Genomic DNA, 57,461 nt, shown 5'->3' on the forward strand with positions numbered 1-57,461 from the left:
ACAAACAGCTTCGAGGCCCTGAATCGCATCTTCAGCGGCAGGCGGTGGATCCAGTTGTGCTGGCCGGATTTCTTCAGCACCGGTGCCGCGCCGCTGCGCGTGGCGCGCAGCGCATTGATGCTTTCGACCAGCATCAGCCCGCCGACGGTGCCCAGAAGCACGACATAGAGCAGCGAGATGAACAGGTCGAGCTGTCCCAGCCTGCGCAGGAAAGCGAAGACATAGATGCCGCCGGTGGAGCCGACGATGCCGCCGGCAAGCAGCACCCCGCCGAGCTTGAAGTCGAGCGTGCCGCGCTTCATATGCGACAGCGCGCCGGAGAAGGATGAGGCGATGACCTGGTTGGCGCCGGTCGCCACCGCGATTGCCGGTGGGATGTTGTAGAAGATCAGGAGCGGCGTGATGAGAAAACCGCCGCCGACGCCGAACATGCCCGACAGAAAGCCCACCGCAGCGCCCATGGCCAGCAGCACGAAGACGTTGACGGAAATTTCCGCAATCGGGAGATAGATGCCCACCCGTCGGTCTCGATCAGTTTGCCAGTCGGCGAATACCGCCGTTGCGGATAGTATCGCACCGAAAAGCCAATTTTTCCTTGCGCCGAAGCGGCGGCCGGGTCAAACCCCGCCGCCGCGCCGAAACAAAAAACATCTCAAGCAGTTAACAGGCAAATGTGTGGCAGGGGCGTCGCGGATACGACGCTCCTGCCGCTATTTGCGCGCCAGCAACGCCTTGACCAGCTTTTCGTCGACCGCACCGGTCGCAGGCAGCTTGTTGTCGGTCTGGAACGCGACGATCGCGTTCTTGGTCTTCGCGCCCATCACGCCGTCGGCGCCGCCGGCGTCGTAGCCGTTCTTGTTGAGGATAAGTTGGATATTCTTGACCGCCTTCTTCATATCGATGCTGGCCGTGGTCTGCGGTGTGCCATCTTGCCAGGATTCGGGAATGTCGGCCGAATTGGCGGCCTGATCGAGCGGCTTGGCCTTCCACAATTCGGTGGCGGCGCGGGCGCGCTCGAGTTGCTCGGGACGCAGCGCGTTGGCGATCTCGTCGCGCTTGGCGGCAGCGTCCTTGTCGCCGGTCTTGGCGACGAGCGCGAACCATTTGTAGGACTCCTCCAGGTTCTGCTTCATGCCGACGCCCTTGGCGGCGAGGATGCCGAGATTGAACTGGCTGTCCTTCACGCCGAGATCGGCGGCCTCCTGGAACCAGTGCGCGGCCGATTCATTGTCGGTCACGCCGTCCGCGGCCATGGCGAACAGCACTGCCAGATTGTGCATTGCGCTGGCGTTGCCCTGCTCGGCGGCGAGCTGGTACCAGGTCTTCGACTTCTTGATGTCGCGCGGGACGCCGATGCCCTTCTCGTAGAAATTGCCGATGCGATACTCGGCCGGAGCGAAGCCGAGTTCCGCGGACTTTTCATACCATTTGGCCGCGGCCGCCATGTCTTCCTTGACGCCGCGCGCCTCGGAATAGCGCGAGCCGATCTCGAACAGCGCCTTGGCGTCGCCGGTGGCTGCGGCGTCGCGCAGGGCGACCGGGCCTGCATCGGCGGGAATGTCGAATTTGGCCGGGGCCGCGGGAGCGCCGGCGGGCACGACGGCGCCGGTGCTGTCATTGGCCATGGCCGGTGCAGCCACTGTCGGTTGGATACCGCTGTCCGTCGTTTGCGTTCCGCCGGCAGCAGCGGAAGGTGCCGGAGAAGAAGGAGCCGCTGGACCGGCGGAAATGGGTTCTGCCGAAGCCATCGCGTCGGAGCCTGCCGCACCCGCGCCGGCAGGCATGACGGGAGCCATCGCCGTCGGAGCCCGCTCCGCCGTCGGGCCAGCGTTCGTCGGCCCATCGCCGTCCGACGGCATGGCGAGCGCGGTCTGCGCCACCATGTCGTCCTTGACCGCCGGAGCGGAGGGCTCGGCCTGCCTGACCTCACGGGCCGGTTCGCTGTTCGCTGCCGCCAACTGGGTTTTCGGCCTGGGCGGGCTCGCAGCGTCGACGAATGCGGTTTCCAGCGGTTGCGAGGCAACGGCCGGCGCATCATTGCTTGCCACCTGGGCGGGATCGGCGAGGAACGCCTTGCCAAGCTGCAGGCCGGCAAGCGCCAGCATGATCGCAGCGGCCGCCATCAGAATCGGCTTGCGCCGCGCCTTGAGCAGGTCGCCGATCCTGAGCGCCTTCACCGGTCCCTTCATCGTCGACTGGCGCTTCAAGGCGTCGGCCTCGGCGGCGGCGGCCTGCGCCGCGCGGCGGGCAGCCGCGATGAAGTCCGATTTTGCGGCATCGCTGTCGCTGAGCTTCGCCGGTTGCCCGCGCTCGTCGCGCACGCGCTTCATGATGGCGTTGAGGTCGGGCGCGCCGGAGCCGGGCTCCAGTGGCCGATTGGCCATTTTCGGGTCGAGCGGCTCGTCGAGGTCGACGCTCGGGATTTCCGGACCCGGCATCGAGCCCGCCAGCGGCGGAACGTCTGCTTCCTTCTTGCCCTTGAAGGCGCGCGCCAGGCCGCCCAACATCGATTTGCGGCGGCTTGCCGGCTCGCCCTTCCCGGCGATCGGATCGGAACCAAGCGCGGCCATGGCGGCGGCGGCCGCCGCCTCCGCGGGCGAGCGCGCACCCGGCCCGCGTGGCGAAGCGGGCTGGCTGCGCATGATCGCGGCGGCGCGGCCGTCGAGATCGGCCATGTCCCCTGTCAGCGGCATGGGCTCGTCGATATCCATCGACGGAGCGTCCACGGCCATCTTGCCGGCTCGCCCACGGCGCTTGCCGATCGCTTCATCCGGGCGTGCGTCCAGGAGCTCGCTCATCGCCTCGGACGGTTCGCCTGGTTCCAGCGAACCCAGCCTGTCGACGATCTTGAGCAGCGTGTCGTGGATGGCCTCGAACGTTCTCGAGTTACGCTCGTCGGAACGGCGTGTCAGCGTCTCGAGCGTCTTCAGGTCCTGGGCAAGGCCGGAAACCGCCGACGTGTCGGCGCCCGAGCCGGCCAGCGAGCGCACCGCGTTCTCGGCCGCCTCGCGCGCCGCGCCAAGGATGGAGTCGCGCGTTCCCGCCAGCGCCTTCTCGATTTCATTGAGGCGTGGGCTGATGTCCTCGAACTCCGGCAGCGGTGCGCTGGGCCTGGACAGGTGGGCGGACAGGCTGGCGACTTGCGCCTCCAGGCTGCGGATCAGCGCCGGATCGATGCCGGCGACTTGCGCGGCGGACGAGTCCAGGCGGCTCGAAATGTCTTCGAGCCGGCTTTCCAGGCCACGGATCGCGGCTTCGCCGGCGGGGTCGGGAATGCGTGTTTCCATGCGCTTGGCGAGCGCCGTGAAGCGGGCATCGATGGCTTCCATGATGCCGGCGCCGTCGACTTGCGGCATGCGCCGGTCGAGCCGGTCGGCAACCTCGTCCAGTCGGCGCTCAAGGTCGCGGAACAGCATGTTGCCCTGTTCGATGGCGTCGCCCTGGCGCCGTTCCATCATCGACGACAGCACGTCGAAGCGTTGCTCAAGCCCGTGGAAGATATAGTCGGCGTCGGGCATGACCGGCGCCCGGTCGATCTTGTCGGCGATGAGCGCGATCTGCTTGGCCAGCCGTTCCATCGCCTGCTCGGGCAGGGCGGCGCGGCCGGCGAGTTCGTCGACCCGGCTCGACAGCGTGTTCAGCCGGTCGACGACGGCGTTGCCGGGGTGGTCCTGCGCCACTTCCTCGATCTGCCGGGCGAGCGAATCGATCCGTTTCTCGATGCGCTCGAAGGCTTCATGGTCGAGCGTATTGGCCTGTGCCGCGACGGTCGAGGCGACGATGGCGCGGGAGATCTCGTCCAGCCGCTCGTCGATCATGGCCAGCGTGCTGCCGCCGCGATTGTCCTGCTGGCTGGCGAAATGATCCACGGCGCTGGCCAGCGTGCGGACCTTTTCCTCCAGCGAGCGCAGGGATAGCGATTCCGGCAGGTTGTTGACGGCGTTGCTGATCTGCTCCAGCCGATCGGTCAGGCCCGAAATGGCGGGGTCCGGTGAGCGGTTGCGCTGGTCGGCGTCGACGCGGTCCTCGAAGGCTGTCCAGCGACGATCGAAATCGTCCCAGCGGCGGTCGACCTTCTGAACGCTCTCCTCGCGCGCCAGCGTGTCGAGCGCGGCTTTGACCTGTTCGAGTTCGAGCCGCAGCATGTTGACGCTTCTGTCGTCGCTTTTTTCCGACAGCGTCTTGATGGCGCCGGAAAGCCGCTCGAATTCGAGGCCAAGTTCGGCGCTGCCCTTGCCCGAAGCGCCTGACTTGGCGTTTGCCAGCAGTGCGCGGTCGATGTCCTTGCGCAGCGCCTCGAATTCGCTCTGCAGCCCGGCAGTCATCTGGTGGCGCAATTCCTCGCGCATGCCGCGCAGCTCGCCGGCGATCTTGCCGACCATGGCAACGCTGTCTTCCTGGCCGCGGATGCGGTCGATATCGCGGGCAAGGTTCTGGTAGTTCTGGCCGACGGCCGGCGCCGGCATCGGAGCCTGCGGATGCGGCGCGGGCTGCGGATCCTGGTACCAGCGCGGCTGAGCCGAAGGCTGTGCTGCGGGATAGCGCGGTTCGGCGCCATATTGGCGGGGATCGGGACGTGCCATCGTATCCTCGCGCGTCCTCTCCAGCCGCTGTTCCAGCGTCTCCAGCGAGCGGTTCAACTGCTCGAGCGTGGTCTGAGGCCTGCGCTGCCTGCCGGCGTTGAGTGTGTCGAGGTAGGACCGCTTGCTGTTCATCGGTGCGTCCGTCTTTCAGATTGGCCGGTTTGCGACCAGCTCCCCAAATCCTCGCCGGAACGAAGGCGGCCGCACCACGGTGGAAGACAAGCTTCCCGGGGTTCACCCGCGCTCCGAAAAACCGTGAAAAATTCGATACAGGATAAACACGGGTAGCCGACATGCGCACAATTCGCCCAACGTGGTAAACAACGCGTTAACCAAGCTTAAGAAGTTGCGACGAAGTTCGCGGTGAACCGGCCGCTGCGGCATAAAGCGCCGCCCGCACAACGCCCTTGCGTCATGAGAGGGCTATCGGTATAGAATTGACGTAAACGTAAAAGGCGCATCAAGCGTGCTGTTTGCGATTTGTTTGTCGAAACCACGGCTGGAAGCACGCCCCCGCTTTCAGTCAGGCATCGCTTGGTCCGGGACCGCGACGCCACAGACGGGGAAAGCCAGTGACCATGAAGCTTATCTCGGCCGGCGAGACCGCGGCCAATACCAACACTATATCCGTTGACTCCGGCGAGGACCTCGTCCGCATCGGCGAAATGGCCAAGAAATACGGCGTGACGCTGCGCACGCTGCGTTTCTACGAAGACAAGGGCCTGCTCAACCCGCAGCGCGACGGTTCAACCCGCCTCTACACGCGCCGCGATAGGGTTCGGCTGAAACTGATCCTGCTCGGCCGCAAGGTCGGGTTCTCGTTGCGCGACGTCAAGCAGATGATGGATCTCTATGATCCCACCGGCTCCAACACCAAGCAGTTGCGGCTGGCATTGGACAAGTCGGAGAAGCAGCTTGCCCGCCTCCAGAAGCAGCGCACGCTCATCGATGACGCCATCAGCGAGTTGAGCACCTCCATGGCTGCCGTCCGGCAGATGCTGGTCGAGCGCTCGGCGCCGCAGGCGAGCGTCGCCGGCTGATTTGGGCCGCCGCCTTGCGGCGCAACATCCATGATCGAAAAAAGCCGTGTGGCGAGCGCCACGCGGCTTTTGTCATTGAGGGTTCCAACACATGTACTGCATCGCGTGCGGTTTGCTGCGGTGCAGGAGAAATTTTGTCGCATCGGCTGAATTGACGTTTACGCAAACGTCAATTTTTGTTATCTCCCGCTGAACACGGGTCCGCATGCCGCCTGACATGAATTCGGGGGTTTCGGATCAGGTCCGCAGGGTGGAGAAGAGCATGCCGATCTACAGGGCGCCGGTGCAGGATACACTGTTCGTGCTCAACGAGGTGCTGGGCTACCAGCGCTATTCCAATCTCCCCGGCTTTTCCGATGCAACGCCCGACGTGCTGGAGGCGATCCTCGCCGAGGGCGCCAAGCTCGCGGAAAATGTAATGCATCCGCTCAACCGTGTCGGCGACATGGAAGGCTGTGTGCGCCATGACGATGGCTCGGTGACGACGCCGAAGGGCTTCAAGGAAGCCTTCGATCAGTATCGCGAAGGCGGCTGGATGGGGCTGGCGGCGCCCGTCGAGTTCGGCGGCCAGGGCCTGCCCTATGCCGTGCATACCGCCGTGGCCGAGTATATGGTGTCGGCCAATATGTCGCTGATGATGTATCCGGGCCTGACGCAGGGCGCGATCGCGGCGATCATCACCCATGGCACCGACGAGCAGAAAGCCAAATGGCTGCCGAAGATGGTCGAGGGCGCCTGGACCGGCACCATGAACCTGACCGAGCCGCATTGCGGTACCGATCTGGGCCTGCTGCGCACCAAGGCCGTGCCGAATGGCGACGGCACTTACAAGATCTCGGGCCAGAAGATATTCATCTCGGCCGGCGAGCACGACATGGCGGACAACATCGTCCATTTGGTGCTGGCCCGCATCGAGGGGGCGCCCGAAGGGGTGAAGGGCATCTCGCTGTTCATCGTGCCGAAGCTCAAGCTCGATGCTTCTGGCAATCCCGATGAGAGGAACACCGTCTCCTGCGGTTCGATCGAGGAAAAGATGGGCATCCACGGCAATTCGACCTGCGTCATGAATTATGACGAGGCGCAAGGCACGCTGCTGGGCGAGGCCAATGGCGGTCTCAAGGCGATGTTCACGATGATGAACGAGGCGCGGCTCGGCGTCGGCCTGCAGGGGCTTTCGCTGTCCGAGATTGCCTACCAGAACGCCGTCGCCTACGCCAAGGACCGCTTGCAGGGCCGCTCGCTGTCGGGGCCGAAGGCGCCGGACAAGAAGGCCGATCCTATCATCGTCCATCCCGACATCCGCCGCAGCCTGATGACCATGAGAGCCTTCAACGAGGCCGGCCGCGCGCTGGCGCTGTGGACGGCGATCAAGTCGGACATCGCCCATCGCTCCGCCGACGACAAGGACCGCCAGGCGGCCGACGACTACACAGGGCTGATGACGCCGGTGGTGAAGGGCGTGCTCACCGACAAGGGCTTCGATCACGCCGTGATGGCGCAGCAGGTGTTCGGCGGCCATGGCTACATCGAAGAGCACGGCATGAGCCAGTTCGTGCGCGATGCCCGCATCGCCATGATCTATGAAGGCGCCAACGGCATCCAGGCGCTCGACCTCGTCGGCCGCAAGCTGGGTCTGAACGGCGGCCGCGCGGTGCAGGCGTTCTTCAAGGAAGTCGGCGAGTTCTGTGAAGAGAACCGCGCCGACGAGAAGATGGCCCCCTTCACCAAGGCATTGAAGAAGAGCCTCAACGATCTTCAGACGGCGACCATGTGGCTGCTGCAGAACGGCATGGCCAAGCCCGACAATGCCGGCGCCGCCTCCACCGACTACATGCATCTCTTCGGCCTCGTGGCGCTCGGCTATATGTGGGCGCGGATGGCCAGGGCCGCCCAAGGCAAGGCGGGCGCCAACGGCGCGTCGTCCTTCTACGACAACAAGCTGGTGACGGCGCGCTTCTTCATGGAGCGGATCATGCCGGAAACCGCGACGCGTCTCGCCCGCATCTCCAGTGGCGCCGATACGTTGATGGCACTGCCGGCGGAAGCGTTCTAGAAATGGTCCCTCTCCCTTGAGGGAGGGCGGCCCAAAGGGCCGGCAGGGGTCGCCGCGACAGTGCGCGGATCTCAATTTCGATGGCAGACCTTGGGAGGAAGATCATCGCATGACCAACCCAGCCGAAATCCTTGGCCTGCCGAAGCCCGCCTGGGCGGCGGACGAGGTCGGCATGCTCTACGACATGGCGCACCGCTTCATGTCCGAAGAGATCGCGCCGCGTTACGACGAGTTCGAGAAGAACGAAATGGTCGACCGCGAGAGCTGGCTGAAGGCCGGTGCCGCCGGCCTGCTCTGCGCCTCAATGCCGGAGGAATATGGCGGATCGGGCGGCACCTTCGCCCATGAGAGCGCCATCATCGAGGCCATCGGCCATGTCGGCGTCGACGGCTTCGGCATCGGTCTGCACAATTCGATCGTCGCCCCCTACATCCTCCACTACGGCTCGGAGGAGCAAAAGAAGAAATGGCTGCCGAAGCTCGCCACCGGCGAACTGATCGGCGCCATCGCCATGACGGAGCCCGGCGCCGGCTCCGACCTGCAAGGCGTCAAGACGCGGGCCGAGAGGGACGGCAACCAATACAAGATCAATGGCTCCAAGACTTTCATCACCAATGGCCAGCTCGCCAATTTCATCATCGTCGTCACCAAGACCGATCCGGACAAGGGCGCCAAGGGGACTTCGCTGATCGTCGTCGAGACCGACGAGGTCGACGGCTTCGAGCGCGGCCGCAACCTCGACAAGATCGGCTTGAAGGCCAATGACACATCGGAGCTGTTCTTCAACGATGCGCGTGTGCCGACCTCCAACCTGCTCGGCCACGAGGAGGGACAAGGCTTCATCCAGCTCATGCAGCAATTGCCGCAGGAGCGTTTGCAGATCGGCACAGGCGCGATTGCCATGGTCGAGCGCGCGCTGGCGCTGACCATCGAATACGTCAAGGAGCGCAAGGCGTTCGGCAAGGCGGTCATCGATTTCCAGAACACCCAGTTCAAGCTGGCCGAACTGAAGACCGAGGCCACGATCGGCCGCGTCTTCTACAATGATTGCGTGGCGCGCCACATCGATGGCGGTCTCGATCCGGTGACGGCGTCGATGGCCAAGTACTGGCTTTCCGACCTGCAGGGCAAAGTCGTCGACGAATGCCTTCAACTGCATGGCGGCTATGGCTACATGAATGAATATCCGATCGCCCGCATGTTCCGCGACGCCCGCGTCCAGCGCATCTATGGCGGCACCAACGAGATCATGAAATTGCTGATCGGCCGCTCGCTCTGAGCATCGGTCGGCAAACCCAAGGAGCAGGAAAATGGCCGAAGCTTACGTCTATGACGCCGTTCGCACGCCGCGCGGCAGGGGCAAGAAGGATGGCTCGCTGCACGAAGTGCCGGCAGTGCGGCTCGCCGCCAGGACGCTGGAGGCGCTGCGCGACCGCAACGGGCTCGACACTGCAACTGTCGACGACATCATCTTCGGTTGTGTCGACCCGGTCGGCGAGGCGGGGTCGGTCATTCCGCGCGCCGCGGCCTTCGAGGCCGGCTACGCGACCTCGGCGCCCGGCATGCAGATCTCGCGCTTCTGCGCCTCCGGCCTCGACGCCATCAATTTCGGCGCCGCCAAGATAGCCCAGGGCGCCGATGAGATCGTCATTGCCGGCGGTGTCGAATCGATGTCGCGCGTCGGCATGGGCGCCTCGGGTGGCGCCTGGTTCATGGACCCTTCGGTCGGCCTGCCCGGCTGGTTCGTGCCGCAAGGTATTTCGGCCGACCTGATCGCCACAAAATACGGCTTCAGCCGGGACGATGTCGACGCCTACGCCGTCGAGAGCCAGAAGCGCGCGGCAAAATCCTGGGCCGATGGCCGCTTCAGGAATTCGGTGATCCCGATTAAGGACCAGAATGGTCTCACCATCCTCGACCATGACGAGCATATGCGCCCATCGACCGACATGCAGTCGCTGGCCTCGCTCAATCCCTCCTTCGTCATGCCCGGCGAAATGGGCGGCTTCGACGCCGTGGCGGTGCAGAAGCATCCGGAAGTGGAGGAGGTCAATCACGTCCACCATGCCGGCAATTCGTCGGGCATCGTCGACGGCGCGGCGGCCGTGCTGCTGGGCTCGAAGCGGGCCGGCAAGGCCATGGGCCTGAAACCGCGCGCCCGCATCCGCGCCTTCGCCAACATCGGCTCCGAGCCGGTGCTGATGTTGACCGGCCCCGTTGACGTCACCGAGAAGCTGTTGAAGCGCGCCAAGATGAAGCTGTCGGACATCGATCTGTTCGAGCTCAACGAGGCCTTCGCCTCCGTGGTGCTGCGCTACATGCAGGCCTTCGATATCGAGCACGACAGGATTAACGTCAATGGCGGCGCCATCGCCATGGGCCATCCGCTGGGCGCCACCGGCGCGATGATCTTCGGCACCGTGCTGGACGAGCTCGAGCGCCGCGATTTGAACACCGCGCTGGTGACGCTGTGCATCGGCGCCGGCATGGGCACCGCAACCATCATCGAACGCGTCTGACGGGGAGAGAAACGATGAGCTACACCAATTTCACCCTCGACACCGACGCCGACGGCATTGCACTGGTCACATGGAACATGCCGGACCGCTCGATGAACGTCTTCACCGAGGAGGTGATGCGCGAGCTGAACGCCATTGTCGACAAGGTGGCGGGCGACGCCGCCATCAAGGGCGCGGTCATCACCTCCGGCAAGGATACGTTCTCAGGCGGCGCCGACATCACTATGCTCCAGAAGATGCTGACGACCTTCGCGGTTGAAAAGGGCAAGGATCTCGAAAAGGCCACCAGGGCGCTGTTCGAAAACGCCGGCACCATGACCGGCCTGTTCCGGAAGCTGGAGACGTCGGGCAAGCCGTGGGTTTCGGCAATCAACGGCACCTGCATGGGCGGTGCATTCGAAATGTCGCTGGCCTGCCATGGCCGCGTCGCCGCCGATTCCGACAAGGTGAAGATGGCGCTCCCCGAGGTGAAGATCGGTATTTTCCCGGGCGCCGGCGGCACCCAGCGGGTGCCGCGTCTCACCGACCAGCAGCAGGCGCTGCAAATGCTGACCTCCGGCCAGAACCTGTCGCCGCAGAAGGCGAAGTCGATGGGCCTGATCCACGAGATCGCCGAGCCGGCCAAGCTGGTCGAGACTGCGAAGACCATGATCAGGAACGGCCTCAAGCCGGTAGCGCCGTGGGACGAGAACGGATTCAAGTTGCCCGGCGGTCCGGTCTATTCGGCGGCGGGCGCCAATCTGTGGCCCCCGGCCATCGCCATCCTGCGCCGCGAGACCTATGGCAATTATCCGGCCGCCGCGGCGATCCTGAAATGCGTCTATGAGGGCCTGTTGGTGCCGTTCGACACCGCGCTCAGGATCGAACAGCGCTATTTCACGGAGATCATGCAGACCAAGGAAGCACCGGCGATGATCCGCTCGCTGTTCGTGTCGCTGCAGGAATTGAACAAGGGCGCGCGCCGCCCGGCTGGCGTGCCGGAAACCAGGTTCAAGAAGATCGGTATTCTCGGCGCGGGCTTCATGGGCGCCGGTATTGCCTATGTCACGGCCAAAGCCGGCATCCCGGTGGTGCTGCTCGACCGCGACATGGAGTCCGCCGAGAAGGGCAAGGCCCATTCGGATGGTCTGATCTCGGATCAGGTGAAGAAGGGGCGTGCCAAGCCCGAGGACAAGGACAGGCTCCTGTCGCTGATCACGCCGACATCGGACTATGCCGACCTTGCCGGCTGCGATCTCGTGGTCGAGGCGGTGTTCGAGGATTCCGCGGTGAAGAAAAGCGCCACCGAACAGGCGGAAGCGGTGCTGAAGTCGTCGGCGATCTTCGCGTCGAACACCTCGACCATTCCGATCACCGCCCTGGCCAAGAATTCGGCGCGGCCGAAGAATTTCATCGGCATCCATTTCTTCTCGCCGGTCGACAGGATGATGCTGGTCGAAATCATCCTTGGCAAGAAGACCGGTGACAAGGCGCTGGCCACCGCGATCGACTTCGTGCGCGCCATCAAGAAAACGCCGATCGTCGTCAACGATACGCGCGGTTTCTACGTCAACCGCTGCGTGCTGCGCTATATGTCGGAAGCCTACAAGATGTTGATCGAGGGCGTTCCGGCACCGATGATCGAGAACGCCGCCAAGGCCGCCGGCATGCCGGTCGGCCCGCTGGCGCTGACCGACGAGACGGCCATCGACCTCGCCCAGAAGATCATGAAGCAGACCATCAGGGATCTCGGCGACAAGGCGGTCGACCCGAAGCAGATGGCGCTGATCAACACCATGGCCGACGACCACGGCCGCTTCGGCCGCAAGAACGGCAAGGGCTTCTACGACTATCCGGCCAAGCCGGCCAAGAAGAAGCTGTGGCCGGGCCTTAAGGAGCTCTATCCGCAGCTCAAGCCGGAGAAGGTCGACTATGCGGAATTGCAGCAGCGCCTGCTGGTCACCATCGCGTTGGAAGCGGCTCGGGTGATGGAGGAGGGCATCGTCACCGATCCGCGCGAGGCCGATGTCGGCTCGATCCTGGCCTTCGGCTTCGCGCCCTATACGGGCGGCGCGCTGTCCTACATCGACGGCATCGGCGCCGGGCAGTTCGTCAAGATCGCAAAGAGCTTGCAGAAGAAATACGGCGCCGAGTTCAAGGTGCCCAGGCTGCTGCTCGACATGGCCGAAAAGGGCGAGACTTTCTACCAGCGCTTCGACCCCTACGCGAAGGGCGACGTGAAGCAGGCGGCCTGAGCGTGGCCGGAATCAAAGGTGCCGCGGCGTCCCTTGCGCGTCCGAAAAGACGCGCCGCGCCGTAATGTATGTCTGGGGGCGCCTTGCGCGTATGATGGCCACGGCGGGCAGCCGTGGCTCCTACCAGATGGGTGATGAAAGCCGGTTGGCCTTTCGCTGCCTGCCGACGGACATCGATTTCAACCGCCATCTCAACAATGCCCGCTATATGATGCTGGCGGACCTTGGCCGCATCGATATCTTCATCCGCGCCGGCCTCATCACTCTGGCGAGAACGAATGGCTGGGCGCCGATGATCGGCGGGCTGCAATCGGCCTATGTGCGTGAGATCAAACTGTGGCGGCGTTTCGAAGTGGTGTCTTCGATCGAGACCTGGGAAGGCAGCCAGGTCATCGGCAAGCACCGTTTCGTCCTCGACAATGGCGAGACCGCCGCATTGATCATGACGACAGCCGGCGTCTACGACCGCGCCGCCCGGCGCTTTCTCGATATTGACGAGGTCGTCGCCGCGCTTGGCCGCTCCGCCCAGCCGCGTCCGCCCAGCGAAGCCGAGCGGGCGTTCATGGCCTCGCACCGGAACCTGCGCGGGCAGGCCAAGCGGATCGGTTGATCCGGAAACCGGAATTGGCGCGGCCAGCAGGAAGATGTAGTGCCATGGCACAACCGGTGGACAAACGTTCATTCGAAGACTAGAAAGGAAAGGCATTTTTTCCTTTTTGCAAGGAGAGCGGAATTGCTCTCGCATGACCGTGTTTGGGCCGCCATCGACGCTCTGGCCGAGCGGTATTCGCTCTCGGCTTCCGGCCTGGCGAAGCGGGCCGGCCTTGATTCGACTGCCTTCAACAAGTCGAAGCGACTGTCGTCGGACGGCAGGCCGCGCTGGCCCTCGACCGAATCGCTGGCCAAGATCATCGAGGCGACGGGCGCTTCGCTCGACGAATTCACCGGGCTGATAGAAGGTCGGGCCGGCCACGGCGCGATGCCCGCCCGCGGGCGTGCCGTTCCGTTGCTCGGCTTTGCCCAGGCCGGCGCCGGCGGGTTTTTCGACGATGCCGGCTTCCCGGCCGGTCAAGGCTGGGATCTGGTGGAACTGCCGGCGCAATCGACCGAGAGTTCCTATGCGCTTCAGGTGCAAGGCGATTCAATGCTGCCGCTCTACCGCAATGGCGACGTGCTCATCGTCGAGCCGGCAGCCCTCATCCGCAAGGGCGATCGCGTCGTCGTCAAGACGACGGGCGGCGAGGTGATGGCCAAGGTGCTCGATCGCCAGACCGCCAGGTCGATCGCACTGGTTTCGCTCAATCCCGATCATCCGGACCGCGACATTCCCATGCGCGAGGTTGAATGGGTGGCGCGGATCGTCTGGGCAAGCCAATAGGGTGCGGGCTGGTGCGGCTTCCTCATCTTGTCCTTGCGGTTCTGATGGTCCCTGGAATGGCCGCGCTGGTAGTCGCCGGCGGCCGCGCGCTGAAGAGCGGCGAAGCTGCCGTCGGGGTGGAACAGATCGATCCGAGCGCCGATACGGTCTCTCAGCCAGGCACCGACGGTGTGCCGGAGGAGCGGGCCACATCGGCCATTGCCGCTCCGCCGCCCCCCGCCGCTAGCCCGCACTCGCGTGCGATCGATCCCCAAGTCGTGGCGCCGCCGGAGCTTCCCAGCAAGGAGCTGGAGCGGGTGGAGCCGCGCGCGCCGTTGAGCAAGCTGGCGCTGGCCATGCCGCCCAAGCCGAAAATGCCGGACGACTGGAAAGGGACGAAGCTGTTCCAGCCGGTCGCGCCCGCCGCCGGACTGATCGAGGCGAAGGGCTATTCTGTCGCGGTTTCCGGCGTCGACATTGTCGGGCAGGACGAGACCTGCACCTCGGACGGTAAATCCTGGCCCTGCGGCGTCCGCGCGCGCACGGCGTTCCGCGCCTTCCTGCGCGGCCGGGCGGTGGTCTGCGCCGTGCCGCCGGAAGGCGGCCGCGACCTGATCGCCGCCGACTGCCGGATCGGCAAGCAGGATGTCGGCCGATGGCTGGTCGAGAACGGCTGGGCGCGCGCCGCCAAAGGCGGCCCTTACGTCGAAGTCGGGGAAAAAGCGCGCAGCGAAAGGAAAGGCATTTTCGGATCGGCGCCAAGCCTTTCAGGCGTGCCTTCGATGCCGGCCGCCCGCGCCCCGGCGCCGCAAGCGCCGGGCTCGATCTTGGAAGAGGTCGGCGGCATTCTCAAGCCAGCTGACCAGCCAACGCCTTCTGAATGAGCCCGCGCGTCTCGGCGATGCCGTAGAGTGCCGCGAACGAGCCGAAGCGCGGTCCGCGCTCCTGCCCGATCAGCACCTGGTAGATCATCTGGAAGAAGGCGCCCGAAACGCCCGGACCACCTTCGGGGCTCTTCTTGGAATGATCCTGATAGCGTTCCACCTTGCGGGCGACGTTGAGCGCGGCATTCTGGATCGCCTCGCCGTCCGAGCCCGCCGGCAGGGCGCCAAGCGCCTGATCCAACGCTTCCAGCGCCTCCCGCTCGACGTCGTCGGGCGCGCGGAAGGTCTTCGTCGGCTTCACGAAATCGTCGAAATAGCGGATCGCATAACCCGTCAGCCTGTCGAGCTCAGGGTGGGTCGCCGGCGTCACGCCCCGCACATGGCGCGAGATGAAGCCCCACAGCACGTCCTTGTTCTGCGCATTGGAGGCGCTGACCAGGTTGAGCAGCAGCGAGAACGGCACGGGCATATCGATGGCGGGCGGATTGCCGTCGTGCATGTGCCAGACCGGGTTGCCCAGCCGTTCCTTCCAGTCCTGCCTCCGATAGGCTGCAAGGAAGGTGTAATATTCGTCCACGGCCCGGGGGATGACGTCGAAATAGAGCTTCTTGGCCTGTCGCGGCCGCTGGTACATATAGAGTCCCAGGCTCTCCGTCGGCGCGTAGGTCAGCCATTCGTCGATGGTCAGCCCATTGCCCTTGGATTTGGAGATCTTCTGGCCGTTCTCGTCCAGGAACAGCTCGTAGACGAAATGTTCCGGCGCGTGCCCGCCGAGGATGTTGCAGATGCGGTCATAGACCACCGCATTGGTCTGATGGTCCTTGCCGAACATCTCGAAATCGACGCCAAGGGCCGCCCAGCGCATGCCGAAATCGGGCTTCCACTGCAGCTTCACCTTGCCGCCGGTAACCGGCAGCGTGGTCTCGGTACCGTCATCGTCGAAGGTGATGGTGCCCGCCCTGGCATCGACATGCTTCATGGGAACGTAGAGCACGCGGCCGCTCTTCGGCGAGATCGGCAGGAACGGGCTGTAGGTCGCCTGCCGCTCCTCTCCCAGCGTCGGCAGCATCACCGCCATGATCTGGTCGTAGCGTTCGGCCGCGCGCAACAGCATCGCGTCGAAGCGGCCGGTCTTGTAGTACTGCGTCGCGCTGGCGAACTCGTAGTCGAAGCCGAACGTGTCGAGGAAGCGGCAGAGCATCGCGTTGTTGTGGTCGGCGAAACTCGCATAATCGCCGCCGAAAGGGTTGGGCACCGAAGACAGCGGCTTGTGCAGGTGCGGCTCCAGCGCCGCGCGATCCGGCACGCTGTCGGGTATCTTGCGCATGCCGTCCATGTCGTCGGAAAAGCACAGCAGCTTGGTAGCGACCTTGTCCTGCGTGATGACGCGGAAGGCATGCCGCACCATCGACGTGCGCGCCACCTCGCCGAACGTGCCGATATGCGGCAGGCCGGACGGGCCATATCCGGTTTCGAACAGCACCGTTTGCGGGAGTTCGCGGCCCTTGTAGCGCTCAATGATCTTGCGGGCTTCCTCGAACGGCCACGCCTTGCTTTCGGCCGCCGCCGTCAGCACTTCGGGATTGAGATCGATGATGTTTGATCCCGCCATGTCACTGTTTTCCAAATTAGACGCCGGCAAAGCCGCAAGTGAGGATTTTTCAACCGGTCTCTATGCGCGCCTGACCGGAGCGTCAACGAGCGCGGCGCTTTTTCCTTGCAGCGCAGGGAACGCGTTCCTACCTTCGCAGCCCGTATCGAGGAGTTGTTGAATGCCGACCCCGCATGAAGCGCTGATCTACCTGATGGTCATCACCTCCGCCTCCGACCGCGACATGACGGATGTCGAGCTGGCGCGGATCGGCGAGGTCGTCCGCTCATGGCCGGTGTTCGAGGATTTCGACCACGACCGCCTGGTTGGCGTCGCCCAGGCCTGCCAGAAGAAGCTGCATGAAAAGGGCGGGCTGGAGGGTGTCCTGGCAAGCGTGGCCGAGGCCCTGCCGGAGCGCCTGCGCGACACCGCCTATGCGGCCGCCTTCGAGGTCGCGGCCGTCGATCTCGAAATGCGGATGGAGGAGGTGCGGGTGCTCCAACTCATTCGCCTCAAGCTCGATCTCGACACGCTGACCGTCGCGGCGATCGCGCGTGCGGCCAAGGCGCGCCTGCGCACGCTGACCTGAGCGGCGACACTCAACCCGACCGGAAGAAACTGACCGGCACCGGATCAGAAAAAGCTGACTGGGACCGGATCAGAAGAAACTGACCGGGACCGGATCAGAAAAAGCTGACCGGGAAATAGCGCAGGTAGAACTCGGCGAACGTGCCTTTCAGCGAAATCTCCTGCAGCGCGTAGTCGAGAGCGGCGGCCAGCGCCGGGTCATCGGATCGGGCGGCGATGGCCATGCCCGAACCCAGATATTCCGGCGCCAGATAAGGTCCGCCGGCAAAGCGGCAGCAGCCGGCCGCATCCGAACCGCCCAGCCAGAAGGCGAAACGCATGCCATCGCCGAAGGCGGCATCGATCTTGCCGGCCTTGAGGTTGGCGTAGAGGTCTTCCGGCCTGTCGAAGGTGACGACCTGAACGGTGTTGAAATAATCGCGCAGCATGCGCTCATGCGCCGAGCCTGATATCACGCCGACACGCTTGCCGCGCAGCTTGGCGAACAGCGGCTCGGTCAGCGCCTCGCCCTTCGGCATGATGAAGCGCGCCGGAAATTGCAGGTAGGGGCGCGAGAAGGCGTATGTCTGGCGTGACTGCGGCGTCGCGGCGATGCCGGCGATGATCGCTTCGCCTTCGCCTTTCTCAAGCGCTTCTTCGAGCTCGGCCCACGGCAATGCCTGGATCTGACATTTGTCGACGATGCCGAGCTCGGCGCAGATGGCGCGCGCCAGGTCGATGTGGAAACCGGACAGCTTTCCCGCGCCGTCCAGGAAGTTGAAGGGCGGGAAATCGGTTGTGGTCAGGAACCGCAGCCGCGGCAGCGCGGAGAGATCCGGTTTCGGCAGCCGCTCCTTGGCATCCCACAGCACCGGTACCTGCGGCTCGGCCGCGCGCGCGCCCTCACCCGACGCCAGCGACGCGATCAGCATCGATGCAAGGACGAGAGACCTCCGCTGGAACGCCATGATAAACTTCCACCGCACCTGTGTTCGCATCGGTTCTGGTACGAAAATAGTACAGGCACAATGCTTTTTGATTTCAACGCGTCGATTTCAGGATATGCTTTAGCAGGTTTGCAAACAGCGGTGGCTGCCCGGGTGGGGACCAGGGTCGAGAACCACAACCACAAGGCAACGCTTTGCAATCCCTGGTCGGTGGCGAAGTGCCAACAAGGCACGGATCATCGATTTCAACGAGGCAACATGGGGTTTGATGTTGCGATGGGTCAGTTCGATCGCACGCTGGAATACATAGATCACCTGCAGCATGCCGGAACGGCGGCTGCGGTTTGCGAGAGGCTGTTGGGCATAACGTCGGATTTTGGCCTGACCGCTCTGATGGCGGGCACCGTGCCGCAACCGGGCACGCCGACCGGCCAGCAGAAGCAGCATGTGCTGCTTTGCGACTGGCCTGTCGAATGGCTGGAGCGGTACGTGGCGCGCAACTATGTCGATCACGACCCGATCGTCAGTCACATGAAACAGTTGCAGGCGCCGTTCCAGTGGCGGGAAGCGGCCCAGGGCGTTAGCATCGACAGAAGCAGCGGCGAAGTGATGGGCGACGCCGTCGTGTTCAAGCTGCGCGACGGGCTGGCCTTCCCGCTCATCACGCTCGACGGCCAGATCGTCATGGTGTCACTGGGTGGCGAGGCCGTGGAACTGTCCGCCGCCGAGTTCGGTCTGGTGTCGCTGGTGTCGACCTATGCGGTGGGCCGGGCCATGCAGCTTCACACGAAGGCCAGCAAGACCATCGATAATGTCGAGCTGACGCCGCGCGAACGCGAATGCCTGCAATGGGCCGCCGTCGGCAAGTCCGAATGGGAGATTTCGCAAATCCTCGGCATCTCCGAACACACGTCGGAGAAACACCTCCTTAACGCCAAAAGCAAACTCGGCGCCGTCAACCGCGTACAGGCAGTCGCTGAAGCGATAAGGCGCGGCTATATTAGTTAGGTCGGCCGGGTCGGCCTAGAAATTCCTGCCTACGTGATCGCGTAATTTTCTTGCGAGGGCACGGCCGTATCTTCCTCTTGAACAGGAGACGGCAAAATGATTTTTTCCCTTACAACAAAAGAACTGATGGAACATCCCGATCTGTGGGAGGCCGTGCATCGGCTGCGCTACAGGATTTTTGTCGAGGAAATGGGGTGGGAGGACCTGCGGCGCCCCGATGGATTCGAGATCGACCAGTTCGATCATGACGAAGCGGTGCATCAGATCGTCATCAGAGGCAACGAGGTCGCGGGCTATCAGAGGATGTTGCCGACCACGCGGCCGCATCTGCTAACGGAGGTGCTGGCCGATCTTTCCGTGGGAACGCCGCCGTCGGGTCCGAACATCTGGGAACTGACCCGCTATGCGGTCGCTCCCGGCTTTCGCGACGGCCGCCGAGGCGTTTCGACCGTCGGTACCGAGCTCATTGCCGGCTTCGTCGAGTGGGGGCTGAAGCGCGGCGTCGACAAGGTGATCATCGAGTTCGAGCCGATGTGGGTGCTGCGCGCGCTGCAGCTGCATTTCCTGGCCACGCCGCTGGGCTATCAGCGCACCTATGGCAACCAGCAGGTCGTCGCGACGCTGCTCACCTTCAATGAGCACACGCTGGATGTGGTGCGTTCGCGCCGCAATCACCACGCTCCCGTTCTGGCCAGGGGATATCCCGATATGTTCGGGCAAAGGCGGGCGTCATGAGATCGGAAACGGCCATGAACGCGCACCCGCAACCCGAACTGCGCAACCACACGCTGATCGTCACGGTCTCGTCGACCGACGGCCGGCCGGTGCTCGACAGAAGGGCCTATGAAAGCCTGGCCAGGACATTTCACGAAGCCGCCGACAATGACGATGTGCGTGTCGTCGTGCTGCGCGGTCTGGCGGGCTGCTTCTGCCTCGGCGGCGATTTTTCCGAATTTCTCGACGCTACCAAGCACCAGAAGCTGATCGCCGCCGTCACCGACATGTTCCGCACGCTGGCGACGTTCCCCAAACCCATACTGGCCTGTGTCGACGGCGATGCGGTCGGCGTTGGCTGCACCATCCTGTTCCATTGCGACATGGTGATCGCGTCCGCCGAAAGCACGTTCCGGGTGCCGTTCGTCGATTTCGGCCTAGTGCCGGATGCCGCGACCAGCATCCTGGCGCCGCAGAAGCTCGGCTACGCCGGCGCCTTCCGCTTTTTCTGCCTCGGCGACACGCTGCGCGCCGACGACGCCAGGGCGCTCGGCCTGGTCGCCGAGATCGTCTCCGAAGGCAGCGTCGAGGAGGCAACCCTCGGCCGGGCAAGGCAGCTCGCCAGGAAGCCGGTCGCCGCGCTGCTGCAGACGCGCGGCCTGCTCAAGGGGAACCCCGCGGAACTTTGCGAACGCATCGATCAGGAGATTTCGTTGTTCCAGCAGGCGCTGCAGGACGACACCACGTTGCGGCGGCTGCAGCGGATTGCCCGGTTGGCGGCCTGAGCGTCGCGCCGAAGGCGTTGCGCCACGCGGTCCAGTGCCGCGTGGCGCAGGCACCGTCAGTCCTGTTTTGCCAGGAATGACGGCCCTTCGCCGATGATTTTCTTGTCTTCCTTGCCGATGATGTCGAGGTCGCGGCCGTCATAAGGCAGCGACAGGAGGATGCGCCGCATCACCGCCAGCCGCGCGCGGCGCTTGTCGTTGGCACGCACGATGATCCACGGAGCGAATTCCTTGTGGGTGCGCTCGAACATGGTATCGCGCGCCCTGGTGTAATCGTCCCACTTGGTAATGCCGGCAATGTCGATCGGCGAAAACTTCCAGCTCTTCAGCGGACTGTGGCGGCGATCGTGAAATCGCTCGAGCTGCGTTTCCCGGCCGATGTTCAGCCAGAATTTGAAGAAGTGGATGCCGTCATTGACGATCATCCTTTCGAAGTGCGGTGTCTCGTCGAGAAACTTCTCGTGCTGTTCTGGCGTGCAGAAGCCCATCACCGGTTCGACGCCGGCGCGGTTGTACCAGGAACGGTCGAACGTGACGAATTCGCCCGCGGTCGGGAAGTGGTCCGCATAACGCTGGTAGTACCATTGCCCCAGCTCGGTCGGCGTCGGCTTGGTCAGCGCCACGTTGCGTGCCGTGCGCGGATTGAGGTACTGGCGCAGGACGAAAATCGTGCCGCCCTTGCCGGCCGCGTCGCGGCCCTCGAACAGCGCCATCATCCGCCTGCCTGTCGACTGCAGCCACGCCTGCGCCTTGACCAGCTCGATCTGCAATGCCTCGAGCGTCTCGTCATATTCGTCGCTTTTCATCTTCTTGTCGTAGGGATAGCCGCCCGCGGTCAGCTTGCGCTCCTCGATCCAGTCCGGCAGTGCTGGATTCTCGATGTCGAACTCCCGCTCCTTGCCGTTGATCCTGAGCTTCAGCGGCCCCGGGGTCGGCGCGGCGGTGTTTTCCTTGGCTTTTTTCATCGAGACGAACCTTTCCAGCTTACGGACTCGTGCTATTGAGCCATTGCAGTGCCGCGCGCCGCTTCAGACGCAAAGGGCGCTGCACTTTTGGATTTTGCGCATGATCCTTTCCGAAAATCGATTCTGATTTTTCGGCGTCATGCGCCAGGCCGGTCCAGCGAAATTGCCGGACCGGGAGCGGGGCGCAGGCGCGAATGGCGGACCAGGGCGCAGATGAGAAGGGCGTGACGCAGGCGCTTGCCGCGCGGCTGTGGAACAGCCGATGGTTGCTGGTCGCCGGTCTTGTCGCGGTCATGGCGGTTTATGCCTTTGCGGGCATTTCCGCCTATGTGCTGCTGCCGGCGCTGGCTTTGCTGCTGGTGGCGGCGATGATACCGGCTGGAGCCACGCGCCAGCCCGGCGAAAGCGGCGCGGCGATCGAGGCCATCGGCCTGCAACGCCTGTCCGGCGAATATCTGGCGGCGGCCGTCGCCGACCCCTTGATCATCTTCGACCATGCCGCGGCCATCGTTCATGCCAACGCCGCCGCCTTCGCCGCCTTCGGCGGCATCGCGCCTGGCGTATCGTTGTCGCTGAAATTCCGGGCGCCGGAAATGCAGGCTCTTCTGGACGGCGTGCTGTCGGGCGAGGTCGCGTCGGATGTCATCGATTACACCGAGAGGCTGCCGGTCGAGCGGACTTACCGGGTCAGTGCCTCCTCCGTCGGTCACGGCACTGATCTCTACGTGATGGTGTTCAAGGACCAGAGCGAAGCGCGCCGCATCGACCGCATGCGCGCAGATTTCATCGCCAATGCCAGCCACGAATTGCGCACGCCGCTCGCCTCGATATCGGGTTTCATCGAAACGCTGCGCGGACCGGCCCGCAATGACCCGGCGGCGCGCGAGCAGTTCCTGCAGATCATGCAGAACCAGACCGGCCGCATGGCACGCCTGATCGATGACCTTTTGTCGCTGTCGCGGCTGGAGATGAAGCCCTATCTGCGGCCGGGGACCGAGGTCGACCTGCGCCAGACCGTCGACAGCGTCATCGATTCGCTGGCCCCGCTGGCGCGGGAAAACGGCGTCGTCATCGAGCGGGATTTCGCCGACGGCCCTCTCGACGTGCCGGGCGACCGCGACGAACTGTTCCAGGTCTTCGAGAACCTTCTGGAAAACGCCTGCAAATATGGGCAGTCGGGCGGCCGCGTGGTGGTGTCGATCGAGCGCGGCGACGCCGAGGGCGAAGCGGGCATCGACGTGACGATCAGGGATTTTGGCCCCGGCATTCCCGAGGAGCACATTCCGCGCATCACGGAGCGCTTCTATCGCGTCGACGTCGAGAGCAGTCGAACCCAGAAGGGCACAGGCCTTGGCCTGTCGATCGTCAAGCATATCCTGACGCGCCACAACGCCAGGCTCTCGATCAAGTCCGAAGTCGGCAAGGGCGCCGCCTTCTCGGTTCATTTGCCGGCGGCCTGAGCCGCCCTAGTTTCCAAGGTGCCATTTCTTTTTTCTGTCATCCGGTTAGCGTATCAGCGGGGATTCGAGGAAACGACTCAAAATCAGATCATCCGTGGGAAGGCATCCGGTCATGCAGTCCGTGCACATAGTCAGCGCCTATGACGAGGAGCTGAAAGATCTGTCGAAGCGCATCGCCGCCATGGGCGGACATGCCGAACGCATGGTCGAACAGGCGATCTCCGCCTTGGTCAATGCCGATCCCGGCCTTGCCCAGAAGGTGATCCGCGACGACGCCGTCCTCGACGAAGGCCAGCGCGAAATCGACGACAGGGCAATCATCATCATCGCCCGGCGCCAGCCGATGGCGACGGACTTGCGCGAGATCGTCGGCGCGATCCGCATCTCGGCCGATCTCGAGCGGGTCGGCGATCTCGGCAAGAATGTCGCCAAGCGTGTGGTGGCGGTTGCCGACGGGCGCCAGCCGACCAGCCTGTTCCGCGGCCTCGAAGCCCTGGCCGACCTGGCGTTGACCCAACTCAAGGAAGTGCTCGACGTCTACGCCTCGCGCTCGGTCGAAAGGATCGGCTTCGTACGTGACCGCGACGACCAGATCGACGCCATGTACACGTCGCTGTTTCGCGAATTGCTGACCTACATGATGGAAGATCCGCGCAACATCACGCCCTGCACGCATCTGCTGTTCTGCGCCAAGAACATCGAACGCATCGGTGACCATGCCACCAACATTGCCGAGACGATCTACTATATCGTCACCGGCGACCAGATGCCTGCCGACCGGCCGAAGGGCGACAAGACGGACAAGATCGGCCTTTCCGCAACGCAGCCGATCAAGTGAACGCACTTTCTCTCGAACGCTTGGTCGTATTGCGCTAGACTATCCCTGAGGCAAGCCTGCTGGTTCCCCGCAAAGGCAGTGCTTCGGGAGGCTGCGATGGAATATGTCCGGGACTTCAAGCCCGCGCCGCCGACATCGGCCGTCATCGCCTCCAGCGTCTACACAGCCGGGCGCCGCATCGCCGACATCCCGATCGAGGAAGCCGGCACATGGGCCAGGAAAGCGGGACACGTCGTGTGGATCGGGCTGCTTGAACCCGACCGCGAGCTTCTGCTGCGCGTGCAGGCGCAATTTCATCTGCATGAGCTCGCAATCGAGGATGCCGAGCATCCGCACCAGCGGCCGAAGATCGAGCAATATGGTGATGCGCTGTTCATCGTCGCCCGCACCGCGCAGCTGATCGAGGGCCGCGTCACCTTCGGCGAGACGCATCTGTTCGTGGGCAGCGGCTACATCGTCAGCGTCAGGCACGGCCCTTCGACATCCTATGCTGTGGTGCGCCAGCACTGGGAAAGCTGCCCGCATTCACTGGCCAAGGGCGAGGATTTCGTCCTCTATGCCATTCTCGATTTCATCGTCGACAACTACATGCCGGTGCTCGAGCAGATCGAGGATGAGGTCGAGGCGATCGAGGACCGGGTCCTGCTGAAGCCGATGACCGGCCCCGATATCGAACGCCTTTATATGCTGCGTCGCGATCTGTTGCGGCTGCGCAATGCCGCACTGCCGCTGGTGGAGGTCTGCCGCCGGCTGACCAGCGCCGACCTGCCGCAGATCCATTCAGCCATGCACCCGCTGTTTCGCGACGTGACCGACCATATCCGCACCGTCCAGGAAAAGATCGACAGCTTGCGCGAAGTGCTGGCCTTTGCTTTCGAGGCGAGCCTGCTGGTGGGCCAGAGCCAGGAAACGGCGATCTCCAAAAAGCTCGCCTCATGGGCGGCAATCCTGGCCGTGCCGACAGCCTTCGCGGGCATATACGGCATGAATTTCAGCGACATGCCGGAACTGAAGATGGAATACGGCTACCCGATGGTGCTGCTGGCGATCGCGCTGATCTGCAGCTTCCTCTACTGGCGGTTTCGCAAGAATGGATGGCTGTGAGAGTAGGGCAGTAGGCAGTAGGCAGTAGGCAGTAGGCAGTAGGCAGTAGGCAGTAGGCAGTAGGCTAAACGCTCGGGAGCGCAAATTCAAAACATACTGCCCTACTGCCCTACTGCCTTAGTCCCTTATCTATTCCGCCGCCGCTCCGCTGCCGGCTGGAACGCCACGCGGGCATGGTATTTACAATAGGGTCCGGTTTCGGCGGCTTCGTTGCCGCAGAAATTGAAGTCCTCCGACAGCGGATCGCCGTTCGGCCATTTGCAGGTGCGCTCGGTGAGTTCGGTGAGCTGGAGATGCCGCGAGATCGGCACCACCACATTCTCGACCGGCCGGATATAGTGGCGGGCCACCGGCTCGGCATCGAACTGCGCTTGCAGCGCCGTTGCTCCGATCGATGTCGTGACGTGGCGGGTCGCACTCGCGGGGCGCGACACCGATTTCTGCGCGCCCGACCCTTGCGCCGTCTTCTTCTGGCGTGCCGGCGCTGCCGTGGCGCGCCCGCGGCCCGACAATTTCAGCCGGTGCACCTTGCCGATGACGGCATTGCGGCTGACCCCTCCAAGCTGGGCAGCAATCTGGCTTGCGCTCAGACCCTCCGACCACAGTTTTCTCAAGAGTTCGACCCGCTCGTCAGTCCAATTCATGACCGCGCTCCTGCTAAGCGTACGGCAATCGGAATCCATTCCCGGCCCAGCACCACTGCTGGGGCAGACACCACATATATCTGGTGATTAGGTCCGCCGCACGAAATCTAGTTATTTCCCGACTACAACTACCTTATGCGCTGACTCGGTGACAAGAGTCCGAAGTGCAACACGAATCGGTTTTTTCGGTTTTCCCCAACTTGCCAGCTCACTTATGAGCCGGCGTCCCGTCGGGAGGCTTGCCGCGCGCCACTACGCGACGTTTTCGTTGACTTCATGGCTGAAAAACCCGATAAGCCGCAAAGGCCGCCGCTTTGGCGGCTTTTTTGATTTTCCGGTTCCGGAGACGCATATAATGAGCGGTTCGGCGCTTTTCGAGACCTTTGCTCGCGCACCCCTGGCCTTCGATCACGGGGAAGGCACTTGGCTGGTTACCGACAAGGGCGAGCGATATCTCGACTTTGCCGGCGGCATAGCCGTCAATTCGCTGGGCCACGGCCATCCGCATCTGGTCGCGGCGCTCACCGAGCAGGCTGCCAAACTCTGGCACGTCTCCAATCTCTACGAGATCCCGGGGCAGAGCCGGCTCGGCGAGCGGCTGGCCGACGCCACCTTCGCAGACAAGGTGTTCTTCACCAATTCTGGCGCCGAGGCGCTGGAATGCGCGATAAAGACGGCGCGGCGCTACCATTTCGTCAAGGGGCATCCCGAGCGCTTCCGCGTCATCACTTTCGAAGGCGCCTTCCATGGCCGCACGCTGGCGACCATCGCGGCCGGCGGCCAGTACAAATATCTCGAAGGTTTCGGCCCGAAGGTCGAGGGTTTCGACCAGGTCGGCTTCGACGATATCGACGCCGCCGAAAAGGCGATCACGCCGGAGACCGCGGCGATCCTGATCGAACCGGTGCAGGGCGAGGGCGGTATCCGCCCGGTGCCGACACAATCGCTGAAGCGGCTGCGGCAGCTCTGCGACCAGCACGGCCTGCTGTTGATCTACGATGAGGTCCAGTGCGGCATCGGCCGCACCGGCAAGCTGTTCGCGCATGAATGGTCGGGGGTCGCTCCAGACATCATGGCCATCGCCAAAGGCATTGGCGGTGGCTTCCCGATGGGCGCCTGCCTTGCCACCGACGAGGCGGCTGTCGGCATGACCGCGGGCGTCCACGGCACTACGTTCGGCGGCAACCCGCTGGCCATGGCGGTCGGCAATGCCGTGCTCGACGTGGTGCTGGAGGAGGGCTTCCTGGCGGATGTGCAGCGCAAGGCGCTGTTGTTGAAGCAAGGGCTGGCAGGGGTGGCCGACGAATTCCCCGAGGTCATCGAGGACATCAGGGGCACGGGGCTGATGCTGGGCCTCAAATGCGCCATGCCCAACGGCAAGGTGAACATGGCGCTGCGCGACCAGCATCTGCTCGCGGTTCCGGCCGGCGACAACGTCATTCGCCTGCTGCCGCCGCTCACCGTCACGGACAGCGAGATCCATGAAGCGCTGGAGCGCATTCGCGCCGGCGCCAAGGCCCTGTCCGAGGCAATTGCCGCTGAAGCCGCGAAGTAAATTCGAAAGCTCCTGATGTCACTTCGTCATTTCACCGACCTCTCCGCCGTTTCCGAAGGCGACCTGCGCTCCATGCTGACCGACGCAATGGAGCGCAAGGCGCGCCTCAAGGCGGGCGAGCGCTCGAAACCGCTCGAAGGCAAGGTGCTGGCGATGATCTTCGACAAGCCGTCGACGCGCACGCGTGTCTCCTTCGATGTCGGCATGCGTCAGCTTGGCGGCGAGACCATCATGCTGACCGGCACCGAGATGCAGCTCGGCCGCTCCGAGACCATCGCCGACACAGCCAAGGTTCTGTCGCGCTATGTCGACGCCATCATGATCCGCACCACCTCGCATGAGCGGCTGCTGGAACTGACCGAGAATGCGACCATCCCGGTGATCAACGGGCTCACCGACGATACCCATCCTTGCCAGCTGATGGCCGACATCATGACCTTCGAGGAGCATCGCGGTCCGGTCGCCGGCAAGACCATCGCCTGGACCGGCGACGGCAACAACGTGCTGCATTCGCTGCTGGAAGCCTCGGCGCGGTTCCGCTTCAACCTCAACGTCGCGGTGCCCGAAGGCAGCGAGCCGGCGCAGAAGCATGTCGACTGGTCAAAGGCGCATGGCGGCAAGCTCTCCTTTACCCGCTCGCCAGAGGAAGCCGTCGACCAGGCCGACTGCGTCGTCACCGACTGCTGGGTGTCGATGGGCCAGGAGCACCGTGCCCGCGGCCACAATGTGTTTTCGCCCTACCAGGTCAACGCCAAGCTGATGGCCAAGGCAAAGCCCGACGCGCTGTTCATGCACTGCCTACCGGCGCATCGCGGCGAGGAAGTGACCGACGAGGTCATCGACGGTCCACATTCGGTGGTCTTCGACGAGGCCGAGAACCGGCTCCACGCCCAGAAGGCCGTGCTTGCCTGGTGTCTTGGGGCCTGAAGTGGACTTGAAGTGTCTTGGCGCTTGACGTGCCGGGGAACTTGATCTCCGGAGGCGCGATGCCTATCTGCGCGGCATCACGCAAATCAAGCGCGTTTAGACGCATGCTCCCCAAAGGGCGGCATGGCCGCGCCCTGGAGCTTTGTCATGCTGGAAACCCATCAAGTGGCTGAACATCACCCCAAACTCGGCGAATTCGGTTACGCCGGCGATGATCACGTCGTGCCCTTCGAGGTCGGCCCGCTCGATGTGCGCGGCCGCACCGTGCAGCTTGGACCGATGCTCGACGCGATCCTTGGCCGCCATGATTATCCCGAGCCGGTCGCCCGGTTGCTGGCGGAAGCCTGTGTGCTGACGGTGCTGCTAGGCACCTCGCTCAAGTTCGAGGGCAAGTTCATCCTGCAGACCCGCACCGACGGCCCTGTCGACATGCTGGTCGCGGATTTTTCCACGCCCTCGGCGCTGCGCGCCTATGCGCGCTTCGATGCCGACCGGCTGGAGGCGCTGATTGCGGCCGGCGAGACCTCGCAGCAAACGCTGCTCGGCAATGGTGTGCTGGCGCTGACCATCGACCAAGGTGCTCACACGCAGCGCTACCAAGGCATCGTCCAGCTCGACGGCGAGACCCTGGAAGAGGCCGCGCGCACCTATTTCCGCCAGTCGGAGCAGATCCCGACCGATCTCCGGCTTTCCGTCGCCAAGCTTTTGACGCCCGGCCCCGGCGGCGCGCGCGAGCAGTGGCGGGCAGGCGGCATCCTGGCGCAGTTCCTGCCGCAGGCCTCCGAGCGCATGCGCGTTCCTGACCTGCCCGGCGGGGATGGCGATCCGCGCGAGGAGATCCACGATCCCACAGACAATTCCTGGCAGGAATTGCTGGCGCTGCTCGGCACCATCGAGCCGACCGAACTGATCGATCCGACCATCGGCGCAGAGCGGCTGCTCTATCGTCTGTTCCACGAGCATGGCGTGCGCGTCTTCGGCGGCGTTCCCGTCGCCGATCAGTGCTCATGCTCCCGCGACAAGATCCGCGGCATCCTCGAGGGCTTCTCCGCGCAGGAGATCAAGGACAGCACCGAGGACGGTGGGATCCACGTCGCCTGCGAGTTCTGCTCGACGCAATATGACTTCGACCCGGCGGAATTTACGACCCAGTAGGGTTCCACCTTCTCTCCGTTCTACGGGGAGAAGGTGCCCGAAGGGCGGACGAGGGGCGGCGCTGCCCCTCATTGTCCTGCCGGACATTTCTCGCCGTATAGGACGGGGCGACGCTGTCGCCGATTTCGCCTGGTCTAATTCACCGTCCGCCTTGTCCCCGGCAGGTCGAGTGAGAAGGCGGGGATGGCGATGTCGAATGTCTCGCCCCGCTCGTTGCGCATGGTGTAGTGGCCGACCATGATCCCCGACGGGGTCGAGAGCGGACAGCCCGACGTGTATTGATAGCTGTCGCCGGGATTGAGTTCGGGCTGATCGCCGACCACGCCGGCGCCTCGCACTTCCTCGACCCGGCCGGCGCCGTCGGTTATGTGCCAATAGCGCGACAACAGCTGCACGAATTCGTCGGACTGGTTGTCGATCGTTATCTGGTAGCCCCAGACATAGCGGTTTTCCGAAGGATCCGAGCGGTCCTCGAGATAGAACGGCCTGACCTGCACTTCGATGTTGCGCGTGACGGCGCGGTACATGAGCGGCTCCAAAACAAATCCGGTGTGGAACATTCGGCGCTCTTTGCGGTTCGATCAACCGTGCGCGTCCGAGTTGCTGTCCCTGAAGGGCAGGTGCCGACAAACAATGTCATTTGAGTGACACATGACAGTGATGGTGTGCACCAGCAATGCCGGGCGACTCGGGCGCTCTGTCGAACTGTCGAAAACGGCCGCCAAGCGGGCCGGTTTTTCTGGAGTGACCGGATATCGATGGAACTCGCTCTCATAACCGGCTCGCTTTCGATCGCTCTCATCGCCTCAAATCTCGCCAGCATCCTGCTCGCCTGCTCGCGCCTGAAACGGCGCGCCGCCATCGCGCCGCCGGCCGGCAAGCCGCTGCCTGTGTCGATCGTCATCCCGGCGCGCGGCGTCGAGCCGTTTACCCATGAGACGCTTGAGCGCGCTTTCTCGCTCGACTGGCCGCGCTACGAACTGATCTTTTGTGTCGCCCATGCCGACGACCCCGCGGTCAAGCCGATCCGCGCCGCGATCGCCCGCTTTCCAGCCGTGCCGGCCCGCCTGCTCACCGGCGACGACCGCGTCAGCGCCAACCCGAAACTGAACAACTGCGTCAAGGGCTGGGAGGCAGCGCGCCACGACTGGGTCATTCTCGCCGATTCCAACGTGCTGATGCCGAAAGACTACGTCCAGCACCTGATGGCGGCATGGCGGCGGGACACCGGCCTGGTTTGCTCGACGCCGATCGGTTCGCGGCCCGACGGCTTCTGGGCAGAAGTCGAATGCGCTTTCCTCAACACGCTGCAGGCGCGCTGGCAATATGCCGGCGAGGCGCTTGGCCTCGGCTTTGCCCAGGGCAAGAGCATGTTGTGGAACAAGCAGATGCTCGACGCCAATGGTGGCATCCGTGCGCTCGCCGCCGAGATCGCGGAGGATGCCGCGTCGACCAAACTGGTCAACAGGCTCGGCCTGCGCGTCAATCTCGTCGCTTCGCCCTTCGAGCAGCCGCTCGGGCAGCGCATGCCGGGCGAGATCTGGTCGCGCCAGGCCCGCTGGGCGCGCCTGCGCCGCGTCACCTTTCCGCTCTTCTTCGCGCCCGAGATCCTGACCGGCGTGGCGGCTCCGCTCGTGCTGGCGCTGATCGCCGCGGCCAGCGCCGGCGTCAGCCTGCCCATGACAGCGCTTTGCGTGCTGGCGCTCGCCTACCTGCCGGAATGCATGCTCGCCTCGGCAAAGGGCTGGTATCTGTCGCCGCGCATCGTCACCGCGATGATCGCACGCGACCTGATGTTGCCGGCGATCTGGATGCGCGGTTGGCTGGGCGGGGCCGTCGACTGGCGCGGCAACGCCATGACCATCGGCACCAAGGCGGCCGAGCTCGAAGAGACGCCCTCCCGCGCTTGATGTCGGCGGTTCAGCTTGATGTCGAGGAAGGTTATCGTATATACAAAAATTGTTGAACTTGGCTCTATTTTTGTGTATACAATAACCTATGGAGCGCCCCGACGGCGATGCTGTTCGAGTGGGATGAAACAAGGCAAAGACAAACAGGGCCAAGCATGGCGTGGATTTCGCGATCGCTCCGTCCTTCGATTTCGCCAATGCCGTTATCCGGCTCGATGACAGCGAGGATTTTGGCGAGGATCGTCTTGTTGCCATCGGTCTGATCGAGGCTGGCGTTTATGTGATGGTCTATGTCGAGCGAAGCCATGCGATCCGCGTAATTTCGCTACGCAAGGCAACGAGACAGGAGATTACGGACTATGTCGAAAACCTCTAAGACGATCGTGCGCCGCGAGGCTACTCCCCCAAAGCAGTCGCGCGCTGATGCTTTGGGGCTCGCCAGAAAGGCGCTTGGCGCGAGGACCGACGAGGAAGATGCTGCGATCACTGCCGCCGCCGAGGCCGATCCGGATGCGCAGCCGACCGATGCCGCTTCGCGCCGCAAAGTTGGCCGACCGCCGCTTGCGCGACCCAAACGTGCGGTACAGTTGCGCCTCGACGCCGATGTTGTCGACCGTTTCAGGGCCGGTGGTGATGGCTGGCAGACGCGCATGAACGAAGCGTTGCGCAAAGCGGCAGGCCTGTAATCCTCGGTCTGCCACCAGTCCTCATCGGGCCTTCAACGCCTGCGCGATGTCGTCCAGCAAATCGTCGGTATCTTCCAACCCGACCGACAGCCTGAGCGTGCCGGGTCCGATGCCGAGCTCGGCGCGCGCTTCGTCGCTGAGGTTCTTGTGCGTCGTCGTCGCCGGATGGGTGATCAGGCTTTTGGCGTCACCGAGATTGTTCGAGATCAGGACGATGTCGAGCGCGTTCTGCAAGGCGAAGGCACCCTGCTTGCCGCCCTTGACGTCAAAGCAGATCAGGGTGGAACCGCCCGACATCTGCTTCTTCACGACGTCAGCCTGCGGATGGTCGGCGCGCCCGGGATAGATCACGCGGGCGATCTCCGGCTGCTCGGCCAGGAAATCGGCGATCTTGCCGGCGCTCTCCGTCTGCTGGCGCACGCGCAGCGGCAGCGTTTCCAGGCCCTTCAGCAGCGTCCAGGCATTGAACGGTGACAGGCTGGGGCCGGTATGGCGGAAATAATCGTGCAGGTTCTCGTCGATCCACTTCTTGTCCGACAGAATGACGCCGCCGAGACATCGGCCCTGGCCATCGATGTGCTTGGTCGCCGAATAGACCACGATATGCGCGCCGAGCTGCAACGGCTTCTGCTGCAGCGGCGTGGCGAAGACATTGTCCACGACCAGCCGCGCGCCGATCGAATTGGCAAGCGAAGCGACGGCGGCGATGTCCACCACCTCAAGCGTCGGGTTGGTCGGGCTTTCCAGGAAAAACAGCTTGGTGTTGGGCCGAACCGCCTTTTCCCAATTGGCGATGTCGGTGCCGTCGACCAGCGTCGCCTCGATGCCGTAGCGCGGCGCCAGCGTCTCGACCACCCAGCGGCAGGAGCCGAACAGGGCGCGCGCCGCAACGATATGATCGCCGGCCTTGACGCTGCACAGGAGGGCTGCCGTCACCGCCGCCATGCCGGACGCGGTGGCGCGCGCGTCCTCGGCGCCTTCGAGCGCGCACATGCGCTTCTCGAACATGTCGACGGTCGGATTGGCGTAGCGCGAATAGATGAAGCCCGGTTCCTCGCCCTTGAAGCGGGCTTCGGCGGCTTGGGCCGTCTCATAGACATAGCCTTGGGTCAGGTATATCGCCTCGGAAGTCTCGCCGAAGCCGGAACGCAGGGTTCCGCCATGCACGAGTGCGGTCTGAGGCTTCCAGTTGCGCGTCTTGCTCGTCATCGTCCTATCCAAACACAAAAAAACCGGCCGCGAAAAAGTCGCAACCGGTCCATGCGGCCTTGCGGCCCGACGGTCCTTTAGCGACTTGTTTAACGTGGCTGCAAGCCGACCGGCCAAATCACCACGGGATAACGACCCTTTAGACCCGCGCCACGCTTGCGTCAATTGCCGGCTTCATTAAGAGATTTGTACCAGCAGAGCGGAGCCAGACTTTGCGGCAGACAGGAATTCTTCCCGATCAGGACATTGCGGCGCTGTTCCAGTCCGGCGCGCTGAAGTCGTCGCGTGCGCTCGACGCCGACCAGATCCAGCCGGCCAGCCTTGATCTGAGGCTCGGCGACAAGGCGTGGCGGGTGCGCGCGTCCTTCCTGCCGGGTCCCAACCACAAGGTCAGTGAAAAACTCGACCGGCTGAAGCTGCACGAGATCAGCCTGGCCGACGGCGCCGTTCTGGAAACCGGCTGCGTCTACATCGTGCCCCTGCTCGAAAGCCTGGCGCTGCCGGCGGAAATTTCGGCGTCCGCCAATCCCAAGAGCTCGACCGGGCGGCTCGATATCTTCACCCGCGTGATGACCGATCGCGGCCACGAGTTCGACAAGATCGCCGCCGGCTATCATGGTCCGCTCTATCTCGAAGTCAGCCCACGCACCTTCCCGATCGTCGTGCGCGCCGGCTCGCGCCTTTCGCAGATACGCTTCCGCACCGGCAATGCGCTGCTCTCGGAAGCAGAGTTGCATCAATTGCACCGGGCCGAAATGCTGGTCGCCACCGAACCGCCGAACATCTCCGGCGGCGGCATCGCATTGTCGATCGATCTCAACGGCGACAGTGACGGGCTGGTCGGCTATCGCGGCAAACACCATACCGGCCTCGTCGATGTCGACAAACGCGCGGCGCAGGAGATCGTCGACTTCTGGGAGCCGATCCACAAGAGCGGCGCCGGCGAGCTGGTGCTCGATCCGGACGAGTTCTACATCCTCGTCAGCCAGGAAGCGGTGCATGTGCCGCCGCTCTACGCGGCCGAAATGACGCCCTTCGATCCGCTGGTGGGCGAGTTCCGTGTCCACTATGCCGGCTTCTTCGATCCGGGTTTCGGCCATTCGGCGGCCGGCGGCACCGGCAGCCGCGCCGTGCTCGAAGTGCGCAGCCATGAGGTGCCGTTCATCCTCGATCATGGCCAGATCGTCGGCCGGCTGGTCTACGAGCATATGCTGAAGCGGCCGCAGGCGCTTTACGGCACCGAGCTCGGCTCGAACTACCAGGCGCAGGGCCTGAAGCTGTCCAAGCACTTTCGCGCCGCGCCCTGAACGCTCATCACCGTCAGGCAAGATACTTGCCTGCGCCGGCTCGCCATGCTTGGCTGCCTCGCCGGCCGCCGACGTGGCGGCGCTCAAGGGGAATGAAAATGCAGATTTCGAAATGGATAATATCGGCGGCGGCCGCCGCCATGCTGACGCTTGGTGCCGGCGCCCTGTCGGCGCATGCGGCGGAGAAAATCAAGATCGGCACCGAGGGAGCCTATCCGCCGTTCAACACCATCACGCCCGACGGCAAGGTCGAGGGCTTCGACATCGACATCGCCAACGCCTTGTGCGCGCAGATGAAGGTCGAATGCGAGATCGTCACCCAGGACTGGGACGGCATTATCCCGGCGCTGCAGGCCAAGAAGTTCGACGCCATCATCGCTTCGATGAGCATCACCGAGGAGCGCAAGAAGCAGGTCGCGTTCACCCACAAATATTATACGACGCCGCTGTCGCTCGTCGCCCTGAAGGACAGCGACATCGCCTCGACCGAACCGGCGGCACTCACCGGCAAGACGGTCGGCGCCCAGGCGGCGACCACGCAGGCCAATTACGCCCAGGACGTCTATGGCAAGGCCGGCGCCGAAGCGAAGCTCTATCCGACCCAGGAAGAGGCAATCACCGATCTCCAGAACGGCCGCCTCGACGCCGTCCTTTCCGACAAGTTCGTGCTGATGGACTGGATGAAGAAGGCGAGCGACGGTTGCTGCAAGATGGTCGGTGACGTCAAGGGCACCGAGACCGAAGCCGGCATTGCCGTGCGTCTCGAGGATACGGCGCTGCGCGACAAGCTCAACGCAGCCATTGACGCCATCGTCGCCGACGGCACCTACAAGAAGATCCAGGACAAGTATTTCGACTTCGATATTTATTGAGATGGAAGCTGCCGATCTCCTCCCACCAGGGAGGAGATCACGCTCATCTCACAGCGCCTTCACCGCCACCTTCACCGGCTGTTCGATTTCGAGCGGATTGCGCAGCGGCAGGCCGAAATCGCCGGCCTCGATCTCGAACACGTCGCCGGCCTCGGTCTTGATGCCGTCGGCGAAGGACAGGGTCGCGGTGCCGAACATGTGCACATGCACGTCGCCCGGCTGGCGGAAAGCCGAATATTTGAAATGGTGGTGTTCGAGATTGGCGATGGTGTGCGACATGTTCGCTTCGCCCGACAGGAACGGCTTTTCCCACATCAACTTGCTGTCGCGCCAGATGCGTGAGGAGCCCCTGATGTCGGCGGGCAGGTCGCCGACCAGGATCTCCGGTCCGAAGGAAGCGTTGCGCAGCTTGGAATGGGCGAGAAAGAGGTAGTTCACGCGTTCGGTCACATGATCGGAAAATTCGTTGGACAGCGTGAAGCCGACCCGGAACGGCGCGCCGTCGTCGCCGATGACATAGATGCCGGCAACCTCGGGCTCCTCGCCGGCATCCTTGGCGAAGGCCGGCGACAGGAGCGCGGCACCCGGCGCCACGGCCATCGTGCCATTGCCCTTGTAGAACCATTCCGGCTGCACCCCGATCTGGCCTTTCGCGGGTTTGCCGCCTTCCAGCCCCATGCGGAACATCTTCATGGAATCGGTGAGCTGCTCCTCGCCGTCGGTGCTGAGCTTCTTGTGCATGGAATCGCGCGTCGCCGCCGAGCCGAGATGCGTTAGCCCCGTGCCGGTCAGATGCAGATGCGCCGGATCGGGATGATTGATCGGCGACAGCAGCCGCCCCTTCTTGTAGGCGGCGTCGAGATCGACGGTCTCGCCAAGTCCCTTGCGTTCGATCAGCGCGGCAAGGCCCACGCCGGTACGAGCGGCTTCCATCGCCAGCGAATAGACGCTGCGCGCGCCGTTGATGATCCGGGTCTTGCCGCCCGTGCGTGCAACGACACGGATTGTCTCGGCGTCGTCGAGAATCTGCGAGATCAGCATGATCAGTCCTCTCTCATATCTTGGCATGGCTGCCTTCTGGCAAACCCTGACCTGCGCGGCTCGGACTGGCCGTGCCACGGGTTGAACTCGTCGTCCGGATTGCGCTCGCGAGCTCGGTCCTGAAGGACTTTTTCAAGCCGGCGAATTGCCGGCAGCGCCGCGACCGTATGCCTCCTGCTTGCCTCGCCTGAAGCCTGTTCAGGCCTTGTTCTTGTTGTAGACGTCGAAGATCACGGCGCCGAGCAGCACCAGGCCCTTGACCACTTGCTGCCAGTCGACATTGACGCCCATGATCGACATGCCGTTGTTCATCACGCCCATGATGAAGCCGCCGACCACCGCGCCGATGACCTGACCGACGCCGCCCATCGCCGAGGCGCCGCCGATGAACACCGCGGCGATGACGTCGAGCTCGCTGCCGAGGCCTGCCGCCGGCACGGCCTGGCCAAGGCGTGCCGCGATGATCAGGCCGCCAAGCGCCGACAGCACGCCCATATTGACGAACACGTAAAGCGTCAGGCGCTCGGTCTTGATGCCCGACAGCTGCGCGGCCTTGGCATTGCCGCCCATCGCATAGATGCGGCGGCCGATCGTCATGCGCTTGGTGACGAAGACGAACAGCGAGATCAGCAGGCCCATGACGAGCAGCACCACCGGCAGGCCCCGATAGCTGGCGAACTGGTAGACCAGGAACAGCGCCAGCGCGCTGCCGACCAGCGTCTTGATGACGAACAGGGTAAAGGGCTCGGCCTCATAGCCGTGGCGTTCGCGTTTGCGTCGCGTCCGCAGCCCGAAATAGGCATAGGCCAGCACGGCGATCAGGCCCAGCACGATCGTCGTCATGTGCAGCGTCAGGCCGCTGCCCATAATCGTCTTGCCGGCTGCATTCACCGTTGGCGGGATCAGCGTCAGCGGTCCGATGACATCTGGAATGAAGCCGGAGCTGAGTGCCTTGAACTCGGGCGGCAGCGGCCCGACCGAAGATCCGCCGCCGAGCAGCGCCTGGCAGATGCCGCGGAAGATCAGCATGCCGGCCAGCGTCACGATGAAGCTCGGTATTCGATGGTAGGCGATCCAGTAGCCTTGCGCCGCGCCGATGAGGCCGCCCACGATCAGGCAGACGATGGAGACCACCAGCGGGTTGCTGAATATGCCGAGAGGCCAGATCACCATCATCATCGCCGCCAGCGCGCCGATGAAGCCGGCCACGGACCCCACGCTGAGGTCGATATGGCCCGATACGATGACCAGCAGCATGCCGAGCGCCATCACGATGATGAAGGAGTTCTGCTGCACCAGATTGCTCAGGTTCACCGGCTTGAACAGCGTTCCCGAGGTGGTGAACTGGAAGAACACCATGATGGCGATCAGCGCCAGGATCAGGCCGTATTCGCGCAGGTTCGTCGCCAGCGCCGATACGGCGATGCGTGGACGCTGCCCTACATCTTCGGCGACGTTGCTTTGCGGGGCGGGGGCGCTTTCCGTGCTCATGCTGCTTTTCCTTCTCCCCGAACGATGGCGCGCATTATTCTTTCTTGGCTTGCGTCCGCCGCGGGCATTTCGCCGACGATGCGGCCTTCGTTCATGACATAGATGCGGTCGGTGATGCCGAGCAGTTCTGGCATTTCCGACGAGATGACCACGATCGCCTTACCTTCGGCCGCAAGGCGCGCGATGATCGTATAGATTTCATATTTGGCGCCGACATCGATGCCGCGCGTCGGCTCGTCCAGGATCAGCACTTCCGGGTCGGCGAACAGCCATTTCGACAGCACCACCTTCTGCTGGTTGCCGCCGGAAAGATTGCCGGTCATCTGATAGACGCTGGAGGCGCGGATGTTGGTCTGCTTGCGATAGTCGTTGGCGACGGCAAGCTCGCGCAAATCGTCGATCACGCTGTGGCGCGACACGCCGCCGAGATTGGCCAGCGTAATGTTGTGCTTGATATGGTCGATGAGATTGAGGCCGTAGGTCTTGCGATCCTCGGTCACATAGGCAATGCCGTGTTCGACCGCCCTGCTCACAGAGGAGACGTCGATCGGCTTGCCCTTGAGCAGCACCTCGCCGGTGATGCGGCGCCCATAGGAGCGGCCGAACAGGCTCATGGCGAATTCGGTTCGCCCGGCGCCCATCAGCCCGGCAATGCCGACCACCTCGCCCTTGCGCACATTGATGTCGATGCCCTTGATCACCTGCCGCTCGGCATGGAGCGGGTGATAGACCGACCAGTTCTTCACCTCGAACACGACCTCGCCGATATCGGGCTCGCGCGGCGGATAGCGGTCGTCGAGCGAACGGCCGACCATCGAGGTGATGATGCGGTCTTCCGAGATGTCCTTCCTGGACAGCGTCTCGATGGTTCGTCCGTCGCGGATGACGGTCACCTTGTCGGCGACCCGGTTCACCTCGTTGAGCTTGTGCGAGATCAGGATCGAGGTCATGCCTTGTCGCTTGAATTCGAGCAGAAGGTCGAGCAGCGCCTGGCTGTCCTTTTCGCTGAGCGACGCCGTCGGCTCGTCGAGGATCAGGAGCTTGACCTCCTTGCTCAGCGCCTTGGCGATTTCGACCAGCTGCTGCTTGCCGACACCGATATTGGTGATCAGCGTCTTGGGGTCCTCCTTGAGGCCCACCTTCTTCAGCAGGGCGCTGGTGCGCGCCTCGTTGGCATTCCAGTCGATGACGCCGTATCGGGCGTGTTCGTTGCCGAGGAAGATGTTTTCGGCGATCGACAGCATCGGCACCAGCGCAAGCTCCTGGTGGATGATGACGATGCCCTTGCGTTCGCTGTCATGAATGCCTTTGAACTGGCATTCCTGGCCCTGAAAGATGATCTGGCCGTCATAGGTGCCGGAGGGATAGACGCCCGACAGCACCTTCATGAGCGTCGATTTGCCGGCGCCGTTCTCGCCGACCACGGCGTGGATCTCGCCTTCCTCGACCCGAAGGTTGACGTTCGACAGCGCCTTGACGCCGGGAAACGTCTTGGTGATGTCCTGCATCTCCAAAATCGTCGAGGCCATGGGTAAAGTGCTCCTGCGAGACCCGCAACAATACCGGGGTCGCTGGTGAACGAAAAGGGGCCCTGCGTTGCGCAGGACCCCTGGCTATACAACCGAATTTACTTCAGTTCGTCGGCCTTGATGTAGCCGGAGTCGACGACCAGGGCCTGGTAGTTCGACTTGTCGACCTCATGCGGCGTCAGCAGGATCGAGGGAACGACCTTGACGTCGTTGTTGTAGGTCTTGGTGTCGAGGCCTTCCGGCTTGCCGCCCGAGAGCACCTTGTCGACGAGCTCGACGGTGGCCTTGGCCAGTTCGCGGGTGTCCTTGAACACGGTCGAGTACTGCTCGCCCGAGATGATCAGCTTGACCGAGGCGGTCTCGGCGTCCTGGCCGGTCACGATCGGCCACGGCTGGGCCTCCGTGCCGTAACCGACAGCGCGCAGCGAGGCGGTGATGCCGCGCGACAGGCCATCATAGGGCGACAGAACGCCATCGACGCGGCTGCCGTCCGAATAGTTGGCTGACAGCAGATTGTCCATGCGCGCCTGGGCGGTGGCGGCGAGCCAGCGCAGCGTGCCGACCTTGTCCATGCCGGTCTGGCCGGACTTGATCTTGATCGAACCGTCATCGATCAGCGGCTGCAGGACGGAAATCGCGCCGTTGTAGAAGAAGAAGGCGTTGTTGTCGTCGGGTGAGCCGCCGAACAGTTCGACGTTCCACGGCTTGGTATTCGGGAAGCGCTCCTTGAGGCCCTTGACCAGCGAATTCGCCTGGATCACGCCGACGCCGAAATTGTCGAACGTGGTGTAGTAGTCGACATTGGGCGTCTTCTTGATCAGGCGGTCATAGGCGACGACGACGACGCCGGCATCAGCGGCCTTCTGCAGCGCATCCGACAGGGTGGTGCCGTCGATCGAGGCGATGATCAGCGCCTTCGGACCCTTGGTGATTTCGTTTTCCAGCTGGCTGAGCTGGTTGGGGATGTCGTCCTGCGCATATTGCAGGTCGACCGTATAGCCCAAAGCCTCGAGCTGGGACTTGACGGCATCGCCGTCGTTGATCCAGCGCTGCGAGGTCTTGGTGGGCATCAGCACGCCGACGAGACCCTTGTCGGCGGCGTGCGCCGAATAGGTCATGGCAGCGATGCCAAGGGCCGCGACGGCGGCCAGCGTCTTGATGATCTTCACAATTACTCTCCCTGGTTGATGGACGCGACACCTCGGGGCTTCGCGGGCCGCGCAGGCGAGCAGGAGCGCAAGCGCCGCTGTCGTCTATCGATCTCCGGTATCCTCCCAATCGGCCCTGGGACTGATTCAATCGACACGATTTTCCTCGTCATCGACTGGCACGCCCCAGGACGCGCGAAGGGTGTGTCCCTTTGCCATAACTGTCAAATGCGATCTTTGATGATTGCTATACCGAAACTGGTATACGTTGACGCTGAACTCAGGGCATTGGGAGCGAAGGGAAATCCATGGCAACGTTGCGCAATCCTGGCGGGATTTCAGAAGGTTACGAGGTGCTCCCCGGTGACGGCGAGACCCTGCTGCGCAGCGGCCTCAGCCTGCGCCATATGCGCATGATCGTTGCACTGGACGATCACGGCCGGGTCAGTTCCGCCGCCCAGGTCATGAATATCTCACAGCCGGCGGCCTCGCGCATGATCGCCGAGATGGAAGCCGTGCTGGACGTTACGCTCTGCGAAAGGCTGCCGCGCGGCGTCACCTTGACGCCCTATGGCAAGGCGCTCGCCAGGCGCGCGCGCTCCATCCTTTTGGAGATGCGCGAGGTCGATCGCGAGATCTCCGAACTCAAGGCGGGCAAGGGCGGCTCGGTGTTCCTTGGTGCGGTGACGGCGCCCGCGATCGAGCTGGCGGTGCCGGCGATCCGGGAAATCCGCCGCATCTACCCGCGCATCGAGATCACCATGCAGGTCGAGACCTCCAATGTGCTGGCGCGCGAGTTGATCGCATCGCGCCATGATTTCATCATCGCGCGCATCCCCGACGATCTCAACCCGCGGCTGTTCGAGTCCCGTGTCATCGGCGTCGAGAAAGCCTGCCTGATCGTGCGCCGGGGCCATCCGCTGACCGAGGGCAAGGCGGTGCGGTTGGAGGAGACCGCGGCCTATGACTGGGTTTTCCAGTCCGGCGGCTCGCCGCTGCGCCAGGCCATGGAGAGCAATTTCCTGAACCGCAACATCGCGCTGCCGGACCGGATCCTCAACACCAGTTCGCTGCTCCTCACCCTGGTCATGGTCGCGCACTCCGACGCCATCGCGCCGGTCTCGATCCAGGTGGCGAAATTCATCCAGAATCCCGAAGGGCTGGCCGGCGCCATCGATGTCGTCCAGACCGAATTCGACATCGAGGTCCGGCCCTACAGCCTGATTACGGTGAAGAACCGCGCCCTGTCGCCGGCGGCAAAGATGCTGCATGACTTCATCCTGCGCGAAGTGGGATGACCGGAACAAAAACCAGGTAAGTGCGTTCAAAGGCCAATCGGCGTTCGCGCCGGAGCTCGTTTTGAGCCGGGGAACGATACGCCGATGATAAACAACTCGGGAGATTTTGATGGAACGTCGGTTGTTTCTTACTGGAATGCTTGGCGTCGCGGGGGCCGTTGCTTTTGCAGGCCTGGCCAGGCCCGGCACAGCAGTTGCCGGGGTCCCGAACGGCAACGGAATCCTTGACGAGCTCGACAAGGACGACCTCGACAGGGCTGATGCGGCCGTCTTCGAAGGAGACGATCAAGCCGAGGTGGAGCAGATCTCGCATCGCCGGTGGCATCGCCGGCACCGTCGTCATGGGCGCCGCCGCGCCTGGCGCAGGGTCTGCCGCAGCTATTGGCGCCGCGGCCGCCGCCATATCCGCTGCTGGCGCAGGCGCGTCTGGGTCAGTGTTTGGCTCTAAAGCGATGCCGGGAAAACGGCTGGAGCGGTTTTCCCGGAACTGCGCGAGAAACCGGTAGTTGGAGCGGCTTGGCAAGGGCGCAAGCCCTTGCGGAGCAGACTGGAGCGGGTAGCGGGAATCGAACCCGCGCGTTCAGCTTGGGAAGCTGACAGGCTACCATTACATCATACCCGCGCAGCAGCCTCGTTACCATGAGGGCTGGCCATCGGGCAATCGCAAAGCGGCTCACTTTTCACACGGTACCGTCCCAGCGACCGGCGCGCCGCATGCCGGTTCCGTCTGCTATCTCACTTTCGCGATCTCGGTGCCGGCTGCAAAGCTCGGCCAGTATCTCGAGATGGCGAGTGCTGCGCCCGCGGAAGAGAAGTGACCATAGTCGAAATAGAGAAATTGCTTGTTGCCGGCATCGGCATACGAGCAGCCTGCGGCGTCGCACAGATAGGTCAGCGGGTCTATGAAGTCAGCGCCTTTGACGAAGGGCAGAACCCGCTTGTTGATGTCCGGATCCATGGCCATCGGCCAGGACATGTTCGCGGTATCTCCTCGTCTTGCCAAGAAGGCGATTTTCTGGACGTCGGCGATGAATTCGGGAGACTGGCCGATGACGTAGACCTTGACGCCCATCTGGCGAAGCCGGTCGATCGTCTTCTGGAGACCGCCGAAGCCCCTGACCTCGTAGTCGGTCCATCGGCCACTCAGGATCACGGCCTGAATGTTGGCTTCGCGGATGATCGACAGGGCCCGCTCGTTGAAGCTGGTACAGGCAGGTCGGGCATAGGAAAAATAGGTCAGGTCCGGGGGGCAGCCGGCATAGGTGTATTGGATGACGTTAGCCTGGATTTTCTGGGCGTTGGCTTCAAGTCCCGAGACATAGTGGGCGGCGAAGGAATCGCCCCACAACAGCACATTGGTGGCAAAGCCGCTCGTTCGGGTGCAGGCGGCAAGGTTCCAGTCCTCGATCCGGTTCGAGCCTTCGTTGAAGCAGATGCCGTTGCGCCAGTCGCCAACCTGGATCCGTTCCGTTGAAAAGTCCGGGAAGCGTTCCGGAAAACCGTTGCCGAGCGCCCCGGCCACGCCGCCGACGCAGAGCAGGACGATTGCCGTCGCGGAAAAGGCGAAGATAGGCAGCGGTGCGGTGTAGGCCCGTTTCCGCCGAAACGGCTGCTCGACATATTTCCACGAGAACGCCGCCAGGGCGAAGCTCGCCACCGTCATGGCGATGATCGTCGGCACCCCGATGGCTTTCAGCGAAACGTAATGGACGAAGGAATTGATCGGCCAATGGACGAGGTAGAGCGAATAGGAAATGAGGCCGATCCAGACGAGCGGCGGAAACTGCAACGCCCGCGTGGCGATGGTTGCCGGCCCCTGTTCGCCCGCCCTTTCGTGGCCGGCATAGATGAGCAGGGCGGTGCCGATGCAGGGGAACAAGGCATTGTAGCCCGGAAAGGGGTCGCTCTCTGAAATCGTGACGAAGCCGAAGGCGACCATGGCAAAGCCGGCGAGGCCGATCAGTTCCATTGCCGGCCGGTTGGCAAGTGCCGGCGGCTTTCTCAGCATCAGCATGGCCCCCAGCGCCAGTTCCCAGATGCGCGTCGGCAACAGGTAGAAACCCGCCGTGGGCGCCATCGAGGTCGCCATGACCGCCAGGGCGAAACTGCCGATCGCGATCGGCAGCAATATCGTCAGCCAGCGTTTCGAGGCATAGCGATAGATCAGGTACACCAGTATCGGCGCGAAGATGTAATATTGCTCTTCGACCGAGAGCGACCATGTGTGCAGCAGCGGCCGCAGCTCGGCGTCGATCGAGAAATAGTTCGTCGTCTTCCAGAAATAGATGTTCGACCAGAAGGTCGAGGCCGCGATGACGCTGAGGCTGAATTCGTGCAGGTCCGATGGCAAAAGGATGAACCAGGCGGCAGTGCCTGCGAGCACGATGACGAAGGTCAGCGCCGGCAGGATGCGCCGCGCGCGGCGCCAATAGAAGCGGCCGATCGAGAACTGGCCGCGTTCGAGATCGTCGAGCAGGCTGCCGCTGATCAGATAGCCCGATATGACGAAGAAGATGTCGACGCCGGTGAAGCCGCCTGGGATGGCGGACAAGCCGAAATGAAAGAGGACGACAGGCAGCACCGCTATGGCCCGCAGGCCGTCGATGTCGCGTCTGTAGTTCATGCGACCGGTTCGCGCGCCATGGCCGGCGGCAGTCGTGGCGCACCCGGTTCGCCGGCCCATGCGGCGGCATTGCCGCGATGCGAGAAAGCCTTGATTCTCGATCCCACTTTGTTCGTCCTCTCCGGTGCAATTTGCTGCACCGCAACATCGGTGTCAAGGCGAATGCTGGAGGGCCGAAGCCGGTTTGGGCCGGCGCCGCGGATCAGGCGCCGGGCAGGTAGATCACGGCGTATTCGTCCGCGTAGGCCCGCCTCCAGCCCAATTCCTCGAAGAAGGGAATGCGGGTGTCGCCGGCCGCCAGCAGCGCCCAGCCTATGGCGTATTTCTTCAGCCGGGCCTCGAGCAGTGGTTTGCCGTCACTGTGTCCGGTCGCGTCGTCGGTTTTCGTGAACCCGTCCAGGAACAGCTGGTCCGTCCTGCCGTCGATGTAGGTCTTGATCCCGTGGAAGATCAGCGTGCCGCCGAAATTGTAGGAATTCAGCACGTTGCCGGACAGGTGCTGATCCCTTGCGAAGGCGAGTGCTCCGCTGGCGGACGTCTTCGGGCTCGGCGCGATCTGTTGGACGCTGCCGAGGACCGAGACCGCGCCGATCAGCAGGACGGCCACCGCGCCTGAGATGGCGTAGTAATGCCTGGCGAAGAAATTTTCCAATCCGTCACGCTTTTGCGCCAGCCAGGTCGCGGCTGAAAGTGCGGGATATTGCTGTGCGACCTCAGCCATGATCACCAGCGGAACCAGAAGGAAGAACAGATACATGAACCGCTGGTGACTGAGATAGGCATGCAAGGTGAAGACGATGAACAGTGCCTTGGCCCAGCCAATCCGCAGCCGTGACACCAACAGCCCGAAAAGCGCCAGCAGCATCACGGCTTCCTTGACGAGCTCTTCCTGGGCGTTGAAGGGCCGCCACTCCAGGATAAGCGGCACCGCCTCGTTGCCATAGGCGACGGTAAGCGTCGCCAGGATGGCCTTGACGCCATAGGGATGGACCAGGCTGACCACTGGGCAAAGCAGGCCGAACGCGACCCATTTCGCCAAAAGAGCTGGTTTCGACAGGCCTATGCGCGACAGGAGATACAGACCGGCAAAGCCGGCGATGACGAAGCTCAAGGTGAACGTGGCATGCAGGTTCGCCCACAACACGACGAGCGCGAGCAGCCACGGGGATGGCGCTCTTTCCTCCTGCGCCGCGCGAAACAGCATTGCCGTCCAAATGACGATGATCGGCAACGTGAAAACGTGGGGGCGCGCCGTATAGATCGGGGCGACAAGGAAAGCCGCGACGAAAGCCAGCACCACCGCTAACACCGGCTTCAGCCATGCGCTGAGGAACCATCCCATCAGGAAGACTGTCAGGCCGATCGTGGCGATGATCAGCGTGACGACGCCATTCCAGCCACCGGCGCCATAGGCGAGCGCCAGAAGCACCTGCCCCAGCCATTCCTTGGCGATCCAGGGCTGGCCGGCGAAGGTATAGGAATAGGGGTCGACGGTCGGAAATGTCCGGTTCGCCAGGAAATCCAGCCCGACCTTCACCTGCCACCAGCTGTCAGGATCCAGAAGGAGGGAGTTGGCATGCCTCATCAGCACGTAGGCAACGGTGCAGGCGCAGAAAAGACAGAACAACAGCCTGCTGCGCTGTGCATCCTCGAGCGACGGCGTAGCCATCGCGATTGCCGTGGCTTGGTTCATGTCGCGGCTCCCGGCCATTTCGCGTTCGTTCCGGTCGAGAGGTCCCGTTGCGGCCGGTCGATCGTCGCCTTAGCCACGCGCGGCTCTCTTCACCATTTCCTGGAGGCGGTGGACAGGCAGGTCCTGGTTTTCGACGGCCACATCGCTTCGCGAAACGATCTCGTTGACGAAATAGAGCGGCCGCCGCTTCGTCTCCATGTACATCCGGCCGAGATATTCGCCGAATATGCCGAGCACCAGAAGCTGAACACTGCCCAGGATCAGCATGATCGCGGCAAGGCTGGTCCAACCCGGCAGCACGTTTCCCAGCGACCACTCGAGCAGCGTATAGCCGAGCACGACCATCCCCAGCACGCCGGAAAGCATTCCCAGAAGCGAGGCAAACCGCAACGGCGCGATGGAAAAGCTGGTCATCGCATCGACAGCCAGGAGGACCATCTTCTTGAGCGGATAGTGGGTGGCGCCGGCGAAACGCCGTTGCCGCTCATAGGAGAAGGCGGCCTGTCTCAGCCCAATCCAGCTCACCATGCCGCGAATGAACCTGTAGCGCTCCGGCATGGCGTTCAGATGGTCGAGGGCGCGGCGGCTCATCAGCCTGAAATCACCGGTGTCCGGCGCGATCTCGACGTCGACCATCCGGCGCAGCAGCCGGTAGAACATCGACGCGGAAGCCAGCTTGAACCAGCCTTCGCCATCACGCTTGGCCCTTTGACCGTAAACGACATCGAAGCCTTCATCCATCTTGGCCATCATCGCGCCGAGCAGTTCAGGCGGATCCTGGAGATCGGCATCGAGAATGAGGATGCGCTGGCCCCGGCAGAACTCCAGCCCCGCGCTCAGCGCGATCTGGTGGCCATAGTTGCGGGCAAGGTCGATGGCGACGACATGGTCGTCCTTTTGCGCCAGTTCGAAAACGGCCTCGCGGGTGCCGTCGGTCGCCCCGTCGATGACGAGCACGATCTCGTAGGAAGGGTTTTGCGCCAGGCAAGCGGCGGTGACGCGTCGGTGAAGCTCAGCCACGCCGTCCCGCTCGTTATAGCACGGCACGACAACCGAAAGCATGACCGCGCGGCGCGCGCCGATTTTTTCCGCTTCCATCAAAGCCTGGCTCCCGCTCCAGGAATGGCAATAGCGGCAATTGGTTAGAAAACAGATAAGCCGGCCGCGATCAGCCGCCACCGGCTGCTCGCCTGCCATGCGCCTATGGTCGCCGGCTTGGTACTAGGGCACGATCCGCGTTAACGTGTTCCTTCGGAGCCTTCGACGGTGCGCTGTTGACGGAGCCTTGAACGGATAAACCCGCCTGTGCGGCGGGTCCCTGGCGCAACTCAGCACCATAGCCAAATATCTACCATAGTTGCCTTCACCCCGTCAAGGAAAAAATTCCTATCATGAAAAGCCGGCGGCACCGCCGGACCGGCCGTCATAGGCTTTGTCAGCCAGGTTCAGAGCCTTGGCCCGCCCGGCTTGAAGCGGGGCGGCCAAGTGCGTATTTCTGATCCTGTCGCCGAATCGGGCGATCAGAGCCGGAGACAGGTCTTGTCCGCATTGACGCGCTTTCTCGGCGACACCCCGCTCAGGGTACTCCTGAAGTTGCTGGTGGTGTCGTTCCTCGTCGGCCTCGTCATGACCGCCTTCGGCTGGTCGCCGATGGACGTGCTCTATGGCATCCGCAAATTCGTCCTGGATCTCTGGAATCTGGGCTTCCATGCCATCGACCGCTTCCTGGGTTATATTCTGCTGGGTGCGGCGATCGTGGTTCCGGCGTTCATCCTGCTCAGAATCGCCAACTACAGGAAATAGCGGTCAGGCGTAGTCCGCCGCCGCCTCGAACAGAATGGCATGGCGCGCCGCGAGCGCGGCCACGTCGGTCGAATAGCCGCCGCCGATGACGCCGCATAGCGCGATGCCGCGCGAGCGGAAGTGACCGATCACCATGGCGTCGCGGGCGCGAAGCCCGTCGTTTGAAAGCGCCAGCCTGCCGAGCCGGTCCTCGGCATGGACGTCGACGCCGGCATTGTAGAAAACGATGTCCCAGCGCGCATGGGCGGACAGCTCCGGCAAGATGGCAGCCAACCTTTCGAGATAGGCGGCATCGCCCGTGCCGTCGGGCAGTGCGACATCGAGGTCGGAGGCGATCTTGCGCGCGGGGTAGTTGCGCTCGCCATGCATGGAGAAGGTGAACACGCGCGGATCGCCGGCCAGGATATCCGCCGTGCCGTCGCCCTGATGCACATCCAGATCGACCACGAGTATGTTCCGCGCCGCGCCTTCGGCAAGCAGCACCAGCGAAGCGACGGCGACGTCGTTGAAGGTGCAGAAGCCCGCGCCTTGCGCGCGCCGCGCATGATGGCTGCCGCCGGCGGTGTTGCAGGCAATGCCGTGGCGCAAGGCCAGCCGGGCCGCCAGCACGGTGCCGCCGGTGGCGAGTTGGGCGCGCAGCGAGACGCGCGGGCCGACCGGAAAGCCGATCTCGCGTTCGATCTTTTCCGGCACCGAACAGCTGATGACCTGGTCGACATAGTCAGCCGCATGGGCACGCTTCAGCCATGGTGCGGGCGCGGCTTCCGGCATGCTGAGCGCCCCCTGCACGGCCAGTCCGCGTGCGCGCAAGGCTTCCATCAGCAGCGGATATTTGCTCATCGGAAAGCGATGGTTGACGGCGAAGCCGGCGTCGTAGTCGGGGTGATGGACGATCTGGAGGGACATGGACCGGATCCGGCGGCTCGCGCCAGACCGGAATTTCGGTTGGCCGCCATGGCAAGGATGGATTGCGCGGTGGCCGGAAAATGGGGCACACCGGCTGTTCGATCAAGCCGCAATCAGCAAGGCAGCAATTCTTTGGAGAAGGGTGCAATCCCAGCCGACGCCGGATCCCCAATCGTTCCCGGCTCCTTTGTCGTCACCAACCGCACGGTGCTCGTCATCGCCGTGCCGATGACGCTCGCCTACCTGACGACGCCGCTGCTCGGCATGGTCGATACGGCTGTTGTCGGACAGCTCGGCGACGCCGCCTTGCTTGGCGGCCTGGCGGCAGGCGCGCTGGTCTTCGACGTCGTCTTCACCACCTTCAATTTCCTGCGCTCCGGCACCACCGGTCTGGTCGCCCAGGCTTTCGGGCGCAACGACGCGCTGGAGGAACAGGCGGTGTTCTGGCGCGCGGTGCTGATCGCTGTTGTCGCCGGCATCGTGCTGGCGGCGCTTTCGCCGCTGATCGCGGCCGGCGGGCGGTGGTTCATGGATGCCGGGCCGCGCGTCAGCGAGGCGATGGGCGTCTATATCGGCATCAGATTGCTCGCGGCACCTTTCTCGCTGATCAACTACGCCATTCTCGGCTATGTCCTCGGCCGAGGCGAGGGCGGGCTCGGGTTGGTGCTGCAGCTGGTGCTGAACGGCATCAACATCGCGCTCTGCATCCTGCTTGGCCTGGAGCTTGGCTGGGGCGTCGCCGGCGTCGCATGGGCAACCGTCACCGGCGAATTCCTGGCCATGTTGCTTGGCCTCGCCATCGTCATCAGGCGGTTCAGGGCAAGCCCGCCCGTGCCACGCCAACGCCTGCTCGACATGAGCGCGTTCCTGCGCATGCTGTCGCTCAACCGCGATATCATGATCCGCTCGTTCTCGCTGCTTGCCGCCTTTGCGCTGTTCACCCGCCAGGGTGCGCAATTCGGCACGGTCACGCTGGCCGCCAACGCCGTGCTGATGAATTTTTTCCTCGTCGCAGGCTATTTCCTCGACGGTTTCGCCACCGCCGCGGAACAGCTCGCCGGCCGCGCCGTCGGTGCGCGGGCTGAGCACCCGTTCCGGCGCGCGGTGCGGTTGACCCTGTTCTGGGGTTTCGGATTGGCGGGCGCCGCAACCCTGGTGCTTCTGCTGGCCGGTGCCAATCTGGTTGCCGTCGTCACCACGTCGCAGGAAGTCCGCTCGGTGGCCGACACCTACCTGCCCTGGGCGGCCTTCACCGCACTAAGCGGCGTGCTGGCTTTCCAGATGGACGGCGTCTTCATCGGCGCGACCTGGTCGCGCGACATGCGCAACATGATGCTTCTGTCTTTCCTGGCCTTCGCCGCCGCGCTGATGACGCTGGCGCCCGCTTTCGGCAATCATGGCCTCTGGGCGGCATTGCATGTCTTCCTGCTGGTGCGTGGCCTCAGCCTGCTGGCCATCCTGCGGTTACGGCTGCGGACGGCGTTCAGTTGAGCGACCTTGAAGCCCATTGGTCGAGATGACGGTCGCGCAAATCGCTGATGGACTTGAGCCGTTCCGTCTCGGCGAAACGCGCCATGCCGGCGACGATGCGTCCCGGCAGCGCCGGCCCGGCATAGATCATGCCGGTGTAAAGCTGGACGAGATCCGCGCCTGCGCGGATCTTCTCGAGCGCCGTCTCGGCGGAGTTGACCCCACCCACGCCGATGATGGCCATGTCCGGCCCCAGCAGCCTGCGCATACGGGCCAGCACGATGGTCGAGCGCTCGAATAGCGGCCGGCCGGAAAGCCCGCCGGTCTCGCTTGCCGCGCCGCTGGAGCGTAGCGCCGGGCGAGAAATGGTGGTGTTGGAGACGATGATGCCGTCTATGGCGTTGTGGGTGACCTCGGCGGCGATGTCTTCCAGCTCGGCTTCGACCAGGTCCGGCGCAATCTTGAGAAACACCGGCGGCTGCCTTGCCGCCGCCGCGCGCGCGGCCATGACGCGCGACAGGAGCTCGCCAAGCTGTTCGCGCGCCTGCATGGTGCGCAGGCCGGGCGTATTGGGCGAGGAAATATTGACGGTGAGATAGCTGGCGTAAGGCGCGAAGCGGATGACGCCGCGCTCATAGTCACTGACGCGGTCGGCGCTGTCCTTGTTGGCGCCGATGTTGATGCCGACGATACCGGAGCGCCCCTCGCGGCCGGCAAGGCGCTTTTCGGCGGCCGCATGGCCTTCATTGTTGAAGCCGAGCCGGTTGATCACCGCTTCATCCGCCGGCAACCGGAAGATGCGCGGCTTCGGATTACCAGGCTGCGGCAGCGGCGTCACCGTGCCGACCTCGGCAAAGCCGAAGCCGAGGCCGAGAAGCGCATCGGGCACCTCGGCATTCTTGTCATAACCGGCAGCCATGCCGAGCGGATTGGGAAAATCGAGGCCGCAGAGGCTGACCTTCAGCCGTGTGTCGCGCGCCGTCCGTGCGCCGACCGGCAGGCCACAGCGCAGCGCCGCGATCGACAGGCCATGCGCGGTTTCCGGGTCGAACGTGAAGAGCAGCTTCTGGCCAATCCGGTCGAGCACGCTCATTTGGCCTCCAGCGCGGGGAACTGGTGGGTGCCGTCGGCGCCGAGCGGGAGCGGCCGGACCCACAGCACGGCTTTCAGGTCGAGCACGCCGTAGAGGTGCGGAAACAGCGCGCCGCCGCGGGAGGCCTCGTATTTTAGCGCATCGCCCAGGCTGGTCCCGTCGATGGCGACCAGCAGAAGCCCCGCCTGGCCGGCAAAATGTTTCGCCGCCGTCTCTTTGACCTGTGCCGCCGTGGAGAAATGGATGAAGCCGTCGGCGACATCGATCGGCGCTCCGGTGAAGCGGCCGTTCGCTTCGGCCTCGCGCCAAGGCCCTTCCGGGGTTATCTTGTAGATAATCTGAGACATGGTTGCGCTATAGTCCGAACCAGCCGTGCGGGGAAGGCCGTGCCAAGGATCTTCCCCATTTCCGGCGCAAACATGCGATATCTCAGGCTTTGGCCATGGAGGACAACATGCGTCTGCAGCACATCTTGATCCCCGCCGCGCTCGTTTCGCTGGTCGCGGCGTCCGCCTTTTCCGAGGAGACCGACCGCTATCGTCTGGAGAAATCCGCCAACGGCTATGTCCGCATGGACACGCAGACAGGCGCGATGTCGATCTGCGAGGAGCGCTCCGGCCAACTCGTCTGCAAGATGGCGGCCGATGAACGCGCTGCCTTCCAGGACGAGGTCGATCGCCTGCAAACTTCGATGAAAGCCATGGACGAGCGCGTCACCAGGCTCGAGAATTCGCTCTCGGCCCGCCTCGAATCGACATTGCCGAGCGAGGAGGATTTCAACAAGACGATGAGCTACATGGAGCGTTTCCTGAAGGGCTTCATGGGCATCGTCAAGGATATGGACAAGGACAGCGGCGACGGCGCCAAACCCAACTCGCAGAAGACCTGAAGACAGGCCGTCTGGGGAAATCCGGTGCGCCGGCTTTGCTGCTTGAAAACAGCGCGAAGCGCCTCATAATCGTTGCATCAGGTCCCGAGAAAACAGAAGACCATCAAGGGATCCGGGGAGGGATATTTGCCATCAGGCTATTCTTTCGTCATCGCCGACGATCACCCGCTGTTTCGCGGTGCGTTGCGCGAAGCGCTTGCCGGCATCGGCAATGTCACCGCTATTCACGAAGCCGGCGATTTCGAAAGCGCCAAGGCGCTGGTCGTGGCCAACGAGGAGGTCGATCTGGTGCTGCTCGACCTGTCGATGCCGGGCGCGAGCGGCCTTTCCGGCCTGATCTCGTTGCGCGGCATCCATCCGGCGGCGCCGCTGGTGGTGGTCTCCGCCCATGACGACCCGGCGACCATCCGGCGCGCGCTCGACCTCGGCGCGTCCGGTTTCATCTCCAAATCGGCCAGCATGGAGGAAATCCGCGACGCCGTGCGATCGGTCCTTGCGGGCGATATCGCGGCACCGGCCGGCATCGATCTCGGTGTCGAGCGCGATCCCGAAATATCGGACCTGATCAAGCGCTTGCAGGCGCTCACGCCGCAGCAAACCCGCGTGCTCGGCATGCTGGCGGAAGGCCTTCTCAACAAGCAGATCGCCTATGAGCTCGGCGTCTCAGAGGCGACGATCAAGGCGCATGTCTCGGCGATATTGCAGAAGCTCGGCGTCGACAGCCGCACCCAGGCGGTGATCCTGCTGTCCAAGATCGGCAGCGATCCGCTGCAGCCGGTGAGCTGAGCGCCCGAACCTGGCGGATGGTTATGCGGATGTCGGCCCGGCGACCAGTTTTTCGGAAACGCCTCGCCCGTCGGCAGAGATAGAAGCCATGCCGAAGCGATGGCCGACATGTTTTGCGCCTATCTCGAAGCCTGGGCGCCGTCGGCGGGGCCGAAATGAAGCAGATCTGACAGTTACTCCGCCGCCGGCGCCAGCGGCCTGACCCTGGCCATCATCGAGCGCAGCACGGCCGGTTTGAGCGGCTTGTTGATCACCGGGACGTCGAGCCCGGCCGCTGCGGTGCGTACCTCGTTGGAACGGTCGGCGGTGACCAGCACGGCGGGCAGGTCGTCGCCGTGGATCGCTCGCAGCCCGACGATGGCGTCGAGGCCGGTTTCGCCATCGAGATGATAGTCGGCAAGGACAATGTCCGGGCGGCGGATCGCGGTATCCAGGTTCGTTGTGCCGGACACGGTCTCGACGGCGCAGCCCCAGCCTTCGAGCAGCAGCCGCATGCCTTCGAGGATGCGGGCGTCGTTGTCGATACACAGCACGCTCAGGCCGGCCAGCGAAGCCGCCGCGCGGGCCGGCGCCCTGGTTTCGACCTCGCGTTTCGGTTCCTGCACGGCCGCCACCGGCAGGATGACGGAAAAGCGCGTGCCCTTGCCCGGATTGGAGAAAATACGGATCTCAAGCCTCAGCACCCGCGCGATGCGATCGACGATCGAAAGGCCGAGGCCGAGGCCTTCGGCCTCGCGCGCGCCTTCGTCCAGCCGGGTGAATTCGCGAAACACCGTGTTCAGCTTGTCGCCGGCAATGCCGATGCCAGTATCGATCACCTGGATTTCCGCCAGTTCGCCGCGCCGCCGCACGCCAACCAGGATGCGGCCGTGACGTGTGTATTTGATGGCATTGGAAACGAGGTTCTGGATCAGGCGGCGCAACAGGTTGCGATCCGTCATCACTGTCAGCGACGAGGGCATGATCGTCAGCTTGAGTTGCTTTTCCGCGGCAAGCGGCCGGAAATCATTGCCGATCTGGCGCAGCAATGCGTCTAGGTTGAAGGCCGTGTCGTCCGGTTTCATGGCACCGGCATCGAGGCGGGAAATGTCGAGCACGGCGCCCAGAATGGTCTCGACCGATTCCAGCGAGGAGTCGATATTGACCGCGGCCTTGCCGGCCGGGCCCTTGCCGGCCTTTTCGATCAACGACGAGCAGTAGAGCCTGGCGGCGTTGAGCGGTTGAAGGATGTCGTGGCCGGCCGCGGCGAGGAAGCGCGTCTTGCCCAGATTGGCCTCCTCGGCAAGCATCTGCGCCTGCGCCAGTTCCTCGTTGACCCGGGTCAACTCCTCGTTGACCCTGGTCAGTTCGATGGTGCGGGTCTTCACCCGCTGTTCCAGCGACTCGTTCGCCCGCTTCAGCGCCAGGTCCTGCTCGACGCGGCCGGAAATGTCGGCATAGGTGGCGACGATGCCGCCGTCCGGCATCGGGTTGGAGCGCAGCTCCAGGATCCGGCCGCTGGTCTTCAGTTCCATCTGCCAGGGGCTGACGAAGCTGGTCAGCCGGTTGAGCATCGTCACCCGCTGGTCGGTCGGGATATCGCCGCGCTCCGCCAGATGGCGCAGGATCTGGTCGAGCGAGACGCCGACCTGGCCCATGTCGTCGGGCAGGTCGAACAGCTCGCGGTACTGGCGGTTCCAGCAGATCAGCCGGAAATCCCGGTCGAAGACGGTGATGCCCTGTTCCATCTGGTCGAGCGCGATCTGCAACAGGTCGCGATTGTGTTGCAACGCTTCCGTGGCGTCGTCGAGCAGCCGGAAGGCATCCCTGGATTCGCGGTCGTGGCGGCGAAACAGCAGCGACAGGATCAGCCGCGCCGACGAAGAGCCGACGGCGCTGGCCAAAAGCTGCTCGGAAAAGCGGATGACGTCCATGCTGGCTTGCTCATTGCCATGCAGGATGACGTTGGTGGTCTTTTCGAAGGACTGGAACGACCGCTCGGTGCGCTGCACGCCGAGATAGCGCGCGATGGTGTCCTTCAGGTCGTTGACGGTGACGGCGGTACGGAAACGGCGCAGGCTGGGCATCGGCCCGGCTTCGCGCGGCACGAAGATCGACGCCTGGATGCGCTCCAGCGGCACCGCGGCGCGCGACAGCGAGCCCAGCACGAAAAACAGTGCGTTGATCGACAGGCTCCACAGCACGCCGTGGTTCAACGGCTCCGCGACGGTGCCGAACAGCGCCTGCGGCCGCAGCGCCTCGAAGCCGAACAGGCCATGCACCAATATGCCGGTTTCGGGCGCGACGAGCGACGGCAACAGCAGCGTGTAGCCCCAGATCAGGATGCCGGCGACCATGCCGAGGGCCGCGCCCCTGCCATTGGCGCCGCGCCAGATCAGCCCGCCGATCAGCGCCGGCGCGAATTGCGCGATCGCCGCGAACGACATCAGGCCGATCGACGACAGCCGCGCGCTGTCGGTGCTCTCGCGATAGTAGAGGAAGGCGATGAAAAGCATGATGAAGATCGATGCCCGCCGCACGTTGAGGATGAGCGTCGACCAGTCCTCGTTTTCGGAAGACGTCGTCCTCAGCAGCCGCCGCACGAACAGCGGGATGATGAGGTCGTTGGAGATCATGATCGACAGCGCCACGCTCTCGACGATGACCATGGCGGTGGCCGCCGACAGGCCGCCGATGAAGGCAGCCATGGCCAGGAAATCGTGACCGCCGAACAAGGGCAGCGACAGCACATATAGGTCGCTGCTCGTCTTCGTGCCGACCAGCGACAGTCCGGCGAAGGCGATCGGCAGCACGAACAGGTTGATCGCCACCAGATAGAGCGGAAACACCCATGTCGCGGTGCGCAGTTCCGCCTCGCTGCGGTTCTCGACGATGGTGACGTAGAACTGCCGGGGCAGAAGGATGATGGCGAAGCCACTCAGGCAGGTCAGCACCAGCCAGGTGGCGAGTGACGTCGAATAGCTCATCGCCTGCCGCACCTGGCCGTTTTCGGCCAGCTTGCCGAACATGTCGCCGGGCCCGCCGAAGATCAGGAAAGTGACCATCAGGCCGATCGCCAGGAAGGCGGCAAGCTTGACCACGGTTTCGACCGCCACCGCCAGCACCAGCCCGTCCTGGTGCTCGGTGGCGTCGGCGTGGCGCGTGCCGAACAGCACCGCGAACAGCGCCAGCAGCATGGCGACCACCAGCGAGATGTCGCTGACGAAAGGATCGAACGAGGGCGGCGAACCGGTGTAATGCTCGACCATCAGGCTGACGGAACCGGAGATCGCCTTCAGCTGCAGCGCGATATAGGGCACCGCGCCGATGGTCGCGATCAGCGTGGCGATGGCGGCCACGGTGAAGCTCTTGCCATAGCGCGCGCCGAGGAAGTCGGCGATCGAGGTGATCTTCTCGGTCTTGGCCAGCCGCACGAGACGGTTGAGCAAGGGAAAACCGAACACGAACACCAGCACCGGGCCGGTGTAGATGCCGAGGAACTCCAGGCCGCGCTCGGAAGACAGGCCGACAGAACCGAAAAACGTCCAGGAGGTGCAATAGATGGCCAGGCTGAGCGCGTAGATGAACGGACGTGCGCGACCGGGCCCGGAGCTGGCCGAGCGGCGGTCGCCAAGGCTGGCGATGGCGAACAGAAGCGTCACATAAGCGATCGCGATGACAACGATGAACAAGCCCTGCACGGCTCGCGCTTCCTCCCTGGCCGGCTCGACGCCCGCTCACCGCACGCAACCACAGCTTGGAAGCTGAGTCCATCGGCGCATGGACGTCTGATGATGCGGGTAAAAACAAACCGGTGCCTTGGCCCTTTTTCCGGTTTTGCAACCGGAGGTTTTTGCTATTGTGGGCTTGGCCGGCGCTGGAGAACGCGGCCGATCATGGCAAGGAGGGTCGAAATGCTGAAAGAATTCCAGGAATTCATTTCCAAGGGCAATGTGATGGACCTGGCCGTCGGCGTCATCATCGGCGCTGCTTTCGGCAGGATCGTCGATTCCCTTGTCAACGACATCATCATGCCGATCGTGGGCGCGATTTTCGGTGGGTTGGACTTCAACAACTACTTCTTCGGACTGTCCTCGAACGTCCACTCGGGCACGCTGGCGGAGGCAAAGAAAGAGGGCGCCGTCTTCGCCTATGGCAGCTTCATCACCGTCGTGCTGAACTTTCTCATCCTCGCATTCATCATCTTCTTGATGGTCAAGGCGGTGAACAACCTGCGCAGGCGCCTGGAGGCCGAAAAGCCCGCGCCTGCCGCCGCGCCGCCGCCTGCCGATGTGCAGCTTCTGACCGAAATCCGCGATCTGCTCGCCAGGAGATAAAGACATCAGGTTCTTCTGGACCAAAACCCCGGTCGTTCACGGCCGGGGTTTTTTGCTTTCGCCCGTAGTAGAACAGCCGGCATGCTATCCCTGTTCGAACGGACCTGCCCATGACCCTGATCCAGAACCTGCGCCCCGAGGCCCTGGCTGCGCCTGAAAGCGGTATCGTCGCCGTCGTCAACTATGGCAGGCTGCGCGACGGCTTGATCCCGCTCTGGGCCGGCGAGGGCGATCTGCCGACGCCGTCCTTCATCACCGATGCCGCGTCGAAGGCGCTGGCCGGCGGCGAGACGTTCTACACCTGGCAGAGGGGCATCCCCGATCTCAGGCAGGCGCTTGCCCGCTATTACCAGAGGCATTTCGGCAAACACTTCGCCGAGGACGAATTCATCGTCACCGGCTCGGGCATGCATGCGATCCAGCTTGCGCTCGACGCGCTCGCCGGTGCCGGCGACGAGGTG

50 protein-coding genes, 1 tRNA gene and 1 riboswitch (2 of these 52 only partly in view) are annotated in these 57,461 nt (G+C 63.6%); of the genes, 30 read left to right on the forward strand and 21 right to left on the reverse strand.

Annotation, left to right across the window (positions count from 1 at the left end; translation table 11 throughout):
* On the reverse strand, positions 1-518 hold the 5' portion of the coding sequence (locus FJ973_RS21615) for a sulfite exporter TauE/SafE family protein (RefSeq protein WP_140496679.1). Its footprint begins 406 nt before the window's first position; only the first 518 of its 924 coding nucleotides appear in the window; it begins with the start codon at positions 516-518; the stop codon falls past the left edge of the window.
* Positions 519-710: 192 nt separating this feature from the next.
* Positions 711-4,715, reverse strand: coding sequence for a peptidoglycan-binding protein (locus FJ973_RS21620; protein ID WP_140557620.1), 4,005 nt, complete (start codon positions 4,713-4,715; stop codon positions 711-713).
* Between the two features lie 446 nt (positions 4,716-5,161).
* Here FJ973_RS21620 and FJ973_RS21625 point away from each other — a divergent pair, with 446 nt between their 5' ends.
* The 8 genes from FJ973_RS21625 (at position 5,162) to FJ973_RS21660 (ending at position 14,670) form a co-directional block, all read left to right on the forward strand.
* Complete coding sequence (locus tag FJ973_RS21625) at positions 5,162-5,623, forward strand: MerR family DNA-binding transcriptional regulator (RefSeq protein WP_140497287.1); 462 nt, start codon at positions 5,162-5,164, stop codon at positions 5,621-5,623.
* Positions 5,624-5,885: 262 nt separating this feature from the next.
* Positions 5,886-7,676 (forward strand): acyl-CoA dehydrogenase, encoded by a 1,791-nt coding sequence (locus tag FJ973_RS21630; protein WP_140557622.1) that lies wholly within the window; start codon positions 5,886-5,888, stop codon positions 7,674-7,676.
* Between the two features lie 109 nt (positions 7,677-7,785).
* Positions 7,786-8,955: an acyl-CoA dehydrogenase family protein gene (locus FJ973_RS21635; RefSeq protein WP_140496673.1), complete on the forward strand. Its 1,170-nt coding sequence runs from the start codon at positions 7,786-7,788 to the stop codon at positions 8,953-8,955.
* 31 nt (positions 8,956-8,986) lie between these two features.
* Positions 8,987-10,195, forward strand: coding sequence for an acetyl-CoA C-acetyltransferase (locus FJ973_RS21640; RefSeq protein ID WP_140557624.1), 1,209 nt, complete (start codon positions 8,987-8,989; stop codon positions 10,193-10,195).
* A 14-nt stretch (positions 10,196-10,209) separates the two neighbouring features.
* Positions 10,210-12,429, forward strand: a complete 2,220-nt coding sequence (locus FJ973_RS21645; RefSeq protein ID WP_140557626.1) for a 3-hydroxyacyl-CoA dehydrogenase NAD-binding domain-containing protein — start codon at positions 10,210-10,212, stop codon at positions 12,427-12,429.
* A 64-nt stretch (positions 12,430-12,493) separates the two neighbouring features.
* A complete protein-coding gene (locus tag FJ973_RS21650; RefSeq protein WP_140523944.1) occupies positions 12,494-13,039 on the forward strand; it encodes a thioesterase family protein in 546 nt (181 codons plus the stop codon).
* 123 nt (positions 13,040-13,162) lie between these two features.
* The gene (locus FJ973_RS21655) at positions 13,163-13,807 is read left to right on the forward strand and encodes a helix-turn-helix transcriptional regulator (protein ID WP_140496665.1); all 645 of its coding nucleotides are present in this window, start codon (positions 13,163-13,165) and stop codon (positions 13,805-13,807) included.
* Between the two features lie 11 nt (positions 13,808-13,818).
* Positions 13,819-14,670, forward strand: coding sequence for a thermonuclease family protein (locus FJ973_RS21660; RefSeq protein WP_348641382.1), 852 nt, complete (start codon positions 13,819-13,821; stop codon positions 14,668-14,670).
* Here the strand turns inward: FJ973_RS21660 and FJ973_RS21665 are convergent.
* Entirely contained in the window at positions 14,636-16,282 is a 1,647-nt protein-coding gene (locus tag FJ973_RS21665; protein ID WP_140523947.1) for a lysine--tRNA ligase, read from the reverse strand. The genes FJ973_RS21660 and FJ973_RS21665 overlap by 35 nt on opposite strands.
* 160 nt (positions 16,283-16,442) lie before the next feature.
* On the opposite strand from FJ973_RS21665, the gene FJ973_RS21670 reads away from it, so the two are divergent.
* Positions 16,443-16,850 carry a tellurite resistance TerB family protein gene (locus FJ973_RS21670; protein WP_140496659.1) on the forward strand — a complete coding sequence of 136 codons (408 nt, stop codon included), beginning with the start codon at positions 16,443-16,445 and terminating at the stop codon, positions 16,848-16,850.
* A 94-nt stretch (positions 16,851-16,944) separates the two neighbouring features.
* On the opposite strand, the gene FJ973_RS21675 is transcribed toward FJ973_RS21670, so the two are convergent.
* Positions 16,945-17,796 carry a transporter substrate-binding domain-containing protein gene (locus FJ973_RS21675; protein WP_140557629.1) on the reverse strand — a complete coding sequence of 284 codons (852 nt, stop codon included), beginning with the start codon at positions 17,794-17,796 and terminating at the stop codon, positions 16,945-16,947.
* Positions 17,797-17,856: 60 nt separating this feature from the next.
* Between FJ973_RS21675 and FJ973_RS21680 the strand changes: the two genes are divergently transcribed.
* From FJ973_RS21680 to FJ973_RS21690, 3 genes are all read left to right on the forward strand, one after another.
* Complete coding sequence (locus tag FJ973_RS21680) at positions 17,857-18,783, forward strand: LuxR family transcriptional regulator (protein ID WP_246675918.1); 927 nt, start codon at positions 17,857-17,859, stop codon at positions 18,781-18,783.
* A gap of 96 nt (positions 18,784-18,879) precedes the next feature.
* Entirely contained in the window at positions 18,880-19,518 is a 639-nt protein-coding gene (locus tag FJ973_RS21685; protein WP_140496654.1) for an acyl-homoserine-lactone synthase, read from the forward strand.
* On the forward strand, positions 19,515-20,282 hold the full coding sequence (locus FJ973_RS21690; RefSeq protein WP_224518985.1) for an enoyl-CoA hydratase-related protein: 768 nt from the start codon (positions 19,515-19,517) through the stop codon (positions 20,280-20,282). The genes FJ973_RS21685 and FJ973_RS21690 overlap by 4 nt, the downstream gene beginning before the upstream one ends.
* A gap of 56 nt (positions 20,283-20,338) precedes the next feature.
* On the opposite strand, the gene ppk2 is transcribed toward FJ973_RS21690, so the two are convergent.
* Positions 20,339-21,247, reverse strand: coding sequence for a polyphosphate kinase 2 (gene ppk2, locus FJ973_RS21695; protein WP_140496649.1), 909 nt, complete (start codon positions 21,245-21,247; stop codon positions 20,339-20,341).
* Between the two features lie 194 nt (positions 21,248-21,441).
* Here ppk2 and FJ973_RS21700 point away from each other — a divergent pair, with 194 nt between their 5' ends.
* The 3 genes from FJ973_RS21700 (at position 21,442) to FJ973_RS21710 (ending at position 24,649) form a co-directional block, all read left to right on the forward strand.
* Positions 21,442-22,707 (forward strand): ATP-binding protein, encoded by a 1,266-nt coding sequence (locus FJ973_RS21700; RefSeq protein WP_140557631.1) that lies wholly within the window; start codon positions 21,442-21,444, stop codon positions 22,705-22,707.
* Between the two features lie 112 nt (positions 22,708-22,819).
* Positions 22,820-23,545, forward strand: coding sequence for a phosphate signaling complex protein PhoU (phoU, locus tag FJ973_RS21705; protein WP_140496645.1), 726 nt, complete (start codon positions 22,820-22,822; stop codon positions 23,543-23,545).
* A 96-nt stretch (positions 23,546-23,641) separates the two neighbouring features.
* Positions 23,642-24,649 (forward strand): magnesium and cobalt transport protein CorA, encoded by a 1,008-nt coding sequence (locus tag FJ973_RS21710; protein WP_140496643.1) that lies wholly within the window; start codon positions 23,642-23,644, stop codon positions 24,647-24,649.
* 125 nt (positions 24,650-24,774) lie between these two features.
* Here FJ973_RS21710 and FJ973_RS21715 read toward each other — a convergent pair whose 3' ends face one another.
* On the reverse strand, positions 24,775-25,293 hold the full coding sequence (locus tag FJ973_RS21715; protein ID WP_140496642.1) for a GcrA family cell cycle regulator: 519 nt from the start codon (positions 25,291-25,293) through the stop codon (positions 24,775-24,777).
* A 355-nt stretch (positions 25,294-25,648) separates the two neighbouring features.
* Between FJ973_RS21715 and FJ973_RS21720 the strand changes: the two genes are divergently transcribed.
* The 3 genes from FJ973_RS21720 (at position 25,649) to FJ973_RS21730 (ending at position 28,930) form a co-directional block, all read left to right on the forward strand.
* On the forward strand, positions 25,649-26,848 hold the full coding sequence (locus tag FJ973_RS21720; protein ID WP_140523959.1) for an aspartate aminotransferase family protein: 1,200 nt from the start codon (positions 25,649-25,651) through the stop codon (positions 26,846-26,848).
* A gap of 15 nt (positions 26,849-26,863) precedes the next feature.
* Positions 26,864-27,775, forward strand: coding sequence for an ornithine carbamoyltransferase (argF, locus tag FJ973_RS21725; RefSeq protein ID WP_140557633.1), 912 nt, complete (start codon positions 26,864-26,866; stop codon positions 27,773-27,775).
* 123 nt (positions 27,776-27,898) lie between these two features.
* Positions 27,899-28,930 (forward strand): Hsp33 family molecular chaperone, encoded by a 1,032-nt coding sequence (locus FJ973_RS21730; RefSeq protein WP_140513251.1) that lies wholly within the window; start codon positions 27,899-27,901, stop codon positions 28,928-28,930.
* 134 nt (positions 28,931-29,064) lie between these two features.
* Here the strand turns inward: FJ973_RS21730 and apaG are convergent, their stop codons facing one another.
* Positions 29,065-29,457 (reverse strand): Co2+/Mg2+ efflux protein ApaG, encoded by a 393-nt coding sequence (gene apaG / locus FJ973_RS21735; protein WP_140496634.1) that lies wholly within the window; start codon positions 29,455-29,457, stop codon positions 29,065-29,067.
* 231 nt (positions 29,458-29,688) lie between these two features.
* On the opposite strand from apaG, the gene FJ973_RS21740 reads away from it, so the two are divergent.
* The 3 genes from FJ973_RS21740 to FJ973_RS21750 all read left to right on the forward strand — a co-directional run bounded on the left by FJ973_RS21740 (position 29,689) and on the right by FJ973_RS21750 (position 31,526).
* Positions 29,689-30,840 carry a ceramide glucosyltransferase gene (locus FJ973_RS21740; RefSeq protein WP_140557635.1) on the forward strand — a complete coding sequence of 384 codons (1,152 nt, stop codon included), beginning with the start codon at positions 29,689-29,691 and terminating at the stop codon, positions 30,838-30,840.
* 160 nt (positions 30,841-31,000) lie between these two features.
* A complete protein-coding gene (locus FJ973_RS21745; protein WP_140496630.1) occupies positions 31,001-31,216 on the forward strand; it encodes a BrnT family toxin in 216 nt (71 codons plus the stop codon).
* On the forward strand, positions 31,200-31,526 hold the full coding sequence (locus tag FJ973_RS21750; protein WP_140496628.1) for a BrnA antitoxin family protein: 327 nt from the start codon (positions 31,200-31,202) through the stop codon (positions 31,524-31,526). Before FJ973_RS21745 ends, FJ973_RS21750 begins: the two co-directional genes overlap by 17 nt.
* Before the next feature lie 21 nt (positions 31,527-31,547).
* On the opposite strand, the gene FJ973_RS21755 is transcribed toward FJ973_RS21750, so the two are convergent.
* The gene (locus tag FJ973_RS21755) at positions 31,548-32,735 is read right to left on the reverse strand and encodes an O-succinylhomoserine sulfhydrylase (protein ID WP_140513257.1); all 1,188 of its coding nucleotides are present in this window, start codon (positions 32,733-32,735) and stop codon (positions 31,548-31,550) included.
* Between the two features lie 57 nt (positions 32,736-32,792).
* A riboswitch (SAM riboswitch) is annotated at positions 32,793-32,870 on the reverse strand.
* Between the two features lie 77 nt (positions 32,871-32,947).
* Here FJ973_RS21755 and FJ973_RS21760 point away from each other — a divergent pair.
* Both FJ973_RS21760 and FJ973_RS21765 read left to right on the forward strand, forming a co-directional pair.
* Positions 32,948-34,042 (forward strand): 2'-deoxycytidine 5'-triphosphate deaminase, encoded by a 1,095-nt coding sequence (locus tag FJ973_RS21760; RefSeq protein ID WP_140496624.1) that lies wholly within the window; start codon positions 32,948-32,950, stop codon positions 34,040-34,042.
* 98 nt (positions 34,043-34,140) lie between these two features.
* Complete coding sequence (locus FJ973_RS21765; protein ID WP_140496622.1) at positions 34,141-34,914, forward strand: ABC transporter substrate-binding protein; 774 nt, start codon at positions 34,141-34,143, stop codon at positions 34,912-34,914.
* Positions 34,915-34,962: 48 nt separating this feature from the next.
* Here the strand turns inward: FJ973_RS21765 and araD1 are convergent, their stop codons facing one another.
* The 4 genes from araD1 to chvE form a co-directional block, all read right to left on the reverse strand.
* Entirely contained in the window at positions 34,963-35,955 is a 993-nt protein-coding gene (gene araD1 / locus FJ973_RS21770; protein WP_140496620.1) for an AraD1 family protein, read from the reverse strand.
* 198 nt (positions 35,956-36,153) lie between these two features.
* Positions 36,154-37,446: a multiple monosaccharide ABC transporter permease gene (gene mmsB / locus FJ973_RS21775; protein ID WP_140496616.1), complete on the reverse strand. Its 1,293-nt coding sequence runs from the start codon at positions 37,444-37,446 to the stop codon at positions 36,154-36,156.
* Entirely contained in the window at positions 37,443-38,975 is a 1,533-nt protein-coding gene (gene mmsA / locus FJ973_RS21780; RefSeq protein WP_140496613.1) for a multiple monosaccharide ABC transporter ATP-binding protein, read from the reverse strand. Before mmsA ends, mmsB begins: the two co-directional genes overlap by 4 nt.
* A 98-nt stretch (positions 38,976-39,073) precedes the next feature.
* Entirely contained in the window at positions 39,074-40,144 is a 1,071-nt protein-coding gene (gene chvE, locus FJ973_RS21785; RefSeq protein ID WP_140496611.1) for a multiple monosaccharide ABC transporter substrate-binding protein, read from the reverse strand.
* A 287-nt stretch (positions 40,145-40,431) separates the two neighbouring features.
* On the opposite strand from chvE, the gene FJ973_RS21790 reads away from it, so the two are divergent.
* The gene (locus tag FJ973_RS21790; protein ID WP_140496609.1) at positions 40,432-41,421 is read left to right on the forward strand and encodes a LysR family transcriptional regulator; all 990 of its coding nucleotides are present in this window, start codon (positions 40,432-40,434) and stop codon (positions 41,419-41,421) included.
* Here the strand turns inward: FJ973_RS21790 and FJ973_RS31000 are convergent.
* From FJ973_RS31000 to FJ973_RS21815, 5 genes are all read right to left on the reverse strand, one after another.
* Positions 41,399-41,764, reverse strand: coding sequence for a hypothetical protein (locus tag FJ973_RS31000; protein WP_181170935.1), 366 nt, complete (start codon positions 41,762-41,764; stop codon positions 41,399-41,401). The genes FJ973_RS21790 and FJ973_RS31000 overlap by 23 nt on opposite strands.
* Before the next feature lie 205 nt (positions 41,765-41,969).
* Positions 41,970-42,043: transfer RNA gene (locus FJ973_RS21800), tRNA-Gly, on the reverse strand.
* Positions 42,044-42,151: 108 nt separating this feature from the next.
* Positions 42,152-44,044: an acyltransferase family protein gene (locus FJ973_RS21805; protein ID WP_140557639.1), complete on the reverse strand. Its 1,893-nt coding sequence runs from the start codon at positions 44,042-44,044 to the stop codon at positions 42,152-42,154.
* 202 nt (positions 44,045-44,246) lie between these two features.
* A complete protein-coding gene (locus FJ973_RS21810) occupies positions 44,247-45,737 on the reverse strand; it encodes a hypothetical protein (RefSeq protein WP_140557640.1) in 1,491 nt (496 codons plus the stop codon).
* 69 nt (positions 45,738-45,806) lie between these two features.
* On the reverse strand, positions 45,807-46,835 hold the full coding sequence (locus tag FJ973_RS21815; protein WP_140513269.1) for a glycosyltransferase family 2 protein: 1,029 nt from the start codon (positions 46,833-46,835) through the stop codon (positions 45,807-45,809).
* Between the two features lie 441 nt (positions 46,836-47,276).
* Here FJ973_RS21815 and FJ973_RS21820 point away from each other — a divergent pair, with 441 nt between their 5' ends.
* A complete protein-coding gene (locus FJ973_RS21820; RefSeq protein WP_140513271.1) occupies positions 47,277-47,540 on the forward strand; it encodes a DUF6460 domain-containing protein in 264 nt (87 codons plus the stop codon).
* Positions 47,541-47,543: 3 nt separating this feature from the next.
* On the opposite strand, the gene FJ973_RS21825 is transcribed toward FJ973_RS21820, so the two are convergent.
* Complete coding sequence (locus tag FJ973_RS21825) at positions 47,544-48,446, reverse strand: histone deacetylase (protein WP_140557642.1); 903 nt, start codon at positions 48,444-48,446, stop codon at positions 47,544-47,546.
* A gap of 228 nt (positions 48,447-48,674) precedes the next feature.
* Here FJ973_RS21825 and FJ973_RS21830 point away from each other — a divergent pair, with 228 nt between their 5' ends.
* A complete protein-coding gene (locus FJ973_RS21830; protein WP_246675925.1) occupies positions 48,675-49,937 on the forward strand; it encodes an MATE family efflux transporter in 1,263 nt (420 codons plus the stop codon).
* Here the strand turns inward: FJ973_RS21830 and FJ973_RS21835 are convergent.
* The gene (locus FJ973_RS21835) at positions 49,930-51,009 is read right to left on the reverse strand and encodes a quinone-dependent dihydroorotate dehydrogenase (protein WP_140557646.1); all 1,080 of its coding nucleotides are present in this window, start codon (positions 51,007-51,009) and stop codon (positions 49,930-49,932) included. The genes FJ973_RS21830 and FJ973_RS21835 overlap by 8 nt on opposite strands.
* Positions 51,006-51,356, reverse strand: coding sequence for a DUF952 domain-containing protein (locus FJ973_RS21840; RefSeq protein WP_140557647.1), 351 nt, complete (start codon positions 51,354-51,356; stop codon positions 51,006-51,008). Before FJ973_RS21840 ends, FJ973_RS21835 begins: the two co-directional genes overlap by 4 nt.
* 107 nt (positions 51,357-51,463) lie before the next feature.
* Here FJ973_RS21840 and FJ973_RS21845 point away from each other — a divergent pair, with 107 nt between their 5' ends.
* Positions 51,464-51,898, forward strand: a complete 435-nt coding sequence (locus FJ973_RS21845; protein WP_140496589.1) for a hypothetical protein — start codon at positions 51,464-51,466, stop codon at positions 51,896-51,898.
* Positions 51,899-52,024: 126 nt separating this feature from the next.
* Positions 52,025-52,684: a response regulator transcription factor gene (locus FJ973_RS21850; protein WP_140513279.1), complete on the forward strand. Its 660-nt coding sequence runs from the start codon at positions 52,025-52,027 to the stop codon at positions 52,682-52,684.
* A gap of 173 nt (positions 52,685-52,857) precedes the next feature.
* Here FJ973_RS21850 and FJ973_RS21855 read toward each other — a convergent pair whose 3' ends face one another.
* On the reverse strand, positions 52,858-56,364 hold the full coding sequence (locus FJ973_RS21855; protein WP_140557649.1) for a PAS domain-containing hybrid sensor histidine kinase/response regulator: 3,507 nt from the start codon (positions 56,362-56,364) through the stop codon (positions 52,858-52,860).
* A gap of 213 nt (positions 56,365-56,577) precedes the next feature.
* On the opposite strand from FJ973_RS21855, the gene mscL reads away from it, so the two are divergent.
* Together mscL and FJ973_RS21865 are read left to right on the forward strand one after the other, a co-directional pair.
* Entirely contained in the window at positions 56,578-57,000 is a 423-nt protein-coding gene (mscL, locus tag FJ973_RS21860; RefSeq protein ID WP_140496583.1) for a large conductance mechanosensitive channel protein MscL, read from the forward strand.
* Positions 57,001-57,110: 110 nt separating this feature from the next.
* Positions 57,111-57,461, forward strand: the 5' portion of a protein-coding gene (locus FJ973_RS21865; protein ID WP_140523994.1) for a pyridoxal phosphate-dependent aminotransferase. It continues 816 nt past the right edge of the window; only the first 351 of its 1,167 coding nucleotides appear in the window; its start codon is at positions 57,111-57,113; its stop codon lies off the right edge, out of view.

The sequence above is a fragment of the Mesorhizobium sp. B2-1-3 genome (genome assembly GCF_006442495.1).
Lineage (GTDB): Bacteria > Pseudomonadota > Alphaproteobacteria > Rhizobiales > Rhizobiaceae > Mesorhizobium.

Bases quoted from the DNA above. Each gene is read 5' to 3' on its own strand.
- FJ973_RS21620 (WP_140557620.1), bottom strand. From the start codon at position 4,715: ATGAACAGCAAGCGGTCCTACCTCGACACACTCAACGCCGGCAGGCAG.
- FJ973_RS21625 (WP_140497287.1), top strand. From the start codon at position 5,162: ATGAAGCTTATCTCGGCCGGCGAGACCGCGGCCAATACCAACACTATA.
- FJ973_RS21630 (WP_140557622.1), top strand. From the start codon at position 5,886: ATGCCGATCTACAGGGCGCCGGTGCAGGATACACTGTTCGTGCTCAAC.
- FJ973_RS21635 (WP_140496673.1), top strand. From the start codon at position 7,786: ATGACCAACCCAGCCGAAATCCTTGGCCTGCCGAAGCCCGCCTGGGCG.
- FJ973_RS21640 (WP_140557624.1), top strand. From the start codon at position 8,987: ATGGCCGAAGCTTACGTCTATGACGCCGTTCGCACGCCGCGCGGCAGG.
- FJ973_RS21645 (WP_140557626.1), top strand. From the start codon at position 10,210: ATGAGCTACACCAATTTCACCCTCGACACCGACGCCGACGGCATTGCA.
- FJ973_RS21650 (WP_140523944.1), top strand. From the start codon at position 12,494: ATGTATGTCTGGGGGCGCCTTGCGCGTATGATGGCCACGGCGGGCAGC.
- FJ973_RS21665 (WP_140523947.1), bottom strand. From the start codon at position 16,282: ATGGCGGGATCAAACATCATCGATCTCAATCCCGAAGTGCTGACGGCG.
- FJ973_RS21670 (WP_140496659.1), top strand. From the start codon at position 16,443: ATGCCGACCCCGCATGAAGCGCTGATCTACCTGATGGTCATCACCTCC.
- FJ973_RS21675 (WP_140557629.1), bottom strand. From the start codon at position 17,796: ATGGCGTTCCAGCGGAGGTCTCTCGTCCTTGCATCGATGCTGATCGCG.
- FJ973_RS21680 (WP_246675918.1), top strand. From the start codon at position 17,857: ATGCTTTTTGATTTCAACGCGTCGATTTCAGGATATGCTTTAGCAGGT.
- FJ973_RS21685 (WP_140496654.1), top strand. From the start codon at position 18,880: ATGATTTTTTCCCTTACAACAAAAGAACTGATGGAACATCCCGATCTG.
- FJ973_RS21690 (WP_224518985.1), top strand. From the start codon at position 19,515: ATGAGATCGGAAACGGCCATGAACGCGCACCCGCAACCCGAACTGCGC.
- ppk2 (WP_140496649.1), bottom strand. From the start codon at position 21,247: ATGAAAAAAGCCAAGGAAAACACCGCCGCGCCGACCCCGGGGCCGCTG.
- FJ973_RS21700 (WP_140557631.1), top strand. From the start codon at position 21,442: ATGGCGGACCAGGGCGCAGATGAGAAGGGCGTGACGCAGGCGCTTGCC.
- phoU (WP_140496645.1), top strand. From the start codon at position 22,820: ATGCAGTCCGTGCACATAGTCAGCGCCTATGACGAGGAGCTGAAAGAT.
- FJ973_RS21710 (WP_140496643.1), top strand. From the start codon at position 23,642: ATGGAATATGTCCGGGACTTCAAGCCCGCGCCGCCGACATCGGCCGTC.
- FJ973_RS21715 (WP_140496642.1), bottom strand. From the start codon at position 25,293: ATGAATTGGACTGACGAGCGGGTCGAACTCTTGAGAAAACTGTGGTCG.
- FJ973_RS21720 (WP_140523959.1), top strand. From the start codon at position 25,649: ATGAGCGGTTCGGCGCTTTTCGAGACCTTTGCTCGCGCACCCCTGGCC.
- argF (WP_140557633.1), top strand. From the start codon at position 26,864: ATGTCACTTCGTCATTTCACCGACCTCTCCGCCGTTTCCGAAGGCGAC.
- FJ973_RS21730 (WP_140513251.1), top strand. From the start codon at position 27,899: ATGGCCGCGCCCTGGAGCTTTGTCATGCTGGAAACCCATCAAGTGGCT.
- apaG (WP_140496634.1), bottom strand. From the start codon at position 29,457: ATGTACCGCGCCGTCACGCGCAACATCGAAGTGCAGGTCAGGCCGTTC.
- FJ973_RS21740 (WP_140557635.1), top strand. From the start codon at position 29,689: ATGGAACTCGCTCTCATAACCGGCTCGCTTTCGATCGCTCTCATCGCC.
- FJ973_RS21750 (WP_140496628.1), top strand. From the start codon at position 31,200: ATGTCGAAAACCTCTAAGACGATCGTGCGCCGCGAGGCTACTCCCCCA.
- FJ973_RS21755 (WP_140513257.1), bottom strand. From the start codon at position 32,735: ATGACGAGCAAGACGCGCAACTGGAAGCCTCAGACCGCACTCGTGCAT.
- FJ973_RS21765 (WP_140496622.1), top strand. From the start codon at position 34,141: ATGCAGATTTCGAAATGGATAATATCGGCGGCGGCCGCCGCCATGCTG.
- araD1 (WP_140496620.1), bottom strand. From the start codon at position 35,955: ATGCTGATCTCGCAGATTCTCGACGACGCCGAGACAATCCGTGTCGTT.
- mmsB (WP_140496616.1), bottom strand. From the start codon at position 37,446: ATGAGCACGGAAAGCGCCCCCGCCCCGCAAAGCAACGTCGCCGAAGAT.
- mmsA (WP_140496613.1), bottom strand. From the start codon at position 38,975: ATGGCCTCGACGATTTTGGAGATGCAGGACATCACCAAGACGTTTCCC.
- FJ973_RS21790 (WP_140496609.1), top strand. From the start codon at position 40,432: ATGGCAACGTTGCGCAATCCTGGCGGGATTTCAGAAGGTTACGAGGTG.
- FJ973_RS31000 (WP_181170935.1), bottom strand. From the start codon at position 41,764: ATGACGACGGTGCCGGCGATGCCACCGGCGATGCGAGATCTGCTCCAC.
- FJ973_RS21805 (WP_140557639.1), bottom strand. From the start codon at position 44,044: ATGAACTACAGACGCGACATCGACGGCCTGCGGGCCATAGCGGTGCTG.
- FJ973_RS21810 (WP_140557640.1), bottom strand. From the start codon at position 45,737: ATGAACCAAGCCACGGCAATCGCGATGGCTACGCCGTCGCTCGAGGAT.
- FJ973_RS21815 (WP_140513269.1), bottom strand. From the start codon at position 46,835: ATGGAAGCGGAAAAAATCGGCGCGCGCCGCGCGGTCATGCTTTCGGTT.
- FJ973_RS21825 (WP_140557642.1), bottom strand. From the start codon at position 48,446: ATGTCCCTCCAGATCGTCCATCACCCCGACTACGACGCCGGCTTCGCC.
- FJ973_RS21830 (WP_246675925.1), top strand. From the start codon at position 48,675: ATGACGCTCGCCTACCTGACGACGCCGCTGCTCGGCATGGTCGATACG.
- FJ973_RS21835 (WP_140557646.1), bottom strand. From the start codon at position 51,009: ATGAGCGTGCTCGACCGGATTGGCCAGAAGCTGCTCTTCACGTTCGAC.
- FJ973_RS21840 (WP_140557647.1), bottom strand. From the start codon at position 51,356: ATGTCTCAGATTATCTACAAGATAACCCCGGAAGGGCCTTGGCGCGAG.
- FJ973_RS21845 (WP_140496589.1), top strand. From the start codon at position 51,464: ATGCGTCTGCAGCACATCTTGATCCCCGCCGCGCTCGTTTCGCTGGTC.
- mscL (WP_140496583.1), top strand. From the start codon at position 56,578: ATGCTGAAAGAATTCCAGGAATTCATTTCCAAGGGCAATGTGATGGAC.